This window comes from Sphingobacterium hungaricum, assembly GCF_015210005.1.
Taxonomy (GTDB): domain Bacteria; phylum Bacteroidota; class Bacteroidia; order Sphingobacteriales; family Sphingobacteriaceae; genus Sphingobacterium; species Sphingobacterium hungaricum.
Map to the genome: position 1 here is coordinate 288,358 of NZ_MU158698.1, position 57,671 is coordinate 346,028.

Annotated in this window: 48 protein-coding genes (2 of these 48 only partly in view); 10 read left to right on the plus strand and 38 right to left on the minus strand. The window is 36.0% G+C overall.

Annotation, left to right across the window (positions count from 1 at the left end):
- Positions 1–331: the 3' portion of a peptidase associated/transthyretin-like domain-containing protein gene (locus C4F49_RS04375; RefSeq protein WP_196934664.1), read on the plus strand. 923 nt of this gene lie to the left of the window's left edge; only the last 331 of its 1,254 coding nucleotides appear in the window; its start codon lies beyond the left edge, outside the window; its stop codon occupies positions 329–331.
- Here the strand turns inward: C4F49_RS04375 and C4F49_RS04380 are convergent.
- On the minus strand, positions 288–815 hold the full coding sequence (locus tag C4F49_RS04380; protein WP_196934665.1) for a lysozyme inhibitor LprI family protein: 528 nt from the start codon (positions 813–815) through the stop codon (positions 288–290). The two genes, C4F49_RS04375 and C4F49_RS04380, sit on opposite strands and share 44 nt — an antisense overlap.
- Before the next feature lie 145 nt (positions 816–960).
- Between C4F49_RS04380 and C4F49_RS04385 the strand changes: the two genes are divergently transcribed.
- Together C4F49_RS04385 and C4F49_RS04390 are read left to right on the plus strand one after the other, a co-directional pair.
- Complete coding sequence (locus C4F49_RS04385) at positions 961–1,830, plus strand: DUF72 domain-containing protein (protein ID WP_196934666.1); 870 nt, start codon at positions 961–963, stop codon at positions 1,828–1,830.
- A 54-nt stretch (positions 1,831–1,884) separates the two neighbouring features.
- Positions 1,885–2,280, plus strand: coding sequence for a DoxX family membrane protein (locus tag C4F49_RS04390; RefSeq protein ID WP_196934667.1), 396 nt, complete (start codon positions 1,885–1,887; stop codon positions 2,278–2,280).
- Position 2,281: 1 nt separating this feature from the next.
- On the opposite strand, the gene C4F49_RS04395 is transcribed toward C4F49_RS04390, so the two are convergent.
- From C4F49_RS04395 to C4F49_RS04435, 9 genes are all read right to left on the minus strand, one after another.
- On the minus strand, positions 2,282–4,150 hold the full coding sequence (locus tag C4F49_RS04395) for a RagB/SusD family nutrient uptake outer membrane protein (protein WP_196934668.1): 1,869 nt from the start codon (positions 4,148–4,150) through the stop codon (positions 2,282–2,284).
- An 11-nt stretch (positions 4,151–4,161) separates the two neighbouring features.
- Positions 4,162–7,353 (minus strand): SusC/RagA family TonB-linked outer membrane protein, encoded by a 3,192-nt coding sequence (locus C4F49_RS04400; RefSeq protein ID WP_231388205.1) that lies wholly within the window; start codon positions 7,351–7,353, stop codon positions 4,162–4,164.
- A gap of 129 nt (positions 7,354–7,482) precedes the next feature.
- A complete protein-coding gene (locus C4F49_RS04405; protein WP_231388206.1) occupies positions 7,483–9,711 on the minus strand; it encodes an alpha-galactosidase in 2,229 nt (742 codons plus the stop codon).
- Positions 9,712–10,130: 419 nt separating this feature from the next.
- On the minus strand, positions 10,131–11,795 hold the full coding sequence (locus C4F49_RS04410) for a PNGase F N-terminal domain-containing protein (RefSeq protein WP_196934670.1): 1,665 nt from the start codon (positions 11,793–11,795) through the stop codon (positions 10,131–10,133).
- Between the two features lie 13 nt (positions 11,796–11,808).
- Entirely contained in the window at positions 11,809–12,852 is a 1,044-nt protein-coding gene (locus C4F49_RS04415; protein WP_196934671.1) for a 2Fe-2S iron-sulfur cluster-binding protein, read from the minus strand.
- Positions 12,853–13,011: 159 nt separating this feature from the next.
- Complete coding sequence (infB, locus tag C4F49_RS04420) at positions 13,012–16,092, minus strand: translation initiation factor IF-2 (protein ID WP_196934672.1); 3,081 nt, start codon at positions 16,090–16,092, stop codon at positions 13,012–13,014.
- 80 nt (positions 16,093–16,172) lie between these two features.
- Entirely contained in the window at positions 16,173–17,411 is a 1,239-nt protein-coding gene (gene nusA / locus C4F49_RS04425) for a transcription termination factor NusA (protein WP_196934673.1), read from the minus strand.
- A 2-nt stretch (positions 17,412–17,413) separates the two neighbouring features.
- Positions 17,414–17,878 carry a ribosome assembly cofactor RimP gene (gene rimP, locus C4F49_RS04430; RefSeq protein WP_196934674.1) on the minus strand — a complete coding sequence of 155 codons (465 nt, stop codon included), beginning with the start codon at positions 17,876–17,878 and terminating at the stop codon, positions 17,414–17,416.
- A 114-nt stretch (positions 17,879–17,992) separates the two neighbouring features.
- Positions 17,993–18,769, minus strand: coding sequence for an XRE family transcriptional regulator (locus C4F49_RS04435; RefSeq protein WP_196934675.1), 777 nt, complete (start codon positions 18,767–18,769; stop codon positions 17,993–17,995).
- Positions 18,770–18,877: 108 nt separating this feature from the next.
- Here C4F49_RS04435 and C4F49_RS04440 point away from each other — a divergent pair, with 108 nt between their 5' ends.
- Positions 18,878–19,207, plus strand: a complete 330-nt coding sequence (locus C4F49_RS04440; RefSeq protein WP_196934676.1) for a GIY-YIG nuclease family protein — start codon at positions 18,878–18,880, stop codon at positions 19,205–19,207.
- Between the two features lie 45 nt (positions 19,208–19,252).
- Here the strand turns inward: C4F49_RS04440 and C4F49_RS04445 are convergent, their stop codons facing one another.
- Both C4F49_RS04445 and C4F49_RS04450 read right to left on the minus strand, forming a co-directional pair.
- The gene (locus C4F49_RS04445; RefSeq protein ID WP_196934677.1) at positions 19,253–22,402 is read right to left on the minus strand and encodes a DPP IV N-terminal domain-containing protein; all 3,150 of its coding nucleotides are present in this window, start codon (positions 22,400–22,402) and stop codon (positions 19,253–19,255) included.
- An 86-nt stretch (positions 22,403–22,488) separates the two neighbouring features.
- Positions 22,489–24,804, minus strand: coding sequence for a penicillin-binding protein 1A (locus C4F49_RS04450; RefSeq protein ID WP_196934678.1), 2,316 nt, complete (start codon positions 24,802–24,804; stop codon positions 22,489–22,491).
- A 212-nt stretch (positions 24,805–25,016) separates the two neighbouring features.
- Here C4F49_RS04450 and rpoN point away from each other — a divergent pair, with 212 nt between their 5' ends.
- Positions 25,017–26,480: an RNA polymerase factor sigma-54 gene (gene rpoN / locus C4F49_RS04455; protein WP_196934679.1), complete on the plus strand. Its 1,464-nt coding sequence runs from the start codon at positions 25,017–25,019 to the stop codon at positions 26,478–26,480.
- Positions 26,481–26,542: 62 nt separating this feature from the next.
- Positions 26,543–27,517, plus strand: a complete 975-nt coding sequence (locus tag C4F49_RS04460) for a 2-hydroxyacid dehydrogenase (protein ID WP_196934680.1) — start codon at positions 26,543–26,545, stop codon at positions 27,515–27,517.
- Positions 27,518–27,591: 74 nt separating this feature from the next.
- Here C4F49_RS04460 and C4F49_RS04465 read toward each other — a convergent pair whose 3' ends face one another.
- The 23 genes from C4F49_RS04465 to C4F49_RS04575 form a co-directional block, all read right to left on the minus strand.
- Positions 27,592–29,952, minus strand: coding sequence for a GumC family protein (locus C4F49_RS04465; protein ID WP_196934681.1), 2,361 nt, complete (start codon positions 29,950–29,952; stop codon positions 27,592–27,594).
- A gap of 8 nt (positions 29,953–29,960) precedes the next feature.
- Positions 29,961–30,671, minus strand: coding sequence for a polysaccharide biosynthesis/export family protein (locus tag C4F49_RS04470; protein WP_196934682.1), 711 nt, complete (start codon positions 30,669–30,671; stop codon positions 29,961–29,963).
- A gap of 96 nt (positions 30,672–30,767) precedes the next feature.
- Positions 30,768–31,679 carry a hypothetical protein gene (locus tag C4F49_RS04475; protein ID WP_196934683.1) on the minus strand — a complete coding sequence of 304 codons (912 nt, stop codon included), beginning with the start codon at positions 31,677–31,679 and terminating at the stop codon, positions 30,768–30,770.
- Between the two features lie 13 nt (positions 31,680–31,692).
- On the minus strand, positions 31,693–33,318 hold the full coding sequence (locus tag C4F49_RS04480; RefSeq protein WP_196934684.1) for an ABC transporter ATP-binding protein: 1,626 nt from the start codon (positions 33,316–33,318) through the stop codon (positions 31,693–31,695).
- Positions 33,319–33,323: 5 nt separating this feature from the next.
- The gene (locus tag C4F49_RS04485; RefSeq protein ID WP_196934685.1) at positions 33,324–34,418 is read right to left on the minus strand and encodes a nucleotidyltransferase family protein; all 1,095 of its coding nucleotides are present in this window, start codon (positions 34,416–34,418) and stop codon (positions 33,324–33,326) included.
- Between the two features lie 3 nt (positions 34,419–34,421).
- On the minus strand, positions 34,422–34,694 hold the full coding sequence (locus C4F49_RS04490; RefSeq protein WP_196934686.1) for a PqqD family protein: 273 nt from the start codon (positions 34,692–34,694) through the stop codon (positions 34,422–34,424).
- 16 nt (positions 34,695–34,710) lie between these two features.
- Entirely contained in the window at positions 34,711–35,157 is a 447-nt protein-coding gene (locus tag C4F49_RS04495; RefSeq protein ID WP_196934687.1) for a S24/S26 family peptidase, read from the minus strand.
- Between the two features lie 77 nt (positions 35,158–35,234).
- Positions 35,235–36,353 carry a glycosyltransferase gene (locus tag C4F49_RS04500; RefSeq protein ID WP_196934688.1) on the minus strand — a complete coding sequence of 373 codons (1,119 nt, stop codon included), beginning with the start codon at positions 36,351–36,353 and terminating at the stop codon, positions 35,235–35,237.
- A gap of 12 nt (positions 36,354–36,365) precedes the next feature.
- Positions 36,366–37,526, minus strand: a complete 1,161-nt coding sequence (locus tag C4F49_RS04505) for a glycosyltransferase (protein WP_196934689.1) — start codon at positions 37,524–37,526, stop codon at positions 36,366–36,368.
- A gap of 62 nt (positions 37,527–37,588) precedes the next feature.
- Complete coding sequence (locus C4F49_RS04510; protein ID WP_196934690.1) at positions 37,589–38,140, minus strand: serine O-acetyltransferase; 552 nt, start codon at positions 38,138–38,140, stop codon at positions 37,589–37,591.
- A 31-nt stretch (positions 38,141–38,171) separates the two neighbouring features.
- Positions 38,172–39,302 (minus strand): glycosyltransferase family 4 protein, encoded by a 1,131-nt coding sequence (locus C4F49_RS04515; protein WP_196934691.1) that lies wholly within the window; start codon positions 39,300–39,302, stop codon positions 38,172–38,174.
- A 2-nt stretch (positions 39,303–39,304) separates the two neighbouring features.
- Positions 39,305–40,447: a hypothetical protein gene (locus tag C4F49_RS04520; protein WP_196934692.1), complete on the minus strand. Its 1,143-nt coding sequence runs from the start codon at positions 40,445–40,447 to the stop codon at positions 39,305–39,307.
- 142 nt (positions 40,448–40,589) lie between these two features.
- A complete protein-coding gene (locus tag C4F49_RS04525; protein WP_196934693.1) occupies positions 40,590–41,579 on the minus strand; it encodes a glycosyltransferase family 2 protein in 990 nt (329 codons plus the stop codon).
- Between the two features lie 3 nt (positions 41,580–41,582).
- Entirely contained in the window at positions 41,583–42,521 is a 939-nt protein-coding gene (locus C4F49_RS04530; protein WP_196934694.1) for a glycosyltransferase family 8 protein, read from the minus strand.
- A gap of 7 nt (positions 42,522–42,528) precedes the next feature.
- Complete coding sequence (locus C4F49_RS04535; protein ID WP_196934695.1) at positions 42,529–43,521, minus strand: glycosyltransferase family 2 protein; 993 nt, start codon at positions 43,519–43,521, stop codon at positions 42,529–42,531.
- A 37-nt stretch (positions 43,522–43,558) separates the two neighbouring features.
- Positions 43,559–44,701, minus strand: coding sequence for a polysaccharide pyruvyl transferase family protein (locus tag C4F49_RS04540; RefSeq protein ID WP_196934696.1), 1,143 nt, complete (start codon positions 44,699–44,701; stop codon positions 43,559–43,561).
- A 4-nt stretch (positions 44,702–44,705) separates the two neighbouring features.
- On the minus strand, positions 44,706–45,734 hold the full coding sequence (locus C4F49_RS04545; protein ID WP_196934697.1) for a nitroreductase family protein: 1,029 nt from the start codon (positions 45,732–45,734) through the stop codon (positions 44,706–44,708).
- A 1-nt stretch (position 45,735) separates the two neighbouring features.
- Positions 45,736–46,689 carry a glycosyltransferase family 2 protein gene (locus C4F49_RS04550; protein ID WP_196934698.1) on the minus strand — a complete coding sequence of 318 codons (954 nt, stop codon included), beginning with the start codon at positions 46,687–46,689 and terminating at the stop codon, positions 45,736–45,738.
- Positions 46,674–48,092 (minus strand): MATE family efflux transporter, encoded by a 1,419-nt coding sequence (locus C4F49_RS04555; RefSeq protein ID WP_196934699.1) that lies wholly within the window; start codon positions 48,090–48,092, stop codon positions 46,674–46,676. The genes C4F49_RS04550 and C4F49_RS04555 overlap by 16 nt, the downstream gene beginning before the upstream one ends.
- 107 nt (positions 48,093–48,199) lie before the next feature.
- On the minus strand, positions 48,200–49,159 hold the full coding sequence (locus C4F49_RS04560; RefSeq protein ID WP_196934700.1) for an NAD-dependent epimerase/dehydratase family protein: 960 nt from the start codon (positions 49,157–49,159) through the stop codon (positions 48,200–48,202).
- Between the two features lie 8 nt (positions 49,160–49,167).
- Positions 49,168–50,295 (minus strand): MraY family glycosyltransferase, encoded by a 1,128-nt coding sequence (locus C4F49_RS04565; protein WP_196934701.1) that lies wholly within the window; start codon positions 50,293–50,295, stop codon positions 49,168–49,170.
- 324 nt (positions 50,296–50,619) lie between these two features.
- Positions 50,620–51,561, minus strand: a complete 942-nt coding sequence (locus C4F49_RS04570) for a DUF5106 domain-containing protein (RefSeq protein ID WP_196934702.1) — start codon at positions 51,559–51,561, stop codon at positions 50,620–50,622.
- Positions 51,562–51,565: 4 nt separating this feature from the next.
- Positions 51,566–51,988 carry a BT0820 family HAD-type phosphatase gene (locus C4F49_RS04575; RefSeq protein WP_196934703.1) on the minus strand — a complete coding sequence of 141 codons (423 nt, stop codon included), beginning with the start codon at positions 51,986–51,988 and terminating at the stop codon, positions 51,566–51,568.
- Positions 51,989–52,238: 250 nt separating this feature from the next.
- Between C4F49_RS04575 and C4F49_RS04580 the strand changes: the two genes are divergently transcribed.
- The 3 genes from C4F49_RS04580 to C4F49_RS04590 all read left to right on the plus strand — a co-directional run bounded on the left by C4F49_RS04580 (position 52,239) and on the right by C4F49_RS04590 (position 54,757).
- Positions 52,239–52,961 (plus strand): 3-ketoacyl-ACP reductase, encoded by a 723-nt coding sequence (locus tag C4F49_RS04580; RefSeq protein ID WP_196934704.1) that lies wholly within the window; start codon positions 52,239–52,241, stop codon positions 52,959–52,961.
- 155 nt (positions 52,962–53,116) lie between these two features.
- Entirely contained in the window at positions 53,117–53,299 is a 183-nt protein-coding gene (locus C4F49_RS04585) for a hypothetical protein (RefSeq protein ID WP_196934705.1), read from the plus strand.
- Between the two features lie 240 nt (positions 53,300–53,539).
- A complete protein-coding gene (locus C4F49_RS04590) occupies positions 53,540–54,757 on the plus strand; it encodes an enolase C-terminal domain-like protein (RefSeq protein WP_196934706.1) in 1,218 nt (405 codons plus the stop codon).
- Positions 54,758–54,859: 102 nt separating this feature from the next.
- Here the strand turns inward: C4F49_RS04590 and C4F49_RS04595 are convergent, their stop codons facing one another.
- Entirely contained in the window at positions 54,860–55,324 is a 465-nt protein-coding gene (locus C4F49_RS04595) for a hypothetical protein (protein WP_196934707.1), read from the minus strand.
- A gap of 491 nt (positions 55,325–55,815) precedes the next feature.
- Here C4F49_RS04595 and C4F49_RS04600 point away from each other — a divergent pair, with 491 nt between their 5' ends.
- Positions 55,816–56,106 carry a hypothetical protein gene (locus C4F49_RS04600; RefSeq protein WP_196934708.1) on the plus strand — a complete coding sequence of 97 codons (291 nt, stop codon included), beginning with the start codon at positions 55,816–55,818 and terminating at the stop codon, positions 56,104–56,106.
- A gap of 149 nt (positions 56,107–56,255) precedes the next feature.
- On the opposite strand, the gene C4F49_RS04605 is transcribed toward C4F49_RS04600, so the two are convergent.
- The gene (locus tag C4F49_RS04605) at positions 56,256–56,921 is read right to left on the minus strand and encodes a hypothetical protein (RefSeq protein ID WP_196934709.1); all 666 of its coding nucleotides are present in this window, start codon (positions 56,919–56,921) and stop codon (positions 56,256–56,258) included.
- A gap of 492 nt (positions 56,922–57,413) precedes the next feature.
- A protein-coding gene (locus tag C4F49_RS04610; protein WP_196934710.1) for a hypothetical protein crosses the window boundary here: on the minus strand, positions 57,414–57,671 show its final stretch. The gene runs 396 nt beyond the window's last position; 258 of the gene's 654 nt are visible here — the last part of the coding sequence; its start codon lies beyond the right edge, outside the window; it ends in the stop codon at positions 57,414–57,416.

Below are 57,671 nucleotides of genomic sequence, written 5' to 3' on the forward strand. Positions count from 1 at the left end.
ATTTTCTAAAAATCAGGATGATAAATATGCCATACAGTCCTTTCAAGCAAACAGCGATGCACAGCTGATTTACAATCACAAAACGTTTAATCTCGTCTTTGAAAATTCATTTTACATCTTAAAAGAATCTAGGAAAGGCAATGCTGGAAAAGGTCCATTTGTAGACCCTAAAATTGCATTATTCAGAAATATTCCACAGACGACTTCCATCGTTTCCGACTTGAGCTCTATCAATCTAACTGACGAAGAAATAAAATTTATTGAATCCGGCAGACCGAATTTAGAGCTTACAGATTCTCTGCGTACAAATAATAATGTGCCAGTTGAATAACGCGGTCTTTGGTTAATGTCAAATAGCGATGCGATGAGAACACCCGCTGAATGCTTCCTCCACCAGAATAGGCTTCATCGGACAACGACTGAAACAACAAACGTTCATTATCCCGAAAAGACAACCAAGACAGTTGGGCTTTTTTCAAAACCGCCTTGTCCTTCTTATTCAGATGGGCGTATAAAATCTTATAATATTTATTCAATAATTTATCGTAGCTCTCTTCAGCCTGATAAGTTGCATTCACCATACCTGAAGTCGAATAATCCGATTCCAAGTCCACCTGCAATCTAGTTTCAACTTTCATGGTATCAATTATAAAATCAAATTCCTTTTGAGATAATTCTTCGCTGGCTAACTGCTTCTGATACCTCTTTATTTTCGCATTCAGCACCTCATCGAAATTGATTGAATCTTGCTGAGCAAAGGAAAATTGGATTACCGAAAAGAAAAGAAAGCTTAGGATGAAGGATTTCAAAGTCATTTTATGTTGGGCTTATTTGTACTCTACTAACTTGTAGCAAGCTAAATTGTTTTAAAAATTCGGAAATAGCAAATTTATAAGCTAATTGATATTTTCTTTAATCCTAAATAGATAATCCTTAACTTGCTTTCTAAAATAAAAAGTCATGCAATTTGGTAAAGTAGATAATCCGTCAGTAGTCGATTTTTCAATTCCTAAAACAGCAAAGGAAACCTTGGAATTGTTGGAAAAGCAAAAAACAAAAGAGCCTTTTGAAGCTTTTGTTGGCTGTGCCAAATGGAACAAAAAAGACCTTAAAGGGTTCTATCCAAAAGGAACGAAAGACGAATTGGCCTATTATGCTACGCAATTCAATTCCATTGAGTTGAATGCTACTTTTTATCATTCTCCGACAAAAAGCCAAGTGGAAACGTGGACAGAAAAAATTCCGGATGGCTTTAAATTTTTTCCAAAATTGCCCAATACCATTAGCCATTTTGGGCGCTTGTTAAACACGGACGAAAAGGTTAAAGAATTTGTGGATTCGACGGTTTTATTTGAAAAGCATTTAGGCATGGCCTTTTTGCAAATGCACGATAACTACAAGCCAAAAGATTTTGACCGATTGAAAACTTTCCTTGAAAATTTTCCAAAAGGCTATCCTTTAGCATTGGAAGTCCGCAACGAAGAATGGTTTTCTGACGAGAAAGTAAGCGAGTCATTTTATAATTTGCTTGAAAAACAGAACGTCACCAATATTGTCGTGGATACTGCCGGAAGAAGAGATATGTTGCATATGCGATTGACAACTCCGGTTGCATTTATCCGTTATGTCGGCGCCAATCATCCTTCGGATTATACACGTTTGGACGATTGGATTGAAATCTTAAAAGAATGGAAGAAGGCAGGATTACAAAAGCTCTATTTCTTCGTGCATCAAAACATTGAATTGGAATCTCCGCTTTTATCGGCATATTTTATCGAAAAACTGAATAAAGAATTAGGAACAGATTTGAAAATCCCAAATAAAAATTAGTTAGAAACTAAAAACCTTTGAATAGGTTTTTGAATTTTTACTTTTGAATTAAAAATGAACAAAATCAGTTACTTAATCATCCGCTTATCCGTAGCCATCAGTCTTTTTGGACATGGATTAGTCCGTCTGCCAAAACTTCAAACCTTTAGTGACGGCATGCTAAAAGAATTTGAAAATTCGATGCTTCCTTCCATATTGGTCATGCCCTTGAGCTATGCAATTCCAATTGCGGAATTTGTTTTTGGATTACTTTTATTAGTCGGATTATTTACGCGATTTTCAGCATTTGGCTCTGCTTTTTTAATGTTATTGCTTATGTTCGGCACATGCATGGTCGAGAACTTTGGAGCTTTGCCCTCTCAATTTATTCACGCCGGATTTTGTGCAATACTTATTCATTTTATCCAAAGCAATTCATTTGCTTTGGATAAAATGAATAATAAATCTTGATTTAATCGTAGCCTGGATTTTGAATTAACTTCGTATTTCTATTTATTTCATCGCGATGAAATGAAGTAAAATACATTTTGTCAAGCCATGCTCTATTCTCTATTCCAGGATCTAGGGTATTTACGGTATAAGTGTAAGTATAGTTATCCGTATTATATGCATAAACGCTTACCTCCTTCCCTGCCTTAAGGGTTCCAAATATACTTATTATGGTAACTTTTCTACCTAGGGTTGTTGCTGCTATCATCCATCTTCTAGCGTCAAAGAATCGTTGTTCTTCGTAAGCCATCTCCACACGGCGCTCATTTCTATACCGATCTCTTAAAGATTCGCCGGTGTCTTCAACAGCAGGCATTCCCGACCTGAAGCGGATTTTATTTAACCAAGTTCTCGCCTCAGCCTCTTGACCCAATTCTATACACGCTTCTATATAGTTAAGTACAGCCTCTGTATACCTCAAAATTGGGTATGGGATTTGTTGACGGGTATTTTGATCGACAATCGCAGGATCAGGATCAGTAAATTTTCTATAACAATACCCTGTGTATGAACCATTCCAATCTTCAATTGAACTATTCCTTGTATCTAATCCTGCATGTATAGTTTTCGTACCCGAAGCATTTCCAATTTCATACTGACCGGCTTGGATTTGACTTACGGGATCTAAATTGATTACGTCATCTGTTCGCACTTTCCAATTAGATCCATCATACATAATGGTCGCATAAAATCTTGGATCTCTATTTTGGTATGGAGCACTTGCGTGAACAGGGTTTGACCAATTAAATTTTTCTCCCGTTATCGTTTCATAATCATCGACAAGAAGTTGTGTAGGCGTATTTCCAGACCATTTATGGTATCCATTTGGTCCATTATATAAACCTATATATGCACCAGATTCATCCTTTAGGTTATTAAAAAATCTTCCCAAAATAAGATCTATTTTCCCATCCGCACTTACAACATTGCTGCCACCACCCATAGCAATAGAGGAGTAGTTTTCTATCGCTTCTGTTACTGTGGCAGGTTGCGTTAGATCTAATTTATAAGCGTGATCTGTTCTCGCCAAAACTGCAAAGGATGCATCTTTTGCCTTCTGCCACCGATCGGTTCTGCTTCCAGATGTATAACCCAATAGTTCGTAATTGGCATACGAACTAATTGTACTTGACTTCGCTTTAGCTGTAGCCTCATCATGTAAATCACTTGCTGCATAAGTTAATACTCTTGACTTTAACGCCAATGCTGCCAAATCAGTAGCTCTACCGTCTAGTTCTTCTACATCTTTAAGCAGAAATGCTGCTGAATCACAATCGTCGATAATAAAGTTAACGCATTCTTCATACGTATTACGAGCTATTGTATAATCGTCATCTCCAAGCTCATAGACAAAATCAACGATAGGAACAGCTCCATAAAAGCGCAAAAGCTGGTTATAATAATATGCTCGCAAAAAATAGGCCTGACCCAACAGAATAGCAACTTGTTCAGGATCATCGAATTGCGGATTTCTAAGATTTAAAATGGCTATATTCGAAGAACGGATTCTTGAATATAAATTGCTATAATCGTACGTTGCCATAATATATCCTTGGGATGTCGAGCTTGATCTACTTTCAGTAACCACATTAATCCCTCTACCGGGATGTGTGAACAGTGCTTCATCCGTCATGGATGCCATTTGTTGTTCATAAAATCCCGCATTCCCAAAACCATTATAAATGTCATAAATAAATGCTTCTGCCAAAGCAGGATCAGTCCAAACAGCTTCCTCCGAAACCTCGTCTAAAGGTTCTGTATTCAAGAAATCATCATTACATGAATAACTAATTGATATAGCAATAATTGATATTAGAATTAAATTTTTCATAAGTTCTTAAATTAAAATTTGATAAAAGCTCCCATATTTATCACTCTTGCTTGAGGATAATATTGACCTAAAGAATTTGTAGATTCAGGATCATAAATTTTTATCTTACTCCAAGTCGATAAATTCTGACCGCTCACGAATAAGCGTAACTGACTAATCTTTAATTTAGATAGCGATTTTTGCGGTAAATTGTATCCTAATTCTAAGTTTTTCAAGCGAATATAATCTGTACTCCGTAACCAATAGGTATTATCGTAAGAATAATATTGGTCACTACGGTCTGTAATTCTTGGATGTTCACTGCTAGGATTCTCTATCGTCCAACGATTTTCATAAAATTCTAACAAATAGTTTCCTATCGCTCCAGATTCTTCCGTTCCAACGCGTATTTCAGCACCAGTCGCGCCTTGGAATAATATTGACAAATCGAAATCTTTGTAAGTTAATCCAATATTTAAGCCTCCTTGAAATGTAGGAACATTGCTTTTATCTCGCCGCACCATATCATCTCCCGTAATACGACCATCGCCATTATAGTCTAAATATTTCATGTCACCCGGCCTTAATGTTCCAGTCAGAGAACTATAATCTATTGTATTATTATCAATTTCTTCTTGAGTTGCAAACACACCATCATAGATGTAATAATTTGAGGTATTAATTGGCTTTCCAGTACTTTGTTGCCATTCTGGAGCTCCAGGTGCCTCGTCCCAAAAAACAATCTCGTTTTTTGCGTAACCGCCATTTACGGACAACCTCCAACCAAAATCACCAAATTTATCTTTGTATCCTACGTTAAATTCATAGCCGGCGTTGTCGACTACACCGATATTTTCTGCTGGCAAGATCATTCCTGTACTTTCTGGAATTGACGCATTTCTTCGCCATAAGATGCTGTTTCTTCTATTTTTAAAAATATCAAATTCGGCATTGAATCTTCCTTCAAGAAATTGAAAATCAAAACCCAAATTGTAGTTATTGGCAACCTCCCAAGTGATGAATTCATTCGGAACGCGAGTTTCGTAAAGGGTATTTACAACCTCATTATCAATTATGTACGAACCGAAAGAATAAGTCGAATAGTATTGATATTCTTGTAGAGCACTATCATAGTAAATATTATCATTACCCATTTGCCCGTAAGAAGCTCTAATTTTAAAATAATTTATGAAAGGCACGTTCTTCTTCCAAAAACCTTCTTCTGACGCTAGCCATCCAACCATTATGCCTGGAAAGAAACCATATCTGCTTTCATCTGGAAACATGTATGAGCCGTCATACCTCCATAAAAATTCGATTAGATACTTACTTTTATAATTGTAGTTCACTCTTCCAAAATAATTTAGGCGAGCTCGTTCCCAAGCACTTCCATCATTGTCCTTTTCTTCGTCACCGCCAGCGAATAAATAATCAATACCATCGGATAAAAAATATCGCCTGTAGGCACTAAATGAATCATTCCGAATGGTTTCTCTGTTTACACCAGCTAAAAAGTTAACATAATGGCTATCAAAGGTATTCTCATAGGAAAGCACAGAGCCTAGGAAAATGTTTAATTGATCTTCATCACTTTGTGTTAGATTTGGTTCAGCAGGTCCTCTTTCACTTCCGACTAACAAAGGTGTCACCCCATCCGCTTCATAATCTCCTTGCCAAGTATATAGAATCCAGGGAATTTCCCATCTTTTCGTTTTTAGATTATACCTATCCACCGCCGCATTCATGGATAGTTTAAGTCCCTTAACCCATGGATTTGTAATTTCTAGTGAACCGTTGGACTGAAAGTAATACCTTTTGTCTCTATGATATCCTGTCAGATTAGTTGTAATAACCACTGGATTTTCTCCATATTCAATATCAGGACCAGGTAATCCATTGGGCCAATAGGCCGGCTGGGTAGGATCTCCACGCATCAGCATTCTAAAGATATCATACGCAGACTTTGTTGGAAAGTCGCGATTTTCCTGGCGTCCAAGTATACCAAATTGTGTCTTAATATATTTGTTAATTTTAGCATCCAAATTAATCCGCATATCGTATTGTTGGTATCCAGTCGCAGAATTTTTGTAATAACCATCTTGGTTTTGATAACCTAAAGACATTAAATAAGTAAAATCGTCAGTTCCGCCATTTATCTGAACATTATGTTTTTCCTGAGGAGACCATTCTTTTAATGTTGCATCAAACCAATCGGTATTTGGATGATGCCAAGGATCCGTTCCATCGATAAACAATTGGATATCTTCAGGACTAAATGGCGCAGTAGAGACTGTTCCGTTTGCAGTGGTGTAGCTTCCAGATGAATTAAAACTTGATAAAGCAGCAGCCCATTCTTCCACAGGCAGTTTGTAAATTTCTAATTCATTGCTCATTTCCGCATACTGCGCAGCATCCGCTAGTTCAGGGATAACGGTAGGTTGCGAATATCCTTTGTTGAAGCTGTAGGAGAGATTTGGCTTGCCCAATTTTCCCTTTTTTGTGGTAATGAGAATAACGCCATTAGCGGCTCGAGCACCATATATGGCTGCTGAAGCGTCTTTTAAAACCGATATGTTATCGATATCTACGGAATTAAGTCGCTCTAGCCCTCCAGTTCTAGCGGGAATCCCGTCAATTACTACCAAAGGCCCGCTATCGCCCAAAGTGTTTATCCCTCTGATTCTGATGGAAGATCCATCATATCCGGGCTCACCACTGCTATTCGTTGCTACTACACCCGGCAACCTACCTGCTAAAGTATTGGATAGGTTAATTGCTGGTGACTTTTCTAGCTCTGTGCCTTGAACCACGGCGACCGAACCAGTTAATGTCTCCCGTTTCTGAACCCCATAACCAACGACGATAACTTCATCTATTGCTGATGACGATGCCGATAACTCAATTAAAAATTGTTTCTTACCATCGATATTTATTTCAATAGTATTCATTCCCAAAAAGCTGATTACAAGTTTCCCATTACTCGGAACTTTTGTCAAAGTAAATTCTCCATTAACATCTGAAATAGCAGATATTTTCGATTTTAGTTCAATAACCGTCACACCAGCTAATGGCTGCTTAGTTAATGAATCGATTATTTTGCCTTTTACATTGATTTCCTCTTGACGATTCCTTACATCAGAAAAACTATTGTTGGAAATTAATAGACATAAAACAAATATAAAAAGGTGAAAAAACGGTGTATGAAATGATTTTAGATTTTTCATAATCTTAAAGTTTTTCATAGGGCTCATTTGTAATTGGAAATAGCTTTTTATAAACACGAAAGCATCAGCATTACAGCGACCCTATACGTTAGCTAATTAATAATAAATCAGATAAGTATTTTGCAAATACTATAGTTCATTAATTTTCAAAATCACGCTCATCCTTCTTGATGAAACATCGGGGTTTATACCGACTGACATCAAATATTCTCCAGAATAATTTTTAGAACTATCAAATGTGCTTTTTGTCTCAGGATATAAATTGACTTCTTCAACTTTGTAATTTTTAGCTGGATTTAAATCCTTCAATCTTACAGGAAATTGACTTCCCTCCTGATAGCGATTATTCACGAGATAATTGAACAAAACACCTTCCTTCCTATTCTTATCCAAGTATAGGATAGATGAAAAATTTTCGACTTTAGGATCTGCCAATCTGTATAAATCTCCATGCCAAATAACATCCCTTAACCCGTCATATAACTTTACCGCATTTTGGCAAAACATCAAATCTGTTTCATTTAAACTAGCGACAACAATATCAAACCCCAACTTTCCCATCATTGCTACGTCCGTTCTGTACTTGATGGGTTGTTTACCCATATCTGTGACATGGCTTGAAATAGTCATTGAAGGATAGAAATAGGAATACTCATACTGCATGAAAATCCTTTCCAGCGGATCTGTATTATCCGATGGCCAAAATTCTGTGAAATATCGCATTGCGCTATAGTCGACACGCCCACCGCCGCCTGAGCACAGCATAATGGGAACCTTCGGATATTTCTCACGAATTCTCCTAAACACATTATTCAATCCTCTTACATATTCTATGTAAAAATGTTGCTGATTATTTAAGTAGGAAGAATAAGCATTGCTAATCAACGAATTGCAATCCCATTTTATATGAGCCAATTCTGGATTTTGAGTAAATAAATCATCAACAACTTTAAATACGTAATCTTGAACCTTAGGATTTGACAAATCCAATACAAGCTGGTTTCTAGAATAATGCGGTGCTCTTTGTGGTTGTTTGATAACCCAATCTGGATGATTTTCATACAATTCAGACTTAGGGTTTACCATCTCTGGTTCTATCCAAATACCAAATTTCACTCCATTCGCTTTCGCTTCCTCAACCAAAGAAGCTATTCCGTTAGGCAATCTAGTTCTATTTGGCTCCCAATCCCCCAAACCTGCGTTCGCGTTGACTCTTGGATATTTATTCCCAAACCAACCGTCGTCTAACAGAAATAATTCTACGCCCAACTTCTTCGTATCTTTGATAAGATCTTTGAGAATAGTTTCATCAAAATCGAAATGAGTGGCTTCCCAGTTATTTAACAAGGTCAACCGTTCACCTTCGCCATCAAGAAGTTGGTATTTTCGCATCCAATCATGTAAATTTCTAGAAGCTTTTCCTTTTCCTTCATTTGATAGCGTATACACAAGCTGAGGAGTGGTAAATATTTCCTTTGGCTTTAAAGTATACGTTGATGCGAAATTGTTAATGCCTGCAATTATTCTCAGATTATTGATGTAGTCCAATTCAAATTCCATCTTAAAATTACCCGTGTATGCAAGTGCTCCAAATAACACTTCACCAGAATCTTCTGTCGATGGTTCTTTTAATGAAATCATGAAGCTAGACGCTATAAGTTGATTGGCTCTAGTCCCCAACTTACTGTCCAACGTAAAAATACCGTGGGTCAGTTTCGTTTCTTCTGATTGCATTTCCCTATTCCAATCTCCATGATGATGGTATAAATAATAGGACGGGGCTTTCAATACCAAATTAGCAGAGGCGAATTTTTGCAATTGGACATTTCCTTTTTCATTGTGCTCTATACTTGACCATTGGACAATAACGTCTTCTTCGTAGAAGCATTTGTAATAGAGATTGACAGTAAAATCATAAATCGTATCCCTTAAAGTTATCGACAACAATGACACATTTTTGTCGATTTGTTCCGTTTTATGATTTACATAACTAAGTACTAAAGAAGCATTTCCATCTGCATGAATTGCAGTAATTGCTGGCTCTAAAATATTCCTAGAGCCTGAGGGCGTGTAAATGGAATTTGAAAGACTCGAATAATCCCGTGACAATTTGTAGCCGTTGCGAATTAGTTCATACTCCTTCTGGTTACTTAATTTTTTTCCGAAATAGGCTAATGTTAAATTCTTTCCGTTATCCTCCTGGATAACCAAAGCATTCGTCTTCGATTCTAAAACAATCAGCTGATTGACCACAATTTGTTGCCCCATTCTAAATGGTTGTGCAATCCCATGAATTGAAATTAGAAATACGCTAAAAAATAGAACAATCCTTAGCGTCAGGTGTTTCTGTTTTTCCATAGTTAAAATGTTTATAAGGTAGATTTATATAAAAATGTATTTAATATTTTCACATAATCGTCAACATTTTATAGTAGATCATTACTAACCAAGAGCATGTTTAGCCCCCAAAATGAACTTTATCTAAAAGAAATTACAAAAAAATCAGCGAAATACTCCAAGGGTTAATATTACTAATCTACTGCTGTCGCAAGATTAAATATAAATCTATCCTAACAAAAAACAAAATAAATTTAAAAAATAAGATTAAAATATACATTTAGTAAATTATTTATCTAAAAAGTATATTTTATTAAACAGAAATTAACGGAGAAATGGGTGTTCTGGGTTTTAAAAAAAATTCAACATCAACTTTGGACCTGGATGACCAAAGTTAAAATATAATAGAATATGCCAAAAGTTCAGCTCTGCAAATTAACTTAATCGTAAATCAACGCTCCCGAGACATTCCAGAAACTAAAACTTGAACCCTCTGGAGCACCTTGCGGAATATGTACACGGATGGTATGTGTTCCAGCCTTTAAATCGCCTAAGTCGATGTAGTTCGGATACGTAATGGTTCCGGGGCACCAGTTCGACCGGCTTAAATCGGATGATGAAAGCCCATTTCCGAAATTTCCTGAAACGGGATTATACAGTCGATATGAACCGCAATCAACTCGCCAAGGCGTAAACTTAAATGCCAGTTCATTGTCTAAGAAAATGCTATTGACTTTTGGAACAAATTCATCTCCTTCTCCCCAACCGCCATGTCCTGTGGTAATGTATCGCAATTTCGCATTTTTAGCGTCCTGTGGCAATGTAAACGTCACCTCCAAGCCTTTCTCTTGTCCAAATAAAGTAGCGTAATCCTGACCTCCCATTTCCATCACGTTGGTGGTATTGAATATAGACAGTATATTTTGTGCAATAATCGAATTGGAATTTCCAGGATGGATAGTCAATTCTAAACTAACCTTGTGCCCTCCTTTATCATAGTTGCCAATGTACGTCCCGATATACACTTCCTTCCCTGCCATGACAGGGAGAAACTCGCTGATGTCTTGGCGGTACGAAACGCTATCTTGCCAAGTCTTCCCTTTTAATGTCAAGTTTTTATTAAAATGGCTAACGCCGAATGGCGTGAAGAAACGCATAAGTTCAAAAACTGGCGAATAGCCATCTGTGCGAACCATGCCTTGATACTTTTTACCCGTAGCATCTTCGTAAAACGGCAAAGTGGCCATGCCGTTCTTCATTCCGTCGAAAAAAGATTGCGCTTGGTCTTCAGCAATCATAAAAACCGAACCTGTGCGGTCATAAGCATCACCATTTGATTTTTCAACCAATTCAATAAAACCCTGGCTTTCCTTAGCAAATTCAGGAATTTTCACTTTCTTCAAAATAACTGTTCCGTTCGCAAAGCGCAAAATAGAATCAGATTTGGCTTCGTCGCTAAAATTGATTTTCTCGTTCTTAAAAATCGGAATTTGAATAAATCTGCTTTTCCATACTTCATCCCGATATGTCAACTCATCCAAAAAAGTCAGATGTGCAGGCATTTTCACCAACGCTGGAATTTCATTGATTTTTTCGATAGAACTTGCCGTTATGGCTGAATTTCCATTGCGGACATATTCGAGCACCAGACCTAAACTTTGACCGGTTTCATTTGGACCGCCTTTGATGTCCAATGCATTTGTATACCAGACTTCGATTGTGTTGCTATTGACTAGCGTTTTTGCTTTTTTGACTTTATAGCCAAGAATTTCTTTCTCTTCATCTAAAAGTTCGAATGCATACCGGTTTAGACTTAACGAATCTATAGTCGCTATTTCTTTACTTTCAGAAAAGTTTGTGACTTTATAGAAATTCTTCGCGGATGCAGTCGTCGTAAAAGTACGTTCATAGGGAAACTTAGCTTTTCCGTCAACGATTTTTCCGCTCGTTAATGCGGTCTCGCTTTTATTCGCGAATAAGATAATTGGGTCTTGGTTTTCAATTACTTGATCATGGCTACTCCGCAAATAAGTGATTTTATAACTCTGCTGTGCTAGCGCCGAAAAGCTAAGGAATAAGCTGAAGATTAAAGCAAGTATTTTCATAAACAAATTGTAGTTAATAAACTTCGATAGTTGTACCATTTTCTAAAGGATGGGATGTGCAAATCAGACATTTGCCATTCTCTACTTCACGGTCAGTTAAGACTTCATTATAATCCATTCGGACAGCTCCTGAAGTCACTTGCGAAATGCATGTACTGCACATTCCAGACTTACAAGAATAAGGTAATTTAATCTTATGGTCCAAGCCGATATTTAGGATAGTCTGGTCATAGGGAACTAATAAATTGTATTCATTCTCTTGAAAAATGAGCTTAACGGAATAGCTTTTTGTATCGACCTCAACCGCATCGTGTTCGTCATCATCTTCTTCTTCCTCCGGAAAATGAAATGTCTCTTTCCGAATATGTTCATCAGGAAATCCCATTCCTAATAGGGTAAATCGACACAAATCCATGTAGAAAATCGGCCCGCAAGTATAAAATATGGAATTGTCTATGGATTCCGAGTGTTTATTGACGATTTGAATTACATAATCACGATTCAATCGCGCATTGAGCAAGTTTTTGGAATTAGAGAACAGCCAATAAATACTAAGCCGTTCAGGATATTTTTCCTGCCAGCTCTGCAATTCTTCATAGAAAATTGTTTGCTCTTTCGAACTATTGCTGTAGACCAAGATTACTTTAGAATGATTTTCTTTAGTCAAAGCCGTTTTAAGAATCGAAAACAGCGGAGTAATTCCGACACCAGCTCCAAATAAGAACAGCGTATTGTCGCTCTCTTGTTGAGGTTCATAATAAAATAGTCCCTGAGGGTCTAGCACATCGATTACATCGCCAACTTCTAATTTATGGTGCAATAATCTTGAAATCTCTCCATTGTCTACACGTTTTACCGTGATAGCAATGGGTTCATTTACGTCAGGAGAACTGCTAAACGAATACGAACGTCGAACTTCACGCTCGCCAAAAGTAAAACATAAGGTAAGAAATTGACCCGCTTTATAGATTGGAAAAGTACCTAAGGTATCTTCGAATTGAATAGTGACATTATTATTGGGTTGTCGAATAATCGATTTAACCTGAAACTTGTGCATGGTATAAAAATAATGGCTTCTGTTATAAATAACAAATTATTGATGGACTAAAAACAGGATGTGGCAATTATTCAATTCCATAAAGGGAATCAAGCAAAAATCCACAAAAAAATCCCGATAAATCTACATCTATCGGGATTTGTATTTAGTCAGTTAAACTTAGTTTAACTTACGTTTTACTTCTACTTGTTCGTAAGCTTCTACAATATCACCAACTTGGATATCGTTGTAGCGGTCGATGTTCAAACCACATTCGTAACCGAATGAAACTTCTTTCACATCATCTTTAAAGCGTTTCAATGAAGCTAATCGTCCTGTATGAACTACGACGCCATCTCTAATGATACGAATATCGTTGTTTCTTGAGATTTTACCATCCAATACCATACATCCAGCAATTGTTCCGACTTTAGAGATTTTAAATGTCTCACGTATTTCAACGTTAGCCACAATTTTCTCTTCAAATTTCGGAGCCAACATACCTTCCATCGCTGATTTCAATTCTTCAATTGCATCATAGATGATTGAGTACATACGGATATCGATTTGCTCTTGTTCAGCCAATTTACGTGCTCCTTGTGAAGGACGAACTTGGAAACCAATAATAATTGCATCAGATGCTGACGCTAATAACACATCGGATTCTGAAATCGCACCGACTGATTTGTGGATTACATTCACTTGAATCTCATCAGTCGATAATTTCAATAATGAATCGGATAATGCCTCGATAGAACCATCCACATCACCTTTCACGATTACATTCAATTCTTTAAAGTTACCGATTGCCAAACGACGACCAATTTCTTCCAAAGTAATGTGTTTCGTAGCACGCATACCTTGCTCACGTTGCAATTGCAGACGTTTGCTAGCCATTTGACGTGCTTCAGATTCGCTTTCCATCACGTAAATCTTATCACCTGCAGTAGGCGCACCAGACATACCTAGAATCTGAACAGGAACCGAAGGACCGGCTTCTTTCACACGTTCGCCACGTTCGTTGGTCAAAGCTTTCACCTTACCGCTATGTGAACCTGCTAAGATTGGGTCTCCAACACGCAATGTTCCACCTTGAACCAATACGGTTGTCACAATACCTCTACCTTTATCTAATGCCGCTTCGATTACTGAACCTACAGCACGTTTCTTAGGATCCGCTTTAAGATCTAACATTTCGGCTTCTAATAAAACTTTCTCTAATAAAAGTTCTACATTTTCACCGGTTTTTGCCGAGATTTCTTGAGCTTGGAATTTTCCGCCCCAATCTTCTACTAAAATATTCATTGCAGAAAGCTGCTCACGGATACGATCCGCATTTGCACCTGGTTTATCTACTTTCGTGAAAGCAAATACAATAGGCACATTCGCTGCTTGCGCATGGTTAATTGCTTCTTTTGTTTGAGGCATCACCGCATCATCCGCTGCGATAACGATAATAACGATATCCGTTACTTTCGCACCACGAGCACGCATCGCCGTAAATGCTTCGTGACCAGGAGTATCTAAAAATGTAATTTTTCTACCTCCATCTAAAGTCACCGCATACGCTCCAATGTGTTGCGTAATACCACCGGCTTCACCTCCAGTTACGTTCGCTTTACGAACATAATCCAATAAAGATGTTTTACCGTGATCGACGTGACCCATCACCGTTACGATCGGCGCTCTTGGCACTAAATCAGCTTCAGTATCTGGAACTTCCAATTCAGAATCTTCTTCATCTTCTGGTTTGATAAATTCGATTTGGTAACCAAACTCATCAGCAACGATTGACAAAGTTTCTGCATCTAAACGTTGATTGATCGACACAAACATTCCCAAACTCATACATGTACCGATAACTTGCGTAACCGAGACGTCCATTAAGTTTGCCAATTCATTCGCAGTAACAAATTCAGTTACTTTCAGAATTTTGGATTGCATTTCTTGTTCTAATGCAGCTTCTTCCGCAGAAAGAGCAACATCATCACGTTTTTGACGACGTAGTTTTGCACGTTGTGCGAATTTACCCGACTTACCAGCTCCACTTAAACGAGCAAGTGTTGCTTTGATTTGGTCTTGGATTTCTTTTTCCGAAGGTTCTTCTTTCGGATCGTTAGGTCTTCCTTTACCACGGTTATCAGGGCGATTTCCACCTCCGCGATTTGCATTCGGATGGTTACCACCGCCTCCTGGACGATTTTGTCCTGGACCACCAGGTCTGTTATTGTTATGGTGCTGACCAGGTCTATTAACTCCCTGGTTTGGATTATTTGTATTTGGCGTATTATTCGAATCGCCAGGAGCTCCTGGTTTATTCGTACGCTTACGTTTACGTTTGTTATCATTTCCGGCAGCGTTCGATGATGAAGCTACAGGTTTGTTAGAGCGAGCGACTGGCAATTCAATTTTTCCGATCACTTTAGGACCACTTAAGGTTTCCGAACGTGCACGAATAACTTGATCCACTGGAGGCACAACTTTTGCTTTTGGCTCTTCTTGTTTCACGGGTTGAATAACTGGTTTTGAATCTCTGTTGATTTGAGGAGCAGCTACAGCAGGTTTTTCTACTTTCTTCTCTTCCACAACGGGTGTTTCTATTTTCTGAACACGTTTTTCTACAACAGGTTCAACTTTTGTTTCTTTTTCAACAGGCTTCTCAACCACAGGTTCTTCGATTTTTTCAGGTGCAGGTTTTGCAACTTCCTTCTCTTGAACAGGAGTTTCAACCGGAGCAGGAGTTTCGACTTTAACAGGCTCTGGAGCTTTTTCAGGTTCAGGAGCTTTCGCTTCTTCTGCTTTAGGTTTTGACACCCCTCTCTTCAAACTGTCTAAATCAATTTTACCGACAACTTTCAACGCGCCCGTATCCTCTTGCTTTTTCTCCTCAGGGACTTCAGCAACAGGTTCAGCCTTTTTAACCGGAAGCTCTTCCGTAGTAGCGTTCTTAATTAAGATTTCTTTAAAATCAGCTACATCCTCTTTATCTGAATTAGAATCAGTTGGAGTAACTGCGTTGCCAGCTGCAGGTGTTTCATCACGACGAATTTTACCAATAACAATTTGTTTAGCTTCGTCTTTTACAATTTTGTCACCTTGAAATTCTTTCAAAAGAACAGTATACATATCTGGAGATAATTTAGTGCTAGGTTTTGATTCGACATCAAATCCTTTCTTCACTAAAAAATCCACAGCAGTACCAATACCAATATTTAGTTCTTTCGCTGCTTTTAGCAAGTTTACGCTTTTTCCTTCTGTCATCTAATATTACTCTCTATTTTTTTTATAGTACAAAAATATGTTTTTTTACACGGAATTAACAATTTTTTACAAATTGATAATTATTCAAATTCTGCTTGTAGAATACGAACAATCTCGTGAATAGTGTCTTCTTCTAAATCCGTACGTCTCATTAACTCTTCTTCTGTCAATGCTAAAACTGATTTCGCACTATCTAATCCAACACGTTTAAATTCATCGATAATCCAGCTATCGATTTCATCTGCAAACTCTTCGATATCCACATCTTCCTCCACCTCATCATTCTCACGGTAGACATCAATTTCGTATCCTGTCAATTTACCAGCTAATTTGATGTTATGTCCACCACGGCCGATTGCTAAAGAAACTTGGTCTGGTTTCAAATAAACTGCAGCTGCTTTATCATCATCGTCTAATTTAATAGATGAAATACGAGCAGGGCTCAATGCACGTGTGATGTACAATGAATTATTTGTTGTGAAGTTAATTACGTCAATATTTTCATTGCGCAATTCTCTCACGATACCATGAATCCTAGAGCCTTTCATACCCACACAAGCACCAACTGGATCGATACGGTCATCGTATGATTCAACAGCAACTTTTGCACGCTCTCCGGGTTCGCGAACGATTTTCTTAATGGTAATCAATCCATCAAAAATCTCAGGAACTTCTAATTCAAATAAACGCTGTAAAAATTCTGGAGCTGTACGAGAAATAATAATTTTTGGATTATTATTCATCATGTCTACTTTGTAAACTACCGCACGAATGCTATCTCCTTTTTTGAAATAATCTGCAGGAATTTGTTCAGTTTTTGGAAGGATTAATTCGTTACCGTCTTCATCCAAAACCAAAATCTCTTTTTTCCAAATCTGATAAACCTCACCGATTACCAATTCACCTTCACGATCTTTGTATTTTTTGAATACTTCGTCTTTCTCCAATTCTAAGACTTTAGAAACCAACGTTTGACGAGCAGCTAAAATAGCGCGACGACCGAAACTCTCTAAAGTGATCTGTTCGATGTATTCGTCTCCAACTTCTAAATCTGCATCGAATTGTTGCACTTCAGATAATTCAATTTCTAAATCATCATCTTCCGAAAAACCATCTTCCATTACCGTACGTGTTCTCCAGATTTCTAAGTCACCATTGTCAGGATTGACAATTACATCGACATTTTCATCTGTACCAAAACGCTTACGAATCATGCTTCTAAACACTTCTTCCAAAACGGTAATGACCGTTGGACGGTCGATATTCTTGAACTCTTTAAACTCCTGAAAAGAGTCAATCAAATTGATATTGCTGCTCATTTTTATTTAAATGAAATTAACACCTTGGTTTCCTTTATTTCCTTAAACGGGATTTCTGCTGCAACTTGTACAGCCTTCTTCCCTTTTTCTTTTACTTTTTCTTCTATCGTAACCGAATCGTCTGTGATGGAAATCAATTTTCCTTCACGTTTGCTTCCATCCTCTGTTTTGATTTTCACTTCTCTGCCGATATTTTTAGCATATTGGCGTTGTAGCACAAGCGGAGAATCAATCCCTGGAGAAGAAACCTGCAAGCGATAAGCTTTATCAATCACATTTTCCTCTTCCAAGAAAAAACCAACATGACGGCTTACTTTCGCACAATCTTCAATCGCTAATCCTTGGTCGCCATCGATTAAAATCTCTAACAATCCGTTGGCTTGAAACTGGATACTCACGATAAACAAATCATCACGATCCGCGATTTTTTCTTCTACTAATTCCCTAACTCGTTTTTCAATTTGCATAGCACTGGATTTCAATTAAGAATTAAAAAAGGGGGCATATTATGCCCCCTTCCTTTCAGATAATACAAAGGTATAAAAATATATTCAAAACTTAAAATATAAATCTATCGGTACTTAATTTTTGTTCTCAACGACTGCCGTAATGGTTTTTTGCATTTGTGTCATCATGCTGGTCAATGCTTCCAACGTAGGTTCTTGCGTAGGCTCAGGCAAATCCGTGCTGATAAATGCTTTTGCTTTCCAGATTTCAAGCAAATCATCCGACTCAACCCAATAAGGTTCATACACCTTATTATCGGATACCAATTTCAATCCTTTTTCTTCTTTAAATTTAAACGCAATACGTTTATAGACTACACCATCATTTTTAGAAATAATGACATAAGTTTGTCCAGGTTTTATGTCATGCCAATTCTCAACATACTCTCCGATAATAATACTGCCAGATGTTAGCGGCAACATCGAATCACCTTTAATTTCAAACGCTCTAAAAGTTCCTTGATTAAACATCGGCAAGGAGAATTTCGGCAAATCAGCTACATACTCTGGGTCTGCGTAGCCATTTAAATAGCCTGCACTTGCTTTTACCGGAACCAATTCTATATTTTCTCTATCGTCACTATCCACTGAAATGCTCAACACGCGCAAATTCGAAGCATTGCTTCTTGCTACTGGCTTCCACTTTTCATCGATTGTATCATTCGCCAATTCATCCATCGACAACTCGTAATATTCAGCTATTTTTTTTAGTAGTTCATATTTGGGTTCTGCGCGATCTTCTTCATAAGCGCCCACGGAAGCACGCTTTATTTCCATTAAATCCGCAAACTGCTGCTGTGTCAAGCTCTTTTTACGTCTAAGGTATTTCAGATTGGAGGCAATATTTGACATATTTTTTTAAAATAAATTTTTAAATACTAAAATTATTAGTAATATTGTGCCAATAAAATTAGTAATTACGGTCCAAAATACCAAATTTTTTAGTCAAATAATTGTTTTATGAATAATGTAGTCGTTTATATAGTAACAGATTCCAATCGCAAATTTTTAGAAATTGGCACATCCACTAATTTATCGCAAACGATTTTTGAATTGCAAAACCACAATAAAACGTTGTTTTCAGCATTTGGGAATTTAAATAGAGTCGTTTTTTCTGAAGAATTTTCAAATCCATTTCTTGCAGAGAAGAAAGTATCTGAATTAAGGAATTATACACGTATGCAAATTGAGCGCTTAATCCGTAAAACAAATCCGAACTGGTTAAATTTATGTGTTACGGCGATGCCTTTGAGAACAAAAAAAGTCGCTGCTTATGCATCCAATACATAAACAACGACCCTTAACAACCTAAATACTCTTAATTATAGGATTAGACTACCATCCCGGCGTAAAGTTTAAACCAAAGGTTCCAAACTTCGCTCTAGATTTCTGAAAAGGAATTGCATAGAACGGTTCCAATATCATTGCCCCAAAAAGATTCACGCGCAAAGAAACGCCTGCACTAAAAACTGGAATTCTATAGGTCGGATCTGGCTCCAAGATTGGATTTCCGCTATCATCCACCACAACATTTCCATTGGAATCAGTCGCTTCAATCATCGGTTTGTCATTTACCGAACCGACAATCTTATCACCTCCATTCCATGCCAATCCTCCATCAATAAAAAAGTTCAAATCTGTAAACAAGAAATTGGATTTAATAGCAGCTAGTTTTTCAGGCCCTGTAAATGGAATACGCACTTCAAAATTTGCGACAGCTGTTCTAGAACCCATCAAATCAGACAATGTAATCTTTCCAGAAGTATCAAAATCGCCTGATGAATAGCCGCGAACTAAGTGTGGATAGCCAATGTACAAAGGATAAATTCCTTCTTCATTCTGTCCTACACGCATGTATGAATAAAATCGTGCAGCTAAAGTTACCGGCTTGTACCGATTGTATTTTCTCAAATCCAGATTTACTGCAGTAAAATTCAAGTCACCAAAATATTGGTCAGCACCCAAACGATATCGATATCCTTGTAAGGGCGCAGCAATTCCAAAGACAGAATTATCTCCAACAAAACCTGCTCCTACTTTCTGAAGAAATTTCGCATTCAAATCCATGTTTATGTTCAACATTTCACTTGCTTCTTCATTTGAAATTTTTTCGCGGGTCGAATAATTCGTTGAATATCCTTGCGACCAGCGATCTACACGATAGGAATAGCGCTCTAAAGCAGCGCTGGCTTCGACACGATGGTGGCGATTGAACGGGAAAGCAACGAAACCTTCAACCTGTTGCATAAAGGTTCTCATGATGTACGTGTCCAAAACATTTTCCTCAATACCACTTCCGCTGATGTCCCGATAATCATACATGTTAAATGCGGATAGGTAAGGAATATGGGAAACTGAGAAACCCCAATTAAAGCGGCTTTTTTGATTTATGTACGCCAATTGTGCACCAAAATCATAAACTCCCCCATTAATATTTACGGCTGCAAAGATTTGATTGTATCCTAAAATATCGGAAAACATTCCTTGAATACCGCTTGCAATTCCAGCGCCATAGCGAGAACCAACCGAAACTCCTACCCCACTATTTGCAAGATAATCCAGCTTAAACTTCGGTGTGTATGGAATTTCAGTAATCTGAACATCGTCAATTCGTTCGTACTCATTAAAATTCTCAAGGTTTGCATTGACTACATTTACGCCTCTAAAACTTGTTGGCGGCAATATCGCGGCGTCAAAATTTGTTGCAATAGGGTCTACATTTATCGGATTAAATTCTGCAGCATCTGCGCGGTAAACCTGATATTCATTATTCTTGAAATAAGAATACACAATTTCATCATTCAAAGAAATACTCATCGCAGGAGAGTATTCTGTTATTCCACTAATTCCAGTAAAATAATCTGTCAATTTCTCAACAGATTTGGAATTAATAGCGTAGCGGTACATATTCCTAAATCCATCGCCATTCGATAAAAAATAAATCGATTCGTCATTTGATGAGAAATGTGGATTTAAATTATTTGCGCCCGGAAAAATTGAAAGATTTTCGATTGCTTTTGTACTGATATCTAGAATAGCCAAATTCATTGGAATATCGACCGATTTGAAATCAGATTGTAAAGCTACTCTATCCGTACTGAAAACAATAAATTTTCCATTTCTGGAAAAACTAGGCTGAAAATCAGAATACACATCATTCGTCAATTGAGTCAATTCTCCAGCACTTAAATTATAGGTATAGATATCGCTATGCCCATTTTTTAGTCCAGAAAAAGCAACCAAATTTCCGTCAGGCGACCAAGTTATGTTCGTAAATTCATTGATATCACCCATCGCAGTGACCGATAAAGTTTTGCCGGTTGCCACATCGACTGTCATCAATTTATTTTTGCCATCGTTGAAGACCGAAAAAGCAAATTTCTTGCTATCCGGAGAAAACGTTCCAGCGGATTCCAGAAAACTAAATTCATCAATATCTTTATTCGTCAACCGACTGCCCAATTTTCGAACGACGGTTCCAGTCTGCGCGTCAGCGAGGTATAAATCAATGCTAAAAAGATCTCTTTCTGAAAGAAAAGCTACATATTTTCCATCAGGAGAAATGGCCGGAGACACATTCATTCTTCCCGAATTCGCCTTTGTCAAAAGCGCCTTGCCAATAGGCCTTGAGGTCGTGTCTTTGTTTAAATTTTTATAAGTAGTCTCTAAACTGTTTTTCCAGAGCGTTGAAATTGTCGCAGCGTCGTATCCAAAAACCCTTTTTACCGCGATTTCATAACCGTATTTTGCAGTTTCGATAAACAAAGGCATAATCACCGTATCGCCATAAGTTCCACCTATGTAAGACCAAAATGATTGACCGAATCGGTAAGGAAAATACTTATAAGACTGTTCGGTCATTTGCTTTAGCGTCGGAATATCTCTATTCGCATAGGCATCACGCATCCACATGGACGTAAATGCATCTTTATTGCCGATTGAGAAATATTCTGCCATACCTTCTACCATCCATAAAGGAACATTACCGATATTTTGCAAGCTAGTAGAATCCGTTCCCTCCATCAGTACGCGATATTGGAAAGCGTGGACCAACTCGTGACCCAAAACATGCCGTGTTTGCTGATTGATTTGCATAAAAGGCATCACCACACGCTGTTTAAATGCTTCTGTCACACCTCCTGTACCTACACCAATTTCTCCTGAAATAGTCGTTGTTTGCTGAAATTCAGGATGATTGCTATATAGTACGATTGGATTTTTTCTTGAAAATGTATCCTGGAAAACCTGCTGGTGCATGTCGTACCAGATTTCACTTTCTTTAGCGATCCAGCGAACCATGCTGTCGTTATCCAGATAATAATAAAGATTAAAATGGGGAGTATCGTAAACTTTAAAATTCAATTTCCTATAGCGCATTTTATTTTGTCCAAAATATTGCGCCGAAGAAAATTCTGGAAGGCTCAGAAACAGCAATCCTAAAAAAAGAAGTTTAGCAAATCGGCTAACACACGCTTTAGTAAACATAGAAATCATTAAAATATTGGCTTGCTAAAAATAAGAAATAAATTCTTCTTACTCTATGCAGTATCGGAAAATAAAAAAAGCTCCAACTATTCCTCAGGAGGGTTAACCGTAGTGCTTTCTTCCTCCAAATTTTCTGTGCTATCGTCAAATAAATTTTCGTCAACTTCAAAGTTTGTGGTATCTTGTTGAACCCGAATTCGTGGACTTGGACAATTGTATTTTTTAGTGATTTCTACCGTTGGCTCTGGAAACTTTCCTAAAGTAACACCCAATTCTGGCCTTTTGTACAATTCTTCCATGAACTTCGCGTAAATAGGCAAGGCAGTTTTAGAGCCTTCGCCATTTGAAGAGCTTGTGAAATGTACGCTTTGCTCATCACATCCTACCCAAACGCCTGCCACTAAATCTTTGGTTACCCCCATATACCATCCATCCACATAATCAGAAGATGTTCCTGTTTTACCTCCGATTTGGTTCTCATCTTTAAAAAGATCCCATTCCCACAAAGCTTGAGACGTTCCTCCCGGTTCCTCTATAGTTCCTCGTAACATGTAAGTCATCAACCAAGCATTTTCGGGATCGATTACTTCTTCTTGTTTAGTTTTAAATGTCGCGATTGTTTCGCCATCTGAATTCAGAATTTTAGAAACCAAAATAGGATCGGTTTTTTTTCCTTGGTTCATCATTGTTCCATAAGCCCGAACCATTTCAAAAACAGAAACATCATTCGAACCCAATCCTACCGATGGAACTGACTCCAAAGGACTTTCAATGCCCACTCGGTGGGCAACTTCGACGACCTTATCCCAACCTACATCTTGCGTTACTTGAGCCGTAATCGAATTTAAAGACCGAGCCATAGCCCAGCGCAAAGACATATTCTGATGAGAAAAATTCCAGTCAGCATTTTTAGGTTCCCAAATTTCATTCTCACCCTGTTTATTGACAAAGGAAATACTAATGGGTTTATCTTCATAGGTATCACAAGGAGACAATCCAGATTCCAGCGCTGCCAAATAAGCGAATGGCTTAAAGGTAGAACCAGCTTGCCGTTTCGCTTGATTGACGTGGTCAAATTTGTAATAATCATGGTTTATTCCACCAATCCAAACTTTTACTTCGCCAGAATAGGGATCCATTGCCATAATTCCCGTATTCAGCATAGTCAGGTAATGGGCTAACGAATCCATAGATGACATGGTTACCTTCTCCATTCCGTCCCAAGTAAAAATTTCCATTTCTTTGGGTTTGTTCAACTCCGCAAAAACGGCCTCTTCATTTCCATACTTTTCTAACAGAGATTTGTAAATTGGCAACTTGCGGGCATTGTTTGGGAGAAAATCAACAATTACATCCCCCTTTTTATCTCGCCAAGGTTCTTGACCGCGCCAGATATTATCTAAACGGTTTTGCAAAACTTTCATTTGCTCTTCCATCACATCCTGCGCAATTTGTTGCATGCGCGAATCAATGGTCGTGTAAATTTTCAGCCCCGCTGTATAAATATCAATTTCATTCTCCTCCGACCATTTTTCAAGCCATTTTTCAACTGCGGAACGCAAATAAGAATCGTTCGATGTTTTATTTTCCTGATTATTTAAATTCAGATTTAAGGGCTCCTTGCTATATAAATCGAATTCCGCCTGCGTGATGTACTCTTCTTTCAGCATCTGACCCAATACGACATTTCTTCTGTTAAATGCATTTTTTGGATTTCGTGTTGGATTATACATGGTCGTTGCTTTGAGCATCCCAATCAACACGGCAGATTCATTGACCGTAAGCGCACTCGGCATTTTATTGAAATAACGGATAGAAGCAGATTTGATACCGTATGCATTATTGCTAAAAGACACAGTGTTCAAATACATCGTTATGATTTCTTGTTTGGAATAGCGTTGCTCTAATTTATAGGCAGTCATCCATTCTTTATATTTTGTGATAAGAATATTGACGCCAGGTATTTTTCCTAAAAGTCCCTGAGATTGGGCATATCGGGTGCGGTAAAGATTTTTCGCCAATTGTTGCGTAATGGTACTTGCTCCTCTGCCGTTTCCTGAAATAGCACCGAAAGCACCTGCTACAACTCCATAAAAATCAACTCCATTATGTTTATAGAAACGAACATCCTCAGTTGCAACTAATGCTTCCAATACATTTGGGGAAATACTATCATAAGGGACAGGATCCCGATCTTCTTTGAAGTAGCGTCCAATCAACACCGAATCAGCCGTGTACAATTCGGAAGAAACGTTCAAGTTAGGAAGGACAATATCTTTTTTTGTAGGGGAATAGCCAAATAACCCAAGAAAGTTGATTTGAACAGCACAGGTGAACAAAATGATTAGATAGATAGCTATGACTAAATAACGTAAAAACTTGTTTTTTATTTGTCTAAACATAGCGTAAATATGAATATTTGTTTTGGAATAATTTGAATTAACTGATTAGAAAATTTAACAAAGTGTTAAAATTAACCATTTTTAACACTTCAATAAACTAGGTTTAAATCGCTTACAACAAATTACGCCTATCAAAAATTATACCTTAAATTAACGTTTTCCCCATAAAATGGTTTTAATTCCTTAATTTTACCCTGTAATCAAGTCAGAATATGTTAAAACAAACGTTACAGCAAAAACTTTTACAGAAACTTTCGCCCCAGCAAATACAATTTATTAAGTTATTGCAAGTACCTACTGTTTCATTAGATACACGGATTAAAGAAGAATTGGAAGAAAATCCTGCATTGGAAGATGGAAGTCTTGCAAATATGAATGAGCCGATTGAGGATTATCCAGACAAAGATCCTGACGAACAATTTAATTCGGAAGAAAGTTCATTCGATGAAGAGTTTAGCGTTGATGAATATATTCAAGAAGATGATTACAAAGACTATGGAGGCAATTATAACGGTGACGATGATGAAGAACGCAAAGAAATACCCATTGCCATTCAAGATTCGTTCTTTGAGAAATTGCAGAATCAGTTAGATCTTTTAGCCCTAAGTGACAAAAATTATCTGATTGGACAACAAATTATCGGAAGCCTCGATGATGACGGATATCTAAGAAGACCCATCCCTTCTTTAGTGGATGATCTATCGTTTTCTCAAAACACGTTTGTGGAAGAGAGCGAAGTCGAAGATATGCTCAAAGTCATTCAAGAATTTGATCCTCCGGGTATCGGAGCACGAGATTTACAGGAATGCTTGTTGATTCAATTAAAGAAAAAGGATCAAGAAAATCCAACTATTGTTTTGGCTACTCGTGTAGTAGAAGATTACTTGGAAGAATTCACAAAAAAGCATTACGATAAAATCGAGAAACAATTAGGCGTCAATTCGGAAGAATTAAAAGATATCATTAACGAAATCTTAAAATTGAATCCAAAACCGGGCGACTCCGGAGCTGTTGCAGGCAAACAGTTGCATGTAATTCCAGATTTCCATATTTCGAATAATGACGGTGTTTTGCACCTAACCCTTAATGGCCGCAATGCACCTGAATTACGTGTTTCCAAATCCTATCAGGAAATGTTTGAACACTATGAAAAAGTGGAGAAGTCAGACAAAAAAATGAAGGAAGCCGTTCAATTTGTCAAGCAAAAATTGGATTCGGCGAAATGGTTTATTGATGCCATAAAACAACGCCAGCAGACCTTGCTTAAAACAATGAACGCCATCATGGAATATCAATATGAATATTTCTTGACCGGCGATGATCGTGTTTTGAAACCGATGATCCTGAAAGACATTGCTGATCGGATTGATATGGATATTTCGACGGTTTCTCGTGTTGCCAATTCAAAGTATGTACAAACTGAATTTGGAACTTTCCTGCTAAAATCATTTTTCTCCGAAGCAATCCAAACCGATTCTGGAGAAGAAGTTTCCAACAAGGAGGTTAAAAAAATCTTGGAGGAATGCATTGCGAACGAAGATAAACGCAAGCCCTTAGCTGACGAAAAACTAACAGAAATCTTGAAAGACAAAGGTTATTCTATTGCCCGAAGAACGGTTGCTAAATACCGAGAAGCGATGAATATCCCAGTCGCAAGACTTCGAAAAGAATTATAGATTAAAAAAGCGAAAATCAGATTTTCGCTTTTTCTTTGACCTAACACGTAGAAATGAACATAATGAATGTATTTATCAGTAAAAATATTCCTTCACAAGCTGTAGAACTTTTAAAGAATAATGGATTTGAAATTGATATCAATTCCGATGATAAGAATCTTTCGCAGGAAGAATTAATTGCAGCTTGCAAACAACATGATTTTTTGTTAAACATTGGCCATGCGAATTTAGATAGTCATTTTTTCTCTTCATGCCCTAACTTGAAAGGCATTGCTTTGGCAAGTGTGGGCTATGACCACGTTGATATAAATGCAGCGACACGGGCTGGAGTTGCGGTATCCAACACACCCGATGTGTTGAGCGAAGCAACTGCTGATATTGCCTTTTTATTACTGCTAGCGGTTTCTAGAAAAGCGTTTGGCAGAGCAAGAGAAATTCCGGCAGGCGAATGGAAAGATTTCAGTTTCCTTCATGAGCTCGGAATCGATCTTTCTGGAAAAACTTTAGGAATTTACGGTTTGGGAAGAATAGGTTATGAATTAGCACGAAAAGCTAAAGCCGCGTTCAATATGAACATCATTTATTACAACCGAAGTAAAAACCCAAAAGCGGAGAAAGATTTAGATGCAAAATATGTCAATTTTGATGATTTATTAACGAAATCAGATGCAATTTCGGTACACACGAATCTCAGTCCAGAAACAGAATTCCGATTTAACAAAGATGTTTTTAAGCGAATGAAATCGTCAGCCATTTTTATCAATACAGCAAGAGGAAAAATTCACAACGAAAAAGATTTAATTGAAGCTTTAGAGACTCATGAAATCTGGGGCGCTGGTTTAGACGTAACCGATCCAGAACCCATGTCTAAAGATAATCCTTTGTTGAACATGACTAATGTTTGTGTTTTACCGCACATCGGGTCGGCAACGATAGAAACCCGAACTAAAATGGCCACGCTGGCGGCGAACAATCTCATTGCTGCAGCAAAAGGAAAACAGATGCCACAGGTGGTTAATAAGGAAGTTTATGGATAAATTATTACCGAAACGCTTTTCAAAAAAATAATCCAGCTTTTTAGAAAGCTGGATTATTTTTTAGTTTAATTAAATTACTTTTTATTTCCGTAACCGTAGCCATAACCATAGCCGTATCCATAGCCGTAACCGTATCCATAGCCCATTTTGCCTTTAGGAATACCATTTAACAGAATCGACATATTGGCTAATTTATCTTCTTGATAAATCTTCTCTACCTCTGGAAGTTGTCTACGATCCATTTTGCCTGCGCGGATGACGAAAATAGTCAAATCTGATATTCGATTAACGATCGCCCCATCGGCTACGACACCAACAGGAACACTGTCAACGATGATCACATCATACAACGACTTTAAATCATTAATTAGCTCGTCTAAACGAGTACTCAACAGCAACTCAACAGGGTTAGGTGCGATCATCCCGATTGGAATAATATCTACGCCTTCAGCTATTCCGTTTCTATAAACAATATCTGATAATAACACAGATTGATCAGACAAATAATGGCTCACTCCTTTACTCGCAACTGGCATCATAGAACTTAAAGTTCCCTTACGCAAATCAAGATCGAGCAATAAAACTTTCTTTTTCAAAAAACTTAAACTTGCAGCTAAGTTCACGGAGGTAAATGTCTTACCAGCGCCAATCCCGAATGAAGTAAACGTTACAACCTGCTGAGCATTCTCTGCTGCAGTCATGAAACTTAAATTGGTCCGTAAAATCCGAAACGCCTCTGTCACCGGATCTGTACCCTGCTCTGTAACAACCAACCGTTGGTTCTCTGAACCTCGTTTTCTATCTGCCAATGGAATGTCCCCTAAAAAAGGAACAGACACCGCGCCTTCGATATCCTTCCGTGTTCTAACGCCCGTATCCAACATTAGCATTAATAAAAGAATAACTGCTGGCACAACCAATCCGATACCGATCCCCATAGCCATCTTGCGAACGCGACTTGGGTAAATAGGAGAACTCGATCCCGATGCTGGGTCAATAACACGTATGTTATCTTCCGTCATTGCTTGATTAATTGCATTCTCTTCTCTTTTGTTTAAAAGGTATAGATACAACTCCTCTTTAACCTTCTGTTGTCTTTCGACGGAAAGCATAACACGCTGCTTCTCAGGGACGGCTAAAACCTGGCCTCGAGCTTTTCTTTCTTCCTTAGAAATATTTTGAATTTTGATATCTAGCCCCGTCAACGTATTATCAACTGCGCGGTCGATGTTATTTCTCATAGATACAAGTGTCCGATCCAAATCCTGCACTACAGGATTCGCTGAACTGCTTCCTTCTACCAAACGATTTCTTCTTAGCACCGTGGTATTATATTCAACAATCTGAGCCTCGACATTTGCATCAACTAATCCTGTATTATTTGGAATTAACTCGTTCTTTTTTGAGTCACTAGTTAAATACTCGCGCATCATTTGAACCAGTTTCTTGTCTGTCTCGGTTTTAGTCCGCTCACTTTGAAATTGTCTCGAATCTGACAAATACATCTCTCCAGCAACTCCGACATCTACACCTTGATTCGAAGTTTTCAATTGTTCGATATCAGACTCAACGGTACCTAACTCACTCTCAATAATACTCAATCTAGCACGTATAAAATCCGCAGTGTTTATAGCAATTTGATTTTTATCCTGAATAGAGAACTCATTATATACAGTAATCAAAGTAGTAATCACTTCAGCAGCACGCTCTGGCGAATAATCTTGTAACGTAATCTGAAGTAAAGAAGCATCTTCTTCCATCTGCCTAATTTCCAAATTCGCCAAAAACTGACCTGCCAGCGCGTCGGATGAGTATTTCGTTACACGGATATCTTCATCATAACTTTCCGAATTATAGTAAATGCTAGGAATAATCGTTAAATTTCCGATGGGTGTTTTCACTTCTTTATTCAGCGCAACTTTCAATTCTTGACCCTGATTTTCAGCGTCCCAGTTTTTTATAATAACAAAAGAGGAATCAAGAGGTGTTACTGTTAATGCAAAATATTTATCTGATTTTTCTTCAGACATTTGGACTTGAACTGGCGACTTAATGTACAACTCGTAATCGCGCAAACCTCTACGAACCGAATAACTAATATTCGAATTAGTTCGTTCAATCGTCTGACGCATCAATTCCTTCGAACGTAACTGTAAAATTTCTCCAGCAACGCTGACCGAGTTAAAAGCGGCATTTGTTCGTGTAATCCTAGCGGTAGTCGGCGTGTTCATTGGCGTCTTGATCATGACCATTTCCGACTGGCTATACATAAAGGGGGTTTTACTATAATCGTATAGGTAATAGCCTCCAAAAACCAGCACGGAAAGAACAAACCATTTCCAATTAAAAGCTAAGTATTTTAAGATATCTAAAATGTTAACTGATTGATCATTAAGACCTGTAGTCCCTGTGTTATTTTCTACGACTTTATTCATCTGAAATTTTATCTTGTAACATTGATAATAGAAAGGATTAGAGTTAATGAACCAAGGACAGTGCTCAAATACCTCCAGTTTCTCTCTTCTCTTGGAGTATTGACAGCAGCTTTAGGTTCCACAAAAACAATATCGTTTTGTTGTAGATAATAACTCGGAGAACTAAAAATATCCTTTGATTCGATGTTAGTAATAATTCTTTTTCTTTCGCCGTTTTCCTCTCTAATTACAGTAATTTTATCTGCAGCAGAATTATTTGTAAGTCCGCCAGCTTCGGTTATCGCTTCCACTAAGGTTATTCTTCCATCGGGAACATGAATGACTTTCTGTGCCAGCACCGCTCCTGTGACACTGACTTTAAGATTTAATAAATCCACTTTCACTAATGGTTCATTTATCAATTGATCTGATATTAATCGATTTTGTATCAAATCCCTAACTTCATCAAGGCTTAGTCCCTTTACAGGCTGAGAACCGAGTATAGGAAAGTCGATTTTACCTTCTCTATCAACTAGGTAACCTGAGGTGTTGGTCGATTGACCGCTATTAGCCAAAGTCGAAATACTTCCGTCGTCACCGACTCTATATGTTCCAAAGTTTGCATTAAATGGTGCCGCGAGCTCAGGAGTCTTAGCCCTGACTTCAATGTTTAAACGGTCGCCCTCCTTAACGCGCAATACGGAAGATGGCCCGGACGTATAAACTGAATCTGGAACCATATCATTTACGTATACAATTTTCTTACCTACCATGCACGAGGTCTGGAGGAACACCCCAAGAATTATCAATCCAAACAGAAACTTTTTCATCTTCATTTATTTTAGGTTAATCACTTTATTGAAACATAGCACTGCTGCTTCTCTATCTGGCAAACACGATAATTGTCCAACAGGTATATTCTTTATTATTTCTTCTAAACTATTCAACATTTGATCGAATAAATTCCTATTCCATCGAATGGAGGAACTACTAGGCAACAAAGCAATTATTGCTTCTCTACCCGTTTTCCAAATCATTTCATTGTATGGAGCTTGCTTTAGCCTAATAATAGCCTTAACAGGTACACCTTTGTTTTTATAACAAGGTGTTTTCCCACTCCAAGGTGTACCATAGATAAAAACTTCTCCATTTTCCAAAATACGTATTGCTGGATTATCGTCATTTAGGAGTTTTGCATTCTCAATGTTTTCCATCCATAATCGAGCATGTGTACTTTTACCAGTTCCGCTTTTACCCAGAAACGCATATCCATGACCATCCTTTTCTATTACTGAAGCATGTATCAGTATAGTTTGATGTAATAGTGATGCTTGCGCAAATGTAACCATAATTAACCATCCTAGAATACTATTTCCTTCTAATTCTGATCGAATTGCATATATTTTTGACGAGCTAAAGTCTTTAGAACTAATCATCCACCAACTTTCATTAGAACTTTCGCTCATAACTTGAGTTACGTAAGTGTCTTCTGTTTCATAAAAACGAAATCGATCCCCCCATGTCATTGAAATATCGCTACGAAGGGTTGCATTTGTTAAATCTTCGTCGTGAGGTTCTATTGAAATCGTAATTTCGCTAACTGGCTTTGATAAATCAACATTAACGGCGTGAAAATCTACAAATGTCGGCAACGCATGATCCGCAACAATTCCTTTAGGTAGACTAACCTTAATCAGGTGATCTGCAACTTGATAATCGTATGAACTTAAGTTATTATTCTCTGTCAATTGATATTCTTTTTTAATTCATAAAAATGGTCTGGCTACATTTATTCGATAAATGTAAATCATGGGTCACGAACAAAATCAACTTACTCTGGCCTGCAATCAATAATCTTTCAACCAATCGATCTGCAGTGTCTTTATCCAACGCAGATGTAACCTCATCGAACAGCCAAATGGAAGTTTCTTGCATCATTGCACGTGCAATAGCTATCCGCTGTCCCTGACCTTCTGATAATCCATACCCTGATTCCCCAACAAGCGTATCAAGCCCATCTGGAAGATCATAAACAAACTCTGCACAAGCCAAGTGCAAGACATAATTTATTCGATCTTCGGTAGCAATCTCTTTATTTATAGTTAGGTTTTCGCGTATCGTACCACTAAATAAAGTATTACCTTGAGGTACATACGCAAAATTAATCCGATGTTCGCTCGACAATCCAAGCTGTTCGCCATTATTTTCAATCCAAATATTTCCCTTTTCTGGCTTAATTAAAGCTAAAAACAACCGAATCAATGTTGTCTTTCCTTTACCGCTCGAACCGATAATAGCCGTTGGTTTTCCATATTCAATTTCCGCATTTAAATTATCGATAATGGTGTTGTCATCGTATCTAAAATACACATTTTCCAATTGAATTTTAGTTGGATTGCTTAAATATGTTGATTCTTTGATCAGTTCCTTTTCATTATTCTCAAGCTCCAGCAATCGATCAACTGAGGTGCGAAAGCGAATAAATAAAGGAAAGAAACCCACTGATTGGAGAATTGGGGTTTGAATCCTGCCGACAAGCTGTAAAAAAGCCGTCATTGTTCCAAATGATATTTGTCCTGCCTGCAACCGAAAAACTCCCCAAATAAATGTTAGCAAATATCCTCCATTTATGGTGATTTTGATAATGCCTTGAGTCAATGTCGAAAAATTCAGCTGGCTCATTTTCAAATCATAAATATCTTCTTGGCTTTGACTCAATTTTTGCGAACGCATTGGGGTTAACCCTAACGCACGGACTAAAACACGAAATTTCAAATTTTCTTGCATCACTTTTGCAAAGTTACTTTCTGCGCTTTTAACTTCTCGGTTTAATTTTCTCATTTTCCGAAAATATAACTTAGAAAATAAAAAAAGTGGAGATATTGCTACAATCATAAAAGCTAACATGGGATCCATTGTCCACAAAAAACCAAAAGAGGCAAGCAACTGCACTACCGTAACAAAAAAGTAGATCGCTGATTGGCTTAACATGACAACCACTTCGGCTCCATCTGTCTGAATCCGTTGAACCAGATCGCCCGTGTGCCAGTCTTTAACAAACTTCCAGGTCGTTAACATCTGTCCCTCAATCAAATCACGCTGCAAACTAATCGTCATTCTTACGCGGATTGACTCACTTAACCTATTCGAAGCTAGCCTCAAAAAAACGCCACCTAAAACACTACCTACAGTCCATCCAAGTGTTGCTTTTAGGCTGCCTTGCACTTCCCCCATCGCAATATCTATCGACAATTTGGATCCGTAAACAAATAAAAGCATGAGCGCAATTCCCGCGAGTTCCATAAGAAGAACACCTAGCAATTGTAATCTATAGCCTTTCGTCAGATTCCATGCCCAACGCAGTTGATATGCTAATGAATAAGACATCCTATCTAATGAACAAATTTTGAGTAGAATTGAGTTACTGGGAAGAAAATAGCTTCCATTGGAGCATAAGGGATATACTTCAGGAAATTACTTTTCAAGCGACTTACAGAATCTACACGAACATTATCCGCACGTTCTTTCTCTAGATTAACCCTTGAATCATAAAACCCAAAATTCCCCGCTGTCAAAATTTCTTCCATCATCCAATCTGCATTCTTATCTTCCTGCATTGGAAATGGTAAATATTCTTTTGGCAAACCTATGAATTTCACTAAAAGAACATGCAGTAGTTCGATCCATTTTAGAATTCCCAATCTTTTATAAACAGCTTTCAATTTCCCCCCGTCAAACAAATCTTTATAGACATAACAAATACGTGCAGAATCGCATAACTGACGCATACCAATTCCAAAAGATAATAGATGCTTTAAGATATGCGCATTAATTTGAACAAAGGTCAACAAAGGCGATGGTAAAAAGACCGTCTCCCCTTCTATGGTTAATTCTTGCTTTTTATTAAATTCTTCTTTTTCAATTTTTCTAAGAAATCCGTAAGAAAACGGATTATGGATATCAAATATTTTCTTGTGATGTTCTACTTCACATTGATTCCAACTATAACTGCAACTAAATCCTGCTGTAAAGGTTATTTCGACCCCCAAATTAGAAAGTTTTCGATTTACGGCATCATAATCCTTTTTATTCTGAAGATACCAATCAATGTCACCGCAAACACGGTGCAAAGGATTAATGTAGGTGCTAGCAATCCCCTGACCTTTCAGTAAAAGTGGTTGAATCGTAAGGTTTTTAAAAAATTTTGCTTGCTGGCTAATGATTTTATTCATCCACAAATTCCTGCGTTCAATGCGATCGACTTTTACAGTCCATTCTAACAACAAGTTCTTGGGAGGAAAATACTCAACAGGTAATTGGTTTAGTCCATCAAAAACAATCGCTTCGACGGTATGATTCGAAGACATGATAAAAACTTCTCTCCATTGCTCATTGTTCAAAGGAAACGAACCTGACAACTCGATAGCTCGATTCCAAAGACCTGACTGCAATAACGAAAAAAAAACATCACGAACCACATTTGCCATACCTTACTGATTTTGCAAAACGCCTTGCTCTTTAAAGATTGCCACTAGATTTTCAACATCTTTAAGGACTTGTTCATTATCTACCTCGTATCTTTCTTTCAAGAGATCGACCATAGTTTCAGAAGTAAAATCTTGACCTTTTAATTCCTTCCACAACCAAGCAGCTGTTTCGTTCAATGTGTATACTTTAGACATATCGACCATGTCTTGACTTGGATCCACCACAATATAATCGTTACCGATTTGTCTAAGTGTCAAATCATCTCGTAATCTCATAACGTATAAAATTTACTCATTTTTTAATCCAATTTAATAAACGACGTACTGGACGTGCCCAGTACCAAATAAACGCTGCATTTATTGTCAAAAACGAATGCACATCTATTTTGCCTTTATCGTTGAAAGCTTCGGCAACAATTGCCCAAACCTCTTCTTTTTTTAATCGTTCTATCTGTTGCAAGTTCGCATCTCCTGCAAGCCATATTTCATCATCCATAATTTTCACTATGCGATGCAAAATATATCCTTGCTCTGTATCGGCTAGCACGATCCGACCTAATTTAAGATCGGCGTTCTCAATAGGTTTTAAAACAACTCGATCTCCATGTTTCAAAAAAGGATTCATGCTGTTGCCCGCGACCCGTATGGTCACTCGCTGTCCTTTATCAAGATATACTTTAAGTTCTTCAAAAAAAAGGTTGTTTGCAAGAGTTATCTTCTTTTTTGAGGAAATCTCCATGGGTATCACAATTTTTAAAAGATTAAAAGCAAATATATCAAAATTTACGAATCTACAGGACGTGAGATGACTATTGACTAATTTAACAACAACTTATTGTAAAGTTTTATGCATTTATCAATCATATTTTTTCTCGTAAACTGAGTAGAGTATCTATCTAGTGCCCCTTGAGACAATTCATTATAATAATCTGGGCTTCCCATGATTTTAACTATTGCATCAGCCAATGATTTTGAATCTTCACAAGGAACGACTAATCCAGACTCTCCATTGCTATTTACCCAGCTAACCCCAGAGCCTTTGATATCGGTTGAAATAACTGGTTTAGCACAGGACATAGCTTCTATTTGGACAATCGCAAAAGCTTCTGTCTTCAAAATAGAGCTTAAACAAAACAGATCACAGGCTTGAAAGTAATTTGCAACTTCCTCGTCTGATATAAAGCCAAGCAATTCAATTTTATTGCTTAGTCCATTTTTATCAATCGATGCCTGTAGTTCCTCTTTTAATGGCCCCATCCCACCGATTAGTACGATATAATCATCTGTTAGATAATTTGCAGCCTCCACTAAATAGGCATATCCCTTATACTCAACCAATCTTCCCAAAGAAAAGACAATCTTTTTATTAGGATACTTTTCACGAATTTGAGCAACTTTAGAAGCAGTTGAAGCTATGGATTCCACTCCTATTGGAATAAAATCGATCTTATTTTGCACATGCTGCAAGAAAGATGATTCATTGACATAAACAGGCGTTGTGCCAACTATGTAATCCGCTCGCTTAATCAACCAATCTTGTAAGGGTTTGTATAATTTTAAAAGTGTCTTTTGTTTTAAGATATCACTATGCCAATGTAAGATTATTTTTCCTTTGTAACCTGATATAAACAAAGCTAAAGTCGCCATAGGATCAGGATGATGAATGTGAACGACGTCATATTCTTTGGCAATCGAACGGAGCTTGCTAATCATTCCTGGAGCAATCATTGTTGCCGCGAACTTTAACTGCGTCTTCATGGCAATAACACGCCCATTTTCGTTTAATGTGATAATGCCTCCTGGGTGATCTTCGGTCGTAGCGCACAACATATCACAATGTATTCCCGCCTCGGATAAACCGAGCGTCAGGTCATACATGACTTTTTCAACACCTCCGCGGATGGGATAAAATTTTCCGATTTGAAGTATTTTCATTTAAACTTTATTCTAAGAATTAGTGATTAGGTTTTCCTTCTTGCGATCTTCTAGTAAAATTTCAAATAATTCTTTCCAAGAACGAGCAGTAGGCTCTTCAATTGGTTTGGATTCAACAGGTTTTAAAAAAGATTCGTCACCAGAAATTAATTGCTTCATTTGAATCGCCAAAGCTTCTGGCGAATCCGCATCAAAAAAAGAAACGAATTTACTTCCTGCAGCGGTTTCATGAGCATAGGGTAAGTCAGCTAACAACATTGGCTTATTGAAAGCAGAAAATTCAGTAATTGGTAAACCCCATGTTTCAACTTTAGAAGGGAATATCAAACAATTTGATGAATTGTAATAATCAAACATAGATTTCCGGTCTTGAAAACCAATAAATTTTAACGAATCGACCTTACTCCAATTATTGTAAAGGTATTCAGCGTACTTATTTTCAGTTCCCTTAACTGTTATGTAAACAGAAAATTTTCCAGATCCTAGCTCATTCTGTAAAATGTTCGATGCTTTGCAAATAATTTCAAAATTCTTATGACTATTTGGTGATCCTGCAAAAATGAAAGAATATAAAGATGGATCTTTATCCAGTTCAAATCCTACAAATTCTTCATTTTTCGGAGCATCTGGCAGAGCAACAATGAGCTCTTCTTTTGACAGGCCAAATAACTTGATAAACTCATCTTTAAGCCATTGCTGTTGGACAATAACAAAATTATTCTTGTGTATATTCTTTCGATAAATAAACTTAGAAAACAACGCAAATAAAACGATTTTAGGAGCAAATAGACTCTCTCTCCATTTCCACTTGTAAAAAGGGAATGGGTTGTGACAGTATACCGCTCGTCGCTCTGCTACGACATTTGGGGTAGTATCATGCAAAGATAGCCACAGCGAAACATGACCTATTTCCTTTGAGATTTCTTTCATAGAAACATACTCAAAACACAATCGATTAATCCATCGCTTTTTTGGCCATTGTGTTTCAATGTACTCTATGTTTGGAAAATTTACTAAATCTTTACTGTACACTACGGCGATTACACGATAATTTCCACCGTCAGCTAGTTCAGATAAATAACCTAAGCATTCTCTTAATATAGCTAAAGTTCCAGCTTCAATAAGATTCACTGCAGATACTACAATGGTTTTTTCGTTTGATGAGTATTTCATTTTAATATTAAACTCGTAATTATAAAAAAGGGTTGCTTAAACTTAGATTACAGAAAAAGCAACTAAAATTCTAAAGTTGAACCAATGTATCCTTCACAAGGATTGTTCTTACTTATAATTTTGCATGGATTACCTAAAACTATAGAATTTTCAGGGACATCGACATTAACAAATGAATTCGGCGCTATAAGAACATTAGACGAAATTTTTATACGTCCAACAATAACGGCACCTGTACCTATCCAAACATTATCACCAATTGTTGGACAGCCTTCACGAGCGCCTCTATTAGTCTGTCCGATTGTCGTATTGTGCGCTATGTTACAATTTTTACCGACCTTTGCCTTCTCATTTATAACTATCGGACCAAAATGTCCTATGTAGAAGCCCCCTCCGATTTCTGTTTTTATTGGAATTTGGAAACCATATTTGAATGAATATCTACTCAATAGCCTAGTAAAAAAAAACCATGATAAGCTGTGTCTTTTGCTTCTTGCTGCCATTCGCAAAAAGAACATATAACGAAATCCTGGAATGCGTAAGCCTTTTAGAAAACCTTTAAATCCAATAAGGCCCTCATAGCGATAAAGATCAGCTTTTAGTTTTTTATCCATGGGAATTGAATTTGATATAGTTAAACATCTTTCATTTACTTTTCAAGGTATCGAATAATTCTAACCAGATAGCCATAATTTTTTCTAGAGAAAAGTTATCAGACATTAATTTTGCATTTGAACCCATCTCTATTCTCAAGTTTTCGTCGCCCATCAACTTCATAAGTTTCTCACTCATTATATCGTTATCGTATTCTTCAACTAAAAATCCATTTACCCCATCCTTAATGATGTCTCTAGGCCCACATTTGCACGCAAACGCAATTAATGGTAAACCACAAGATTGAGCTTCAGTCAAAGCCATACCAAAGCCTTCATACCTTGAAGTCATAACCAAAATCGATCTCTTAATATATTCGCGCTCGATGTCCTTTACGGGTGGGCATAGACTAACACTAGCATTCAGTTCCAGATCATTAATTAACCTTTTATAACTTTTCTTGAGTGGTCCGTCACCAAATATATCTAATGACCAATCCGGATAATATTGATTTACAACTTTCCAAATTTTAATCAGATTGTCAAATCCCTTTTGATAATCATAACGACCAACTGCGATTACTCGTTTATTGATTAAAGATGATTGGCTTTGGGGCTCGAAACTGTTTGCATTTGGAATTACAACCATGTTATCTAAATCGTTCCAATATTTTTTATCTTCATGCGTTAATACAACAAAACTGTCATACTTCCTCGCTAATAGGACATCTCTTCTACTTCTTAAACTGTCGATCAGTTTCCAAACACCCCTCCTACCGTACTGTATACGTTTAAAACGAGAAAAATGTATTTCAAGAACTTTTTTACTGCCATCCTTGATTTTATAAAGAAATGATGCTTCGTGATCGAACATTGATATAACAATATCTGCTTTGTGAGTTTTAAGAAACGCAGATAATCTGACAAAATGAGAATGTTGCTTAAATGGATAAGACGCGAGCTTTTCAACTAGACTTTTGTTCTCATTTTCGCAATAATTAATATTCAAGTCATAATGCTTAATTCTTGAATCCATTTCGAAATACGGAGTCTTATTTCGTTGATCGGTTGTTATTATAGTAATATCATTTCCAATTCTTGAAAGATAATTCGCTTTATTTGCCAATACCCTTTCCATACCTCCAGAATTGTGTGTCCCAGCAATGCAATAAACTATTTTCATAATCAAGATACTTCTTTAGGTTCTAAGCAATAGAACAATGCATAAATAATAAACAAATCAGTTGCTACCTTAAGCCAAATTATGAAAGTTAGGGCCAATAGAAAAAAAAAGAAAACTTTGTAACTCTGGAATTTCGAAGCACAAATAAATGCATTGCAGACAAAAAATAAAGAGAATGTAATAAGTCCTAACAAGCCACTATAAAAGACAAACCTACAATACCCAATATCTGTTCCTACTGCGTGCCAATCTGAAAATGTTGCTTTGCCGATTATCCACGTCTTGTAGTCATTTGAATCTGGCCAAATCCACATGACCGAGTTCAAGCGCTCCGTAGATTCAGTCGTCAGCGTGCCTATTTCAATCCAATTGAAAAATCCTTCGAAACCAAATCTGATTTGTTCACGAATGATTTCATTAGTTTGATAAAAGAAGACTGCAATCGCTACAATAATAAATGTAACTACGAAGATTGTCCGCCACATCTTCAACCTATCAAGGGATAAGCTTTTCATTAGGGAAGTCGAATTCAAAACTATGTAAAGAATGCCCAGTGAAGTCCCAATGATAGTTGTCCTTGACATCATGTTACCTATAATAGTTATTATCACAAACGCAGACCAATAGTAGAAGGTATTAGTCCTGTTTCGACTACTACCAACTAAAATTGCCGACAGAGCAAGTAGAACGATAGAGAAACGTGTTCCAGCAACATCAACCGCCGCACCAATACCATACAATCGTTCAACCCTATTAAGAAACTCAACCTCGGCGACTGTACTTTGCGATATGTAAGTATCAATAAATATTTTAAAAGGCTCTACGTTATCTATTATTAAGGCAAGAAAACATTGAACTACACATACCGCTATTAAGTAATCAAATAAAAGCTTAAAACTTGTATAGCCGTAAAAATACCGTATTATCTCACATGTTGTATAAGCTCCTAAAAGCCAAGTCGAAAACGAAATCCAGTAATTGGCGTAAGAATAATCGCTTGAGTAATTTATATCGACGGAAATAAACCCAATTATGCTAAATAGCGCTGCCAAAAGAATCGCAGGCATTAATTCTTTATCTAACGTAATTGATTTTTCTTTAATCGATCTAATTCCCAACAACAAAACACCAAATAATGCAAGCATTATTTTAGTATTTAAACCGCTTGGGAGGAATGTGAATTCGAATGGAAAAAAGTAGCAACTAACGATAATCCCAATAAAAAACTTCGTGGGAATTGCAACATCATTTCTTCGCTGCTTAACATCTTGAAAAACCTTATTGTCCCTATTTATAGATAAGTCCATAAACTAATCGTGTAACTAAATAAAAATGTAGCTTAATTAACCAATCTTGATTGTTTATAGCTGCATATTGAATAATCTTAATCCTCCTAGAAAAGGCAGGATTACCCGAAATAAAAGCATTTGACTCTGGATACCACTTTCTCCACAATTTATACATCTTTTTGTCAGCGCCTATCAGAAAAGGTAACTTAATATTTAATTTAAAATAATTTAACTCATTTCTAAAAATCTCATAACCGTACTTTTCTTCTATATATTCAATCGTCTTCGCAGCATTGAATTTTACTTGCGCTAACTTTGTTTCTGAAACTTGTTTTGTATAGGCATTTGGATTTAATTGCTGATAGTGATAATATGCTTTTGGAATATAAGAAATTCTATTGGCGTGACAAAACAATTTAATTATTGTCATGTCTTCACCCATTGCATAACCGCTTGGAAATAAAATATTGAACTGTTGATAAAGCTGTCTTTTTATAAGTTTATTCCAAACATTAAATCGCAAACTTCCATTTAGCATTAGTCGAACGCAGTTCTTAGCTGAATTTGACTCTGGTTGCACCATATACCGTTCATTTTTTTTAAACGTTAGAAGCCAATCAGTATAAACAATATCAGCCTTATCTTCAACAGCAACCCTGACCATATCTTCAACCATCTCTGGTTCTACCCAATCATCGCTATCGCAATGAAAAATGTAATCACCTTTTGCAACATTTAGACCTGTATTCCTTGCAGCAGGCAACCCCTCGTTCTTTTCGTGATGTACAAAAGTAACCATATTCGTCCTGTGAGGGTATTGCTGAATCATATCTGATGTTATTTTCATGCTATCATCATTGGACGCATCATCGACAATAATATATTCAATATTTGAATAACTTTGTTTCATTAGAGATTCAATGCATTTACTCACAAAATACTCTACTCCATACACAGGTATAATAATAGAAACTAAAGGTTCTAACATAATCTAATTTACGGTTTTACCATTTTTAAAATATCGGAAAAGAATTTTCATGCGCTTTTTTAACGAAAGCTGATCATATTCATTAATTTTAGATTTAAAAAAATTATAGTAGAAGTTTTCATCAAAATAGACCGACTTACGATAATATTCCCACCAAATATCAAAATTTAAACACCAAGTGTTCCATGGCTTAGGCCCATTATAATGAACAATTCCAAAGCTAAGGACTCTTTCCAACTCTTCGAGGGTATACAAGGTTTGAATTTCCTTCTTGACCGCCAAGTCAAATACTTCGATAGTACCACAAAATTCAGGAGGCATCCTTTTAACTTTATTTTTGCAAACAAGATTTATTATATCCATATCTTGATATTCATACTTGGAATTCAGAACAGTTTGTTTGAAAACATCAACGACACCATCCTTTCGAAGAAGTTCAGAATTAAAAATAATATTCCCAGCTAAAATGTATGACTCCCAATCAAATCCAATCTTGGACCGCTCAGGTTTATCGGGAGCTAAAGGTTTAGGCGTAACGACTCCGGAAACATAAAAATCAGTCAAATCAGTTTCGTTAAAAATATCGCTTAAATCATTTCTAAAGATCACGTCCACATCGTGATACATTATCTTGTCGTACTCTGGAATTAATTCTGGAATTAATAGACGGTAATAGGTTGCAACATTAATATCTCTTATTTCAAATGCGCCTTGGAACGTGTTTTTAACATTTCTATAAGTGATTGAAAAGTTACTAAACTCATTATATAGATGCTCCAATTTCCCCTGACTTGGAAATAACGACTTATTATCATGAATAACAAAAATATCGTAAAAAGTTTCACTTTTGGCATTCAACAACAGCGAGGTTATGCAAACTCCAGCTTGCGACACAAAATTATCGTCAAAACAAAAAACGATTGGTATCTTAATTTTTTCCATAAGCTTTTTAAAATTTACCTGAAACTTTTTTCAAAAAAAGCCATAGTTTTGGTATCAACCAGTTGTCCTTAATTATATTTGATGCTATAATTTTATAGTGAAGTGGCAAATCTCCGTTCCAAATATACTTATTACTTTCTGGAAAAATTTCTCTCCACTTTTTATAAAATGATATATTATTGCCCTTAACCAAGAGATTTTGTTTAGGCGCAAGTTTTAGAAGTGAAATACTTACATTCAAATTTGAAAATCCTTTACCAATCAGAAATCGCTCGATTGATTTTACGTTCTCTATCCATCCTTCATTCACGTTTAAATAACCTGTACTTGTCAAACTAATTGATTCGTTCCGATATTTAGTGTAGTGATAAAAAGCCTCGTCTACGTGTCTAACTTTTTTTGCATAATAATACAATTGAACACAAACGTTTAGATCCTCACACATATTGAAACCGTCTGGGTATGTAATATTGTTTCGCAAAAAGAGATCATGCAAAACAATTCTGTTACACATACCACCTAAGAGTTTGCCTGTTAGCATTCCTTCAATACAATCTCCCGAATTTTCATTAACCTTTTGGCTAATGTAGTCTTCATGGCTTTTATAATCATTATAATAATCACACCAGACAATCTCAGCCTTCTCTCTTTCCGCAGTTAAATACATTTTCTCCAGCATATCTGGTTCAATCCAATCATCAGGGTCCATGGATGCCAAATACTTACCTCTTGCTAGTCGCAAACCCGTATTCCTTGCAGTAGCCACTCCCATATTCTTTTCATGCCGAACAACTTGAATACTCTTTCCTAATTTGTTTGAGTCAATTAGCTTCGTTAGTACTTGAAAACTATTATCAGTGCTACAATCGTCAACAAATATAAACTCGAGTCCATCCAATGTTTGATTAAACAAACTAAGAATTCCCTTCTCCAAATATTTTTCAACATTGAAAATTGGCACAATCACACTTACAGTAAAATTGCTACAAGCATTTATCATATTTACAAAAAGCACTTAAATTTTAAACAAAAATATCTTAATTAATATTAGATTTAATAAAAAGAAGCGATTTTTCTCTTAGATTTTCCAAAATTTGATTCACTTTATCATAATCAATATTCTCTTCTAGAATATTCTCGTTGAAAGCTCTCACATTCGTAATTAGACGATTTTCCAAATCAAACAGCTTCAACAAAGAATAAAATCTTGATGCCCCCCTTTCTTCATTTACAATTGCGAGAAAGGGTTTGTTGAATAAAATTGAGAATACAGTACCATGAAAAGAGTCCGTTACTACGAAGTCTGCATCATAAAAAGATTTTAACCATCCTTCTAAAGATGGATATTTGAAGTTCTGGATAGAGTCAAAATCAAAAATCACTCCCCCATCAATAGATCTTTCGGGTTGATTTGTGAACAATTCCATGTTTATTTGCTTTGACAGACTTTCGATAAACTTTTGCTTATCTACGTTTCGATCTAACACATAGTTAAACATACCTGTTTTTTTGTAATTCAAATTCTCAAATAAACTTTTGTAGTCGTCAGCTTTTAAAAGTAGAGTCGGGTCTAATACCCATTGCGCATCAGTATTGAGGTGTGTAGCGCACAACGACACACCTGAAAATTCCCTTACAGAGACGGAGTCAAATTCTTTAACAAGTTCCTTGCAACGAATTGTTTCCTCTTCTGTAAATTCCCATTTCTCTGTTCCAAATGATGATGCATAAGCAATTTTGATGATATCTTTGTCATGCTCTATAAAATCTAAAAAATAATTATAGATATCAGGTGAATATTTTGGTCTCCATGTTTGATCACTTCCAACGACGACAATATCGAACTTATTCTTCGAAAAATAGGATTGCAAATCCAATTTAGAATACAAGCTTTTAGAAACTTTTAGATGTTTTTCAATAAAAAACAAGTTTTCTGAAAAAACATAATCTGCTTCCTTCTTGCTAAATATCTTTTTGCGTTTGCCTAAGATACGATTGACAGTTTCATTTCTCAAATGAGCAAGAAAAACTCTAAATTTGGATGCATCCGGATGATATTCTCGTGAAATAGTTTCCACATTAAAGCCATTCCTTTTTAAAATAGTCTGTAATGCATAGTTTTGAATTATACCTCCGTAATTGGCCTTTAAAGGTTGAGTTAGTATAGCTATTTTTTTCATTTTCCTAATCAAGTACAATAAAATTCTCATCGATGGTTCTTCTCAAGGATAAGGTAGTCTTAAATTCTGGATCGACTACACCAATCGGCAAAATACAGATTATCTTTTCAGATTTAGGGAGACTGATGACATCCTGAATTGGAGATTCCTCTTTAATTGTCTTCCCCCAGTTTGCGGGACAATTACCGATTTGATAGTAGTGCAAAGCATACAATAAATTCATTAAAAAAAGTCCTCCATCTATAAATAATTGATTTCTTTCTCCTACGGTATAATAATAATTCCTGTCATTCGTCAATATGAGTAATTGAGAAACATGTTCTGTATATCCAGAGAATCCTGCTTGAATTTCTAAAATTTTATCTATCTTTTTCTTATCCTCTATTAAATAAACATTACTTGCTTGCCTATTACAAACTGAAGGGGCGGAATTCGCCAAAACCATAGCCCTTCTTAAGCGATCAACATCGATTTTTTCTCCCGTAAAATTCCTAACACTTTTTCGTGAAAAAGCAAATTTTTCAAAATCAGATTTTACATCTTTATAAAAAGTTTCTTTATCGAATTCAATAACACCGGTAAAGGCCGTTGAATACGATGCGTCCAAAACTGATTTGTAAAAGTTATATTGCTCTATGGTATATACGTTATCGATGTTATAATTGAGTTTCTGGTGAACTTCGTAATATTGACACATAACTTGATATCCAACTCGTATCTGAGATCTATCAATATTATTAACAATTTCGGGATCTTTTAAAATCTTATGCAAATTCTTAATTCTATATTCACCAAATCCTTTTTTCGTGTCTTTAAAAAGTAAGCCTTTCTCTAGCGAATGGTAATTTAATATTAGATTGGCTTCTTTATTTTTAATACCGTTATTATTGAATGCTACTGCAAATTCTCTATATAATTTAGCATCTTCTTTGTAATTCCTAAATAATAGCCTTTGCAATAGATAAGATTTTACTCCATCAATTTCTAAGACAGGCCTTAATATTTTTCTTATTAAATTCTTAATCTTTTCCATATTAGTTTTTATTATCTCGGCTTAATGTAATTCTTAAATTTCCAAAAATCTGTTTGAAAAATAATTTTAAAACATGAACAGATAACAATCGTTCTGAAATTGCATATTTAACACCTTCGCTAAACTCGTTATTACCGATCAAAATAGATACTATAGAAATATCTTTTCTCTTTTCTAGCAAGATCAACTGTCGGTCTGTAATTACTAAATTATATGTCTTAATCAGAAGAAGCTTTAAATCAAAAATGTCTTTTAATCTTTGAATTGACACTTTAAAATTTATTTTTTTGTGTGAATGAGAATTTTCCCTAACAAGATAGTACACCATCTCTTTACAAATGGTAACTGTTTTCGTGTTATAAAATATAGGCAGATAAAGTTGAAAGTTTTGACCAACCTTATTATTGATTATTTTGTTGTCTAAAACCCTTTCAATTATGGAAGAATTGAAGAAATAGCAAATTGGAGAAAACCAAAAATTAGTTTCAAAAAGACAATCGTAAAAGATTTTCTCGCCGTCAATCTTCTCGACAATATTGTTATTTAAAATCAGTCCATCTTCATTTATATGTATCGGATAACATCTGACTGAATCAACCATCTCTTCTTCGATACAACCAACAAAAGTAGATATTGCATTTTCATCCTTATAGTAATCGTCGCTATCTGGCCATGTTATGTAATCACCTTCATACTCAGAAAGTCCTAAATTAATTGCGGCTGATTGTCCCTGATTTTCTTGATAAAAATAACGCAGAGAATATCCCTTCAAATCAAATTTACGGAAGTAATCGGCCGTATCTAAGAACATTTTAAGATTATCTTTTGAACCGTCATCTACAACAAGAACTTCGATTCTAGGATAATCTTGCATTAAGATAGAATCCAATAAATTAGAAATGAATCCCGTACTATTATAACACGGAGTTACAATCGAAACTAACTTTTTCTCCACAAACTTTGAATTTTATCAATTAATACTTTTTTAATATTTTTTTCAATTATTAGATACCATGCAAACAATGACATTATAACTACCGATATGATTGCAATAGAAAAAAACTCAACATATTGGTTTGTAAAATATTTCTTAATTGAACTTAAAAACCAAAAATTTGTAATTGACAATACAATCACTGGTATAACTGATTTCAAATAAAAATTTGAAATATTAAATTTTGCTATTTCAGATTTTAGATAGATAGCATTAAAAACACCCCCCAAAACTACTAGAATAACATTGACAATATAAGGGAATGCAGGACTATAACCATTTCTAAATCCATAAAATGTTATCGGGATAACAAGTAAATAAATAGTTCCATTAATAAGGCTAGATTTTTTTATTTTTCCAGTTGCATGAATGCCCATTAATATACACTGAGATACATTCGCTGCAATAACAAATAACAGAAACCAGCTTACAAATGAGCTAGTGTGCGCTGGCAACACCCCTAACCAGAATTTCAAAATAAAGTCCATTTCGACTAAAAGCGGTATTATAATAATACATAATAGTAAAGTAGAATATTTAGTCGTTTTGTTTATTAAGGTCAACATAGCACTTTCATCACCTGATGCAAAAGATTTAATTACCTGAGGTTTTGAAGCAAACAAGATATTAGAAGAAAACTGATTAACTATATTCTGAACTTGATTCGCAATCCCGATCGCGGCATTGATACCTACACCAAAAAACATATTTTGCACCAATGCTATCCCAGAAGTTCTTGCCGTTACAGACAAATTGCCATATAAGTCCCAAGATGAATATGAGAACAGACTTTTCAAACCTTTATCAAACTTAAATTTTAAGTCCACATGTTTAAAATTTCGTTTTACAAAAATTAAAAAAATAAGACTCAAAATAATGTTAACAATAATTAATAGATAAGAATACAATAGTACATTTTCAATTGGAAAATTGTGAAATTTTAAAAATAGCACCGCTCCAAAATTTATTAAGGTGCCAACTATTGTAATCACCGCATACGCTTTCATTTTTTCATAAGCAATAATAATTGCGTGAAAGGGTGTGAAAAGCAACAAAAAAAACAGATTGACTATTGAAAGGTGAAATACTAATATTGATAAATCTAGCTTACCCTCAGGAACATTTAATTTATTAATTAACCACCACAATCCCACAGATTCACATAAAAGGACTACGAAAATTGCTATTAATAAGCTCGACGTCAAGCATTGAGTAAACGTTTTATTTACCTCAATATCATTTTTCAATCCGATACTGAATGACAAAAATCTTGAATTGGCAGAGATAATACTATTTGAAACAAAAGAAAACGATGCAACTAATCCTCCGACAAGATTATAGATACCAAAATCTTCTATTCCCAATGTCTGCAATATCAATCTAGACGTGTAGAAACTAATACACATTGTGAAAAGCATTCTAGCGTATAGAAATAATGAATTTTTTGCTATAGTCGTGTTCGAAGACATTTCTATTTTCTAAATTCCGTTTTCAACATCCTCCTCAAACCTTCTTCAATAGCAAAGGGTGGTACGAATCCGGAATTCATGGCTTTAGTCGAATCAAATTGTGTTTCAGCACAAAATTTTTTAACACGAACTGAACTAATATTTAATTTTTTACGAGTAATAAATGCTAAAAGATCAAACCCATATCCTCCCAACATACCTAATGCATAAGGAATATGTACTGTTGGTATCTTTTTATCTAACACTTTTCCCGTATGATAAACAAGATCATTTGTAGTAAAATCTGGCTTATCGACATAATTATAGATATTATATCCTTCGACCTTCTCTACTAACAAAAATTCTATGAAAGCGATAATATTTCCAATATAAGACATGGACTTTTTATTATTCCCTTTTCCTATCATTAAAAATCTGCCAGACGCTATTTGATTGAGTAAATTATATACATTTCCTCTATTTCCTTCACCAAAAATCACGGTAGGTCGTACGATATTTATGTTCCAATCAAGATGATCTTTGTACCACTCTTGAAGAACTTGCTCAGCCTGCCATTTACTTTTTCCATAATGATTAAACGGATCTGCGGGAAATGATTCATCAGGATTATTCTTATCCAACCCATATATTGCGACCGAACTTGTAAAAATGATTCGACTGACATTATTAACCTCCATAGCTTCTAATGTATTTCTCATCCCTTGGACATTCACGTCATAATATAAAGATGTCGGGCTGACATCGTCCTTATGCTCAGCAGCCAACAGAATAACTATATCAGCAGAAGCAAGCTCACTTTGCAAAATTGATTTATCTAATACATCTCCTAACTTAGTAATAGCCGAAAATTCAAGACTTTCGTTTTTATCTATATTCAAAAGGTGATGATCCGAATTTCTACTTAAAAGATTTATTAATTGAGTTCCAACAAAACCCGATCCCCCTATAATTACAATTTTCATCTTAAACTTTATTGGTTAGCCATACTCAATTTTCGTATACGTTGCGTATTTTTTCTTTCAATCGCATTGAATACGTAATGAAAAACAATCCATAATACAATATCCAATAATACAACAATATTATTACTAATCAATTGAACCATAATCATATTGAATACACAAAAGAAAAACGCTAATAACAATATAGATATCATTGCATTTCGATGAGACATTCCTGTTCTAAGAAACTTATGATGCAAATGATTACGATCGGGTTTAAATATTGGTTTTCCTAAACGATACCTAACTGACATTACACGCGCAACATCTAAAATAGGAACAATTAATGTCGAAAATGCAACAACGATAGCACCTTCTGAAAACGGTTTAATATAATGATTATTCATCGCAAAGCTAATGGCTAAGAATGCCATCGAGTAGCCTAGAGTCATACTTCCAGTGTCTCCCATGAAAATTTGACGCTTTCTTTTATAAGTGCCAAAAACATTAAAATAGAAAAATGGAAATAAAACGCCAGCTGTAATAAATGCAAATAAAGCATGTACCCAGGCTCCATAGTATATAAACAAAGAGCCTAAAAATAGACAACCTACACCGACCAAACCCGCACAAAGACCATCTAATCCATCCATTAGATTAATGGCATTAATAATCAAAACTATAACAAAGATGGTGAGTGGCATACCTACCCACGGAGAAAGTGACGTTATAAATAATAGCCCGTACAAATCGTTAATCCAAAGTCCAGAGAGCGGAAAAAAACTTGCGACCAAAACTTGAGTTAGAAATTTCCATTTGTAATCTACTCCTACCAAATCATCGCCTATACCTACAATAAATAATATCATTAACCCACAAAGAAGCATCATCAATGTCGGCAAAAAAGCCCAAGAATCAACGTCAAGCTGAACGATATTTAATTTAAATATAACAACCAAAGAAGTCACAAAAATACAGAATTGAATGGGAGCGAAAGCTACACCACCTAACCTAGGAATAACTCGTTGATGTATCTTTCTTGAGTTTACCGGATCAAACAACCGCTTTTTGTAACTAACCAGTAGAATAAATGGTATCATTATCCTACCGAGTAAAATCGCAAATAAAAAAGGAATGAGAATAACCAAGAACTCCATAGTGTAAATTGATATTGCTGTAAAAATATTTTATTGTTGATAACGGTTTTAATAAATCGATGTAGACAACAAAAATATTAAGTTCAGATAATTAGTGTAATAATTTAAAATTTCTGCAAAGATACATTATAATCATTGAGTTAAATCAGTATCAAAACTAATCTTTAAAGAATTGTAGAAGTTAAACCACACTATCGCTTAATTAAACACTTGGTTAATTAAGCTAAATAAATTAACCTCTAACAGATATTGCTTCAACCTTTCGAAGAAAAAATAATTCTCAATATTCAAATTTAGCTATTTTTTCAAAATTTTGTCTAAATATTATATTAAGTTGCTGTTAAGATAATCAATTATCTCATCCAAATAAACATCCTTTAGAACAATGTTTTTATCTTGATCTAAAATATAAATCGTTGGTGAGGCTTTTAAATCGTACAAATCCTTATTCAAGATTGATGCGTTATCATTGAACGCATTAACCCAGTTCGAAGGAATAGACGATTGATAATCTTTCCAAATGCTTTGGTCTCCCAGAGCATATACTGCAAGGATCTTTAATTTATTTTGTTTGATCAAATCATTCAAAAGTCCCAAATTATTCATTTCCGCAATTGAACGTTCACAGCTCGAACAGCCTGGTTCGTAGAAAAATAGCAAAGTAGGAACTGAGGATGAGTTCCACAAGGTTTCCTTTTTCCCAGAAGGCAGTGTGTATGAAAAATTTGTGGCTTTTGAGCCTGGTCTATTTTTGCGAACCATTTCTAAAATCACTCCTTGTTTGATTTTTTCAGTTTCGTCTAATAGAGAAGATTGCGTATAAAACTGTAAAACAGGCTCATAAAACAATTCATTCCGCATCGGTGAGTTTGGATCAAACAAATACCTCTCCAACTGGGTTTTAAAATAAAAAAATGAGGTTTCATTCGCTTCTGACTTTGTCAATAAATTTGTAATGCTTGTTGACGCAACATCAAAAGGAACTTGATTTAACAAGTTAATAAAATTGACAAGTTCTTGTTCGGTAATATCTGGATTATTCAGTGTCAGCGTATCCTGGAAATCAAAATTATCCCAATAATGTGTTAGCAAATATGCTTTCTTATCCTCCTCATTTGTCAGATTTTCAGGAATTGTGGGTAAAGTAAAGGCCTTTGCGGTATTCGCTTCTTGATTTGTAGAGGCAGATTGTTTTTTATCATTTTGACAGGAAAACAATACACAAAAAATAAACAGGTTTAGTAGAACTAATCGAATTTTCATCATAGGTTTAGAAAAATTTACGCCAACCTTTTTTAGTTTCTTGTTGGACTTCAAGATCATTAAGTTTAAAGTCTCTAAACAGATCCACACCCTTGCGCCTAGCTCGCACAGCTTGATAGACCACGCCCCAATCTGGCAATCCACCGACATTTCGATCATCGATAAATAAATCAGCAGTCAATTTTCGAGCAGCTTTTTCTCTAGATTCTTCAGGAAAATTAGCATTGTGGGCAAAAAAAACAATCCCAAATTTAGCACAGTATTTTATAGCTTCCTCTAGCAATTCTCCTTCCCTAACCGTCCACAAAATCAATCGGTGTCCATCTTCTTGCAGTTTTTTTAATGTATCTAGAGCGAAAGGTATTGGTTTTCCAATTTGAGGATATTTATGTTCAACAATGGTTCCATCAAAATCAACTGCTATAATCATCCTTGTTTAATCTATAAAGGTTTCTGTGTTCTACAAATGTAAATAACTTACAGCGACATAGCAAATTGGAATACACCCAATTTTGAGCTACACCATTCTAAAAAAATGAATCGTGGAATGACCAAAATCATGGATAAAACTAGTAACAAGAAGATTAGTTTGTTCTGAATGTCAAATTCGATTTTTTAAAAGCTTTCGGCTTGCGATATGTTATAAATATGATGAATTTTGAACTCAAATAAATTTCAGCATGCAATCATTAAAAGGAAAAACAGCAATAATTACGGGTGCCGGCAAAGGATTGGGCAAGGCCATGGCTTTGGCTTTAGCTGCCGAAGGAGTTCAATTAGGTTTGGTAGCAAGAACAAAGTCGGATTTAGAAAATCTATCTTCCGAAATAATCTCTTTGTATCCAGAACTTAAGATTTCTTATGCAACAGCTGATGTAAGCGATTATCAGCAAGTACAAACAGCCATAAAAACGCTATCAGAAGACTTGCAAAGCATTGATATTTTAATCAATAATGCAGGAATTCTTAAAATGGGTGGAATCTTGGATCTATCCATCGAAGAATGGGAAAGCGTGTTTAAAATAAATGTTTTTGGAACGTATTACGTTACTCGCGAAGTGTTGCCACATTTATTAAATCAAGGAAAAGGCGATATCATTAACATCGCATCAACGTCTGGATTGAAAGGCGCGAACAAAATGGGCGCTTACGGTGCTTCTAAAGCAGCGGTCATCAATTTTACGGAAAGCTTGATGCAAGAAGTACGTAAATCAAATATCCGTGTGACGACCGTCAATCCAAGTACCATTGCTACAGAAATGACCTTGAACGCTAATTTCACAGACGGGAATGCCGAGAAAGTATTACAGCCAGAAGATTTAGCTTACCTAATTGTTGCTAATCTTAAGTTGCCGCAGCGCGCATTCGTCAAAGAGATTGGGCTTTGGTCGACTAACCCATAGTCCTTTGATCTATTAAAAAACTCAAAATGCGGAAATAATGTCAACGATTATTTCCGCATTTTTTTAGTTGACTTTCTTTACTAAGTCTGTCGCAAAATAGTTCGAAAGACACAAATAGATCACTATCAAATTTTGCTTTGATAAAAAATATATGAATGCTTTCAACCTATGCTACACAAATTCAAATGTGTGCAGCCCGGTTGGATCCGACAGGTATCAATAAATTTACATTTGGAGCAGATGGTTCTAAAACCTTAGAAGTTAACTATTTTATGGTTCAAAGTGGTGCCGACAGAGCATCATTTACAGAAAAATGGACTTTTGTAAAAGCCCGTTAAAATAGGTTTTAATTGCGAATACATTTGGGAGTCTCCGTTTTAGAGGCTCCCATTTTTTTGTTTCACACAGTTAGCTTCATGATATATTGTATTGATTAAACGTTTTAGTAATGCTTAATATTCAGTGTCAAGCTATAAACCTTTATCCTTTTTTATATATATTTAAGTTTTAGAACCCATTTTATAAACAAATTTTGATCTCTTTGACCAGTCAATAGAGTCAACCTTAAGAACCATTGTATGAAAAGAAGAAACTTTTTACAAGCATTAAATGTTGGTATTGCATCTGCTGCACTTTTAGACACGAAATTATATGGAATGCCCCTGGACAGGCTCTATGTACCTACTTTGGACGATAAAGAATTGGGCTACCATACCATTCAATCCATTAAATTTTCAAATGTACGACTTCAATATCCTCGCTTAGTGGGTAAAAATGCCCGTCTTGATTTACATGGCTATGGCCCTCGGGTAGAAATCTGCGTCATCCAAACTGATAAGGGAGCAAAAGGTTGGGCATCATTGAGGGGATCACGAAGAGAAGCTGAAGAAGTAGCGAAAGATTTAATAGGAAAAAAAGTGTCTGACGTATTTCAGGTATCCGTCGGAACCATCAATAACAGGCATATTCCGTATGATATGGCCTTACATGATCTTGCAGGCGTTATCCTAAATAAACCAGTTTACGCGCTGTTGGGAAAAGAAACACCTGAAATTGTCGATTGTTACAGTGGCATGATTTATTTTGATGATTTAGAGCCTGCTCAGAATCCGAGCGGCATTGATAAAATTCTAGAAGAATGCCGATTTGATTATGAGATGGGCTATAGGCAATTTAAACTTAAAATCGGAAGAGGAAATCGCTGGATGTCTTTTAAAGAAGGCATGCAACGAGACATTGACGTTACAAAAAAGGTTGCGCAAGCATTTCCTGATTGTGATGTGTTAGTCGATGGAAACAATGGATTCTCTGTAGAAGAGTTCATTGTCTACATGAAAGGGATTTCGGGAGTTAACTTATTCTGGATCGAAGAACCCTTCCACGAAACAATTGTCGATTACGAAAAACTTGGTGGCTGGTTAAAAAGTGAAGGAATTAAGACGTTATTGGCAGATGGAGAAGCAGACCCAGATCAAGATTTTCTAAAAAAATTAATTGAACGAAAATTGATTGATATTCATTTAACGGATATAGAAGGTTTAGGATTTACCAATTGGAGGAAACTAATGCCTGAATTAAAAATGCTAGGCGCACAAGCATCGCCACATGCATGGGGTTCGTTGCTTAAAACACATTACACTGCGCATCTGACTGGAGGTCTAGGAAATACCATTACGATCGAAGGTGTATCCAGCACGTCGGATGATGTTGATTTATCAGGCTATAAATTGGAGAAAGGCAAACTAGTTCCGCCGGCTACTCCCGGATTCGGAATGCCTTTGTTAATTTCGGTATAACGGACTAATAATCTTCATTAAACAAATAAGGCAACAAACGATCTATTTGTTGCCTTATTTGTTTAGTTGCTTTTCCTAATGGTTGCTTTTCGGAAGAGCTATTTAATTCGAATACGTTTTATGCAGATTGACTTGTACTCGCACAAGTTTTACTTCTTGAAAATACTCATCGCTGACCCTTACCGTCATTTTCGCTTCATTATCTCCCTTAAATAAAAACTCAGCCTCAGGAGAACCTTCAAAATACCAATTCGAAGCTAATTTAAATTTTAAAAATCCATTGGTAAATCGGTATTTATCATACCAGCGTACATAATTAGGAGAAACGCCATCATCTCTCAGTTTCGCGAAATGCAAACTCCCATCTTCTACAAATTGATAAATATCTGTCGTATATTTTTTCTCAGCTGCTTTTCCGTTTTTTGAGATATCTACATAAGATACGGATTGCCATGCCCCTACTATATTTCCGTCCTTAAAGTATCCGCTCTCCTTATCTTCGACCCATTCTTTATTAAATCCAGGCTCCGAAAACAAAGAGATAAATAGATTAATTAATTTTTTCATCCAGTTCAATTATTTAGCGTATTTCGTTAAATTATATATTGGTAACTTATTTTATAAATGATCAGGTTTTACTTTTTTTCTAAGGAATCATTTCAAAAAAATTAAAGTAACTCAGGGTTGGTATAAAATAACAATAGTTCACAATTTTATAATATATAGCAAAATGCAGACCAAGATTTATTTCAACTCTGGGTAAAACCAATTTTGTAATAAAACGTCGACAATGTAATGAAGAAATTCAGGTTGAAAAAAAATTGCGATCATGATTTATGGAACAAACTAACAGCTATTTAAGTTATACTTAATAAAACTAAACCAACAGTATATCAACAGAATATATTTGTAGCTTATCAAAAAAATCAGTCTAAAAACGTTGTAGATTTAAACTTCCATTTGTAATTTTATACTAAACAGATAAATGGCGATCTTCTCGCCTACATCTACCAAAAGTTCGAGTTTATTTTTTGTGTATATAAAGAATACAATTTGCTATGAAAAACGATAGAATACAGATTACTTATAGACTCGTTATGGAATGGTTTGAAGTCGGCATATCTTCCGCCTATGTCTTGTTGCATGAGTTCAAGAATAAAGCTAGAGTACGGCAAGATAAAAAACTTTATATCCAAGATCTTGCTCGTGCATTAGGAATTTCTACTCTGGAACTAATGAAAATCATTAAATATAAAAACCGATTAACAAGATTAAACAGCTTAATGGTCAAGCAGAAAATCGTCAATCCAAAGAAAATCAGAAGAAAGTTTATCTACACTGAGATTTAATACATGTATGAACGCAAGGTATTCGTCCATAGTATAACACTCAAGATGGGTGAATTAAACGTAAAAAGGATAGTAATCCAGAGATTATTATCCTTTTTACAATTTTATATTCTTATTACCTAATTGATAATCAATACCAGATAGAGGGATTAATTAAATGTGTATTTAAGTCCGATAGTTGAATTGAACATCCCTTCGAATTTTCTGCCACCGTATTCTCCATCCATTCCATCGCCTACAAGATTACCACGGACATCGATAACAATATTAAAGTTATCATTGATTCTAAAATCATTCGAAGCTCCCAAATTAAAGCTCAAACGAGTTGCCTTTGGTTCGTCTACAACAGACATTACTCCGATTCCAGCGTATGGGATAAATGAATAAAAACGATCCGCTTGATAACTGTAAAAGTAATTCATGATGTTAAACATTACGTCGGCATGAACTTTATAATAGTTAAATTCTTGCTTGTACAACTGATCCTGCGCATCATACAACTCTCCAGTACTGTGCACATCATGCCCCGCAAGCGCTTGCGTCAATCCTTTAACTTTATAACCATCAGCACTAATACGAGCACCAATATCAGGAGTAAACCAGTTTCCTACATATAACTGATACCCAGTCGATATACGATCTTGCAAATCAGCCTGTCGGTCATGATCACCGAAATAAACTTGAGGTCCAACTCCAGCTCCAATAAACCAATTGCTAAAGGGACCGTCGTTAAATTTAAATCTGTAAGCCGATTGAGCATTTGCTTGACCAACAATAATAGATAAGGCTATGAAAATTTTTAGTAGGCTTCTCATTTTATAAAATAAAATTTCAAATTAATAATTACACTTAGTTGTTAATAATGATTTAATAATCACCTTGTTGTAATCAAAATCACTCAGCAAAAATACGATAATATTTTAAGTATCCTGTAATTATTTTAACCTATTAATTTTATTTGTAGTTCATCTATTACAAATATAACTCGATAAAATCGGCTTCTATCTAGCATTAGCGCAATTTATGCTAAATTCAAAACTTAAATCAATCTATTGCCCAACTTATTTTGTTAAAGCATTATTTCCAATTTAGCTGATAGAAATCAGAAAATGAAGGTATTGAAAACGCATTTCACAAAACTCAATTAACATATGCCAAAAATTTAATTGTGCTTGCTAGTAACCAAGTATATTGGATATTTCGTGATTATTTAAGGTAAAGCTTAAAATAAAAGGTTTGTAAATATCGATAGCATCTATTTACTATTCGATATTAATGATCAAAAATTACGGGTTATTCGTTAAAAATTAAAAAGCGTATTTTAGCCCAGCAGCCGTGACTAACAATCCTTCCGATTTACGGCCGCCCAACTCGCCATCAAAACCATCTCCTACAATATTGCCACGTATATCGATGGTAAAGTCTAACTTCCTGGTAAGTTTAAACGAATTGAAGAATCCAAGGTTAAAGCTTATTTTATTGGATGTTGGTTCCTGCACAGCAGACATCAAACCAACTCCGACATAAGGGATAAAGGAATAAATCCGATCCACATCATAGCTGTA

Excerpts from the sequence above, each read along its gene's own strand:
- C4F49_RS04380 (WP_196934665.1), bottom strand. The coding sequence starts at position 815 with ATGACTTTGAAATCCTTCATCCTAAGCTTTCTTTTCTTTTCGGTAATC.
- C4F49_RS04385 (WP_196934666.1), top strand. The coding sequence starts at position 961 with ATGCAATTTGGTAAAGTAGATAATCCGTCAGTAGTCGATTTTTCAATT.
- C4F49_RS04390 (WP_196934667.1), top strand. The coding sequence starts at position 1,885 with ATGAACAAAATCAGTTACTTAATCATCCGCTTATCCGTAGCCATCAGT.
- C4F49_RS04395 (WP_196934668.1), bottom strand. The coding sequence starts at position 4,150 with ATGAAAAATTTAATTCTAATATCAATTATTGCTATATCAATTAGTTAT.
- C4F49_RS04400 (WP_231388205.1), bottom strand. The coding sequence starts at position 7,353 with ATGAAAAATCTAAAATCATTTCATACACCGTTTTTTCACCTTTTTATA.
- C4F49_RS04405 (WP_231388206.1), bottom strand. The coding sequence starts at position 9,711 with ATGGAAAAACAGAAACACCTGACGCTAAGGATTGTTCTATTTTTTAGC.
- C4F49_RS04410 (WP_196934670.1), bottom strand. The coding sequence starts at position 11,795 with ATGAAAATACTTGCTTTAATCTTCAGCTTATTCCTTAGCTTTTCGGCG.
- C4F49_RS04415 (WP_196934671.1), bottom strand. The coding sequence starts at position 12,852 with ATGCACAAGTTTCAGGTTAAATCGATTATTCGACAACCCAATAATAAT.
- infB (WP_196934672.1), bottom strand. The coding sequence starts at position 16,092 with ATGACAGAAGGAAAAAGCGTAAACTTGCTAAAAGCAGCGAAAGAACTA.
- nusA (WP_196934673.1), bottom strand. The coding sequence starts at position 17,411 with ATGAGCAGCAATATCAATTTGATTGACTCTTTTCAGGAGTTTAAAGAG.
- rimP (WP_196934674.1), bottom strand. The coding sequence starts at position 17,878 with ATGCAAATTGAAAAACGAGTTAGGGAATTAGTAGAAGAAAAAATCGCG.
- C4F49_RS04435 (WP_196934675.1), bottom strand. The coding sequence starts at position 18,769 with ATGTCAAATATTGCCTCCAATCTGAAATACCTTAGACGTAAAAAGAGC.
- C4F49_RS04440 (WP_196934676.1), top strand. The coding sequence starts at position 18,878 with ATGAATAATGTAGTCGTTTATATAGTAACAGATTCCAATCGCAAATTT.
- C4F49_RS04445 (WP_196934677.1), bottom strand. The coding sequence starts at position 22,402 with ATGTTTACTAAAGCGTGTGTTAGCCGATTTGCTAAACTTCTTTTTTTA.
- C4F49_RS04450 (WP_196934678.1), bottom strand. The coding sequence starts at position 24,804 with ATGTTTAGACAAATAAAAAACAAGTTTTTACGTTATTTAGTCATAGCT.
- rpoN (WP_196934679.1), top strand. The coding sequence starts at position 25,017 with ATGTTAAAACAAACGTTACAGCAAAAACTTTTACAGAAACTTTCGCCC.
- C4F49_RS04460 (WP_196934680.1), top strand. The coding sequence starts at position 26,543 with ATGAATGTATTTATCAGTAAAAATATTCCTTCACAAGCTGTAGAACTT.
- C4F49_RS04465 (WP_196934681.1), bottom strand. The coding sequence starts at position 29,952 with ATGAATAAAGTCGTAGAAAATAACACAGGGACTACAGGTCTTAATGAT.
- C4F49_RS04470 (WP_196934682.1), bottom strand. The coding sequence starts at position 30,671 with ATGGTTCCAGATTCAGTTTATACGTCCGGGCCATCTTCCGTATTGCGC.
- C4F49_RS04480 (WP_196934684.1), bottom strand. The coding sequence starts at position 33,318 with ATGTCTTATTCATTAGCATATCAACTGCGTTGGGCATGGAATCTGACG.
- C4F49_RS04485 (WP_196934685.1), bottom strand. The coding sequence starts at position 34,418 with ATGGCAAATGTGGTTCGTGATGTTTTTTTTTCGTTATTGCAGTCAGGT.
- C4F49_RS04490 (WP_196934686.1), bottom strand. The coding sequence starts at position 34,694 with ATGAGATTACGAGATGATTTGACACTTAGACAAATCGGTAACGATTAT.
- C4F49_RS04495 (WP_196934687.1), bottom strand. The coding sequence starts at position 35,157 with ATGGAGATTTCCTCAAAAAAGAAGATAACTCTTGCAAACAACCTTTTT.
- C4F49_RS04500 (WP_196934688.1), bottom strand. The coding sequence starts at position 36,353 with ATGAAAATACTTCAAATCGGAAAATTTTATCCCATCCGCGGAGGTGTT.
- C4F49_RS04505 (WP_196934689.1), bottom strand. The coding sequence starts at position 37,526 with ATGAAATACTCATCAAACGAAAAAACCATTGTAGTATCTGCAGTGAAT.
- C4F49_RS04510 (WP_196934690.1), bottom strand. The coding sequence starts at position 38,140 with ATGGATAAAAAACTAAAAGCTGATCTTTATCGCTATGAGGGCCTTATT.
- C4F49_RS04515 (WP_196934691.1), bottom strand. The coding sequence starts at position 39,302 with ATGAAAATAGTTTATTGCATTGCTGGGACACACAATTCTGGAGGTATG.
- C4F49_RS04520 (WP_196934692.1), bottom strand. The coding sequence starts at position 40,447 with ATGCTTGCATTATTTGGTGTTTTGTTGTTGGGAATTAGATCGATTAAA.
- C4F49_RS04525 (WP_196934693.1), bottom strand. The coding sequence starts at position 41,579 with ATGTTAGAACCTTTAGTTTCTATTATTATACCTGTGTATGGAGTAGAG.
- C4F49_RS04530 (WP_196934694.1), bottom strand. The coding sequence starts at position 42,521 with ATGGAAAAAATTAAGATACCAATCGTTTTTTGTTTTGACGATAATTTT.
- C4F49_RS04535 (WP_196934695.1), bottom strand. The coding sequence starts at position 43,521 with ATGATAAATGCTTGTAGCAATTTTACTGTAAGTGTGATTGTGCCAATT.
- C4F49_RS04540 (WP_196934696.1), bottom strand. The coding sequence starts at position 44,701 with ATGAAAAAAATAGCTATACTAACTCAACCTTTAAAGGCCAATTACGGA.
- C4F49_RS04545 (WP_196934697.1), bottom strand. The coding sequence starts at position 45,734 with ATGGAAAAGATTAAGAATTTAATAAGAAAAATATTAAGGCCTGTCTTA.
- C4F49_RS04560 (WP_196934700.1), bottom strand. The coding sequence starts at position 49,159 with ATGAAAATTGTAATTATAGGGGGATCGGGTTTTGTTGGAACTCAATTA.
- C4F49_RS04565 (WP_196934701.1), bottom strand. The coding sequence starts at position 50,295 with ATGGAGTTCTTGGTTATTCTCATTCCTTTTTTATTTGCGATTTTACTC.
- C4F49_RS04570 (WP_196934702.1), bottom strand. The coding sequence starts at position 51,561 with ATGATGAAAATTCGATTAGTTCTACTAAACCTGTTTATTTTTTGTGTA.
- C4F49_RS04575 (WP_196934703.1), bottom strand. The coding sequence starts at position 51,988 with ATGATTATAGCAGTTGATTTTGATGGAACCATTGTTGAACATAAATAT.
- C4F49_RS04580 (WP_196934704.1), top strand. The coding sequence starts at position 52,239 with ATGCAATCATTAAAAGGAAAAACAGCAATAATTACGGGTGCCGGCAAA.
- C4F49_RS04585 (WP_196934705.1), top strand. The coding sequence starts at position 53,117 with ATGCTTTCAACCTATGCTACACAAATTCAAATGTGTGCAGCCCGGTTG.
- C4F49_RS04590 (WP_196934706.1), top strand. The coding sequence starts at position 53,540 with ATGAAAAGAAGAAACTTTTTACAAGCATTAAATGTTGGTATTGCATCT.
- C4F49_RS04595 (WP_196934707.1), bottom strand. The coding sequence starts at position 55,324 with ATGAAAAAATTAATTAATCTATTTATCTCTTTGTTTTCGGAGCCTGGA.
- C4F49_RS04600 (WP_196934708.1), top strand. The coding sequence starts at position 55,816 with ATGAAAAACGATAGAATACAGATTACTTATAGACTCGTTATGGAATGG.
- C4F49_RS04605 (WP_196934709.1), bottom strand. The coding sequence starts at position 56,921 with ATGAGAAGCCTACTAAAAATTTTCATAGCCTTATCTATTATTGTTGGT.